This window comes from Sutcliffiella horikoshii (assembly GCF_020524325.1).
GTDB lineage: Bacteria > Bacillota > Bacilli > Bacillales > Bacillaceae_I > Sutcliffiella_A > Sutcliffiella_A horikoshii_D.
This window is the reverse complement of the sequence record NZ_JAIVKY010000006.1, coordinates 1-57671: the sequence shown is the minus strand read 5'-3', so window position 1 is coordinate 57671 and position 57671 is coordinate 1. Positions and strand designations below refer to the sequence as shown.

The window sequence follows — 57671 nt, the reverse complement described above, 5'->3', positions numbered from 1 at the left end:
AACCATTTGTCATTTTCTCTTGAATAATGATAGGAGTTCTTACTAAACTGAACTTTGATACAAGTTTATATTCATCATCAACTTCTTGAAAAATAACTCCACTGCAACCACCCGTTCCACAAACATAAGGTCCTGACAAATAAACAAATGTTTCAGGCTTATTATCATTATTAAGATCTATTCTATTATAATAATATTTAATATTATGTTCACCGCGTTTTAAATTATATACTTTGCTAAACGCTTCTTCCAATTCAATATCCCGTTCTGTTTCTGATTTAATATAGGTTATGTTACTTAAATCAAACTGACTATGTTGAGTATCTTGGGAGGCATATACTATAATGTCTTTCATTCCGAAAGATGAGCTTGACAATAACAATGATAGTAGTAAAAATGTGTATTTTATTTTCAATTCGTTCACCACTTTCTATTGAATCATTTAATCAATAGGCTATCCAAAATACGCTTTTCAACACAAACAAATTCAAAAATTTTAAAGTCATCCTCAATTACACTCCGTTATCAGAATAAATTAAAGTCACCTAATAATTGATTATGAAAATTTAGATAATCTTTTAACGTTTTAATTTTGGATGGGGAGTCCTTCTCAAATGGGTTCTTTATCTTGCTCTTTTATTTATTACTAATTATTTCATAATATAAGGATTCCTTCTATTTATATATTTAGTCCATATAAAAACGAGCACTGATCCTTGTTGCAGGATCGCACCCTTTAATGGAATAAATTATTATTATTCAGCATTTCCTTAATGGATAAATCCTGTTAGCTTCAAAAAAAATAAAATTATATGCAATCTCTTATTCCATATAATTGGCCCTCTTGTTGGTTGAATACTCCACTCTTCAAACCTCATAAAATTAGGTCCATACCTCTAGTTAACAGTAAAACAAACAGACTAATTCCTATGAAGAAACTAGTCTGCTATTTACTCTTTATTTAAGGGTGAGTTAGTGCATCTTCCACCTTATCTGGCTTTCCATTTTGTAGAAGATACATTTTGAAATACAAGCCTTCTATATTAAGTAATTCTTGATGCGTGCCTCTTTCCACGATTTCACCTTGATGCAGAACAAGAATTTGGTCTGCGTCTTGAATGGTGGAAAGACGGTGGGCAATCGCGATGGTTGTACGTCCTTTTCTCATTTTTTCGAGGGCCGTCTGTATTGCTTCTTCTGTTTCGGTGTCAATGTTGGCGGTTGCCTCGTCTAGAACCAGGATCTTTGGTTTGGTTGCGATGGTCCGTGCGAATGCCACAAGCTGCCTTTGCCCGCTTGAGAAAGTCGCCCCTCTTTCCACTACCAACTGGTCATATTGGTCAGGAAGCTTCTTGATAAATGAGTCTGCCTGAACGAATTCAGCGGCTGCTTTTATCTCTTGATCTGTAATGGATGGATCATGCAAGCGAATATTATGATTGATCGTCCCGTAGAACAGAAATGGATCTTGTAGAACAAGCCCCATATTTTTACGAAGCTCCTGATTTTCGAAATACTTCAGTGGGAACCCATCAACAAGAACTTCCCCTTTTTCAATCTGATAGAATCTCATTAATAGATTAATGATAGAACTTTTTCCGCTCCCGGTGTGGCCAACCAATGCTACTGTTTCTCCAGGCTTCGCTGTAAAAGATATGTCTTTTAATACTTCTCGTTTTCCATCATAAGAGAAGGTTACGTTTTTAAATTCTATTTCTCCAGAGGTTATGGTCGGTGAGCTAAGCGATTGTTCTGCAATTGGTGCTAGTTCTTTTTCATCAAGCAAAGAGAAGACCCTTGAAGCAGAAACAATAGCTTGCTGGTACATAGAAAGCCTCATCATCATTTGATTCACTGGTTCAAAGAATCTCCCGAGGTAATTAACAAACGCATATAGGACACCTATTTCTATTACATTGCCAATGGAAGATATGCCAAAATAGCTCAAAACTAATATTAGAGACAGTACATAAACAAAATCAATCGCTGGTCGCAGCAAAAGTCCATCAAGCTTAATATTCTTGACCCCAGCTTGGTAGTGCGCCTCATTTATTTCTGCGAATTCTTTGCGAAGGCGTTTCTCTTGTCGAAAAACTTGAATGATAGACATCCCTTGTAAGGATTCATTCAGTTTCGCATTTAACTGGCTTAACCTTTCCCTCATGTCGGCATAAAATCGGGAGCTGAAATGGCGATAAGTCGCCATAATCGCGAAAATGATCGGAATGATAAGCATGCAAAAAATGGCTAGTTGTACATTTAAGAGAAACATTGCAATAAAGATACCTATTAAGAATACCCCGTTTTGGACGAATGTCGAAATAACACTTACAAACATATCTTTTATGGCCTCTGTATCGTTTGTGACTCTTGATACGATACTACCTCCTGGCGTTTTATCAAAAAATTTCAAACCCAGACGTTGTACTTTGGCAAATATATCAATCCTTAGCTCTTGAATGATTTTTAACGAAATCTCTTGAAACTTTAGAAGCTGAAAGTAAGTAATGATTACTTTTGCGAACAGTATACCGATATAAAGAGCAGCTAAGGTTATGATTGGTCCTGTTTCCATCACTTGAGGGGTTAAGTAATCATCAATGAACACTTTAATAATCAACGGCCCTACAATTTCCCCTACAGTTGCCAGCACGAGTAAGGTAAAAGCGAAAGTAAATTGTTTTGTATGAGGCTTGGCGTATCCCAATAACCTCTTTAATACCTGTCTTTGTTCTTTTGCTGTAATTGTCTGATTGTTCATCTTCTAACCCCCATGCTCCACAAGGGATTCTAAAGCCTGACGGTGGTACATTTCCTTATACCAACCATCCTCTTCCATCAGTTGCCCATGTGTACCCTTCTGCACAATGTGACCATTTTCTAATACGATAATTATTTGTGCATGCTGGATGGCACTTAAGCGATGAGAGGTAATAATCGTCGTTTTCCCTTGACGATTTTCCTTTAGAGCACGCAAGATGCCCTCTTCTGTCTTTGCGTCCACAGCGGAAAGCGAATCATCGAGTATTAAAATTTCCGGATCCATTAATAATGCTCTAGCAATGGATAATCGTTGTTTTTGACCACCCGACAAGGAAACCCCACGCTCTCCAACCATCGTTTGATACCCGTCCGTAAATTGAATAATATCCTCATGGATGTTTGCGAGTTTTGCTGCTTGAATGATCTCTTCAAATGATGCATCTGGAACTGCAAAAGCAATATTGTCAGCTATGGTTGCAGAGAAAAGAAAATGGTCCTGAGGTACATATCCGATTGCTTTTCGGAGTGCTTCTAAGGAATAATGACGAATTGGTATACCACCAATCAGAATGTTTCCTTGTATGCCATCAAATTCTCTGATCAACATTTTTAGTAAAGTGGTCTTCCCGCTACCTGTTTTCCCTACCACCCCGAGCGTCTGTCCTTGTTTCAACTGGAGATGAATATCTTTTAACAGTGCTTCTTCCTCTGTTGGATATGTAAACGTCTGCACACTGTATTCAATATTACCTGTAGGGATTGTTTCAATTGAGTTTGGCTCATCTTTAATATCTACTTCCTCTTTCATAAGCGCTGACACGCGATCATAAGAAGCCCTGCCCCGTTCGACGATGTTGAAAAGCCATCCAAACGCAAGCATTGGCCAAATTAATAAGCCTAAGTAAGTGGTAAATGCAATTAACTCACCAATAGTCAGTTCACCTGTCATGACATACCTTGAGCCAAAAGCGATAGCAAGAAAAAAGGAGATTCCAATAATTAGCCCGATTGTAGGATCAAAAAGTGAGTCTATTTTTGCTACCGTAACATTCTTTTTCACCACATCTTCTGCCTGTTTTTCAAACTCTTCAATTTCCTCTTTCTCTTGTCCGAAGGTTTTGACCACTTTAATTCCATTTACACTCTCTTGCACTTTATCATTTAGGGATGAAAAGGCTGCCTGTGCTTTATGAAACGTTTTGTGAAGCAGTGTACCGTAGTAGTTGGTTGCTATAGCCATGATTGGCAGTGGAATTAGACAGATCAAAGTAAGTTTCCAACTAATTGTTGCTGCCATGGCAATTAATACGAAGCCGCCAGTCATTAATGAGTCGACTAGAGTTAAAACTCCTGCACCGGCAGTCTGTTGAATGGCTTGTAGGTCATTGGTCGAGTGGGCCATCAAATCCCCTACACGTCTGCGTTGATAAAAGCTTGCCGACATCTTCGTGAAGTGCTCATACAAATTATTACGGAGTAATCTGGCAAGCCTGACCGCAGGGCCGAAAATCAGTATTCGCCAGAGATAACGCAAGATATAAACAATGACGGCGGTACCGAGAAGAACCAGCATCAGTCGGAGAATCCTTTCCCTTGTTAGAGTACCTTCCACAATATTATCAACCGTCATTCCTACGATTCTTGGCGGAATGAGTTCTAAGAACGCTACAAAGGCAAGAAGCAGCACCCCAGGTATGTAAGACTTACGTTCCTGCTTAAAAAACCACCAAAGGTCTTTAAAAATACTCATCGTCTTTCCCCCGATTTTTATATCTATGTTCAACTATAACAGTTTAGCAAATATTCAAATTTTTAGGAAGATACTTTTGAAGAGAATTATTTTGTTCAAAAAAAAGGTTTTCTCTTTCTAGTTTATGGCTTTTATGATCACTGGCTTTATTTGCTGCTACTGAATATGTTACCGTTGACCAATAAATTTGCTCCCTGACTAAGAAATGAAACGCATTCACATTTTTTTGATGTCATTTTGCGTTTCATACAACCGCAATGATACGCTTTTCTAGTCTGTTTTTCACATTCCGCGCCTTTAGCTGTACTTAATAAACCTAAAAGAACAAAAATAGCTATTATCCAACAGCTTCTTCATTAAAAACAATTTCTTACCAAAACAATAAGAAAAAGCACCCATAGTGAGTGCTTTTTCATTTATTTCATTTGTTTATTCATTGCAGACATCATCTGATTAATTTTCTTTTGGGATGGTTTCATTCCCATTTGCATCATCATCACACGAAGCATTTGCTCATTAATTGGTGGATTTTTCTTTAAGTAAGTCATCATGTACTTACGAGCGATGAAAAATCCTAGTGCAACCCCAGCAATCAATGCTAGAACTACAATAAGAATCCAAATCCATGTTTCCATTAAAAAATTTCCTCCTCAAAACTAGGTCTACCAATGTAGTGTACTAAACTAGAACCTATTATACAACATTTTCCGATAGATTTCTCCACCAATTAAACAAATTTTCTCTGTTTAATTGGTTGGAGCCATCCATAGCGATTTGAGCTGGAGTCTATTGCAAGAAAGTATGGAGCTTGTTTACGAATAATTTCAAAGAAGATTGCCTCTGCTTCAAATGATCCCGTCGAAGAAAGCTTTAAGTACTTTTCGAAAATGGAAAGCTTTGCCGTGGAATCTTCTTTCTCTATTTTATGCTGATAGGCTACCCGTTTGTAACCTTCCTTATTCTTTAAAGCCTGCTCTAATGATTGTTGAAGTGGAAAGGTCGGGACTGGAAGCGTAACATAATCCACTTGCCGTTTAATAATGGAATGAAGTGGTTCCTCTTGTTCGTATTGCTGAAAAAGCTGGAAAAGTTTTAACTCATTACCTGAGTAATGTTTAGCTACTTCTTCCTCTATCAGATAAATCATATATTCGCGCAAACGAAACCCTCCTATCACTTCTTTTCTTTTATTATAGAGAAAAAGAGAGCCGAGTTTTGTCTTATAGTGTTGTTGGCAAGGGGCTATTTTTAGCAAGTTTTGTCGAATATGAAAAAAAGTGAGCATTGCCTTAGTATTAGGCAATACTCACTCCACTTAATTACTTATTTATCTAATAACGCTTTAACACGAGCAACTACATTTTCCGTAGTAAATCCGTATTCTTTCATGATTCGCTCTCCTGGTGCCGATGCGCCAAATCCGTTGATAGCGAGGATATCACCTTCATCTCCAGTATAACGCTCCCACCCTAGTGGAGTAGCCATTTCAATTCCAAGGCGTTTTTTCACGTCTTTTGGTAATACAGAGTTTTTGTATTCTTGGGATTGTTGTTCAAAACGATCCCATGAAGGCATACTTACTACCGAAACATGAATGCCTTCTTGTTGTAATGCTTTTTGAGCATCCACAGCAAGACCAACTTCAGAACCTGTCGCAAGGATAAGTGCATCCGCTGTTTCTTTTCCAGCTTTAGAAATAACGTAAGCCCCTTTACGTACACCTTCAAGTGCAGTCTCATCTGTTCCTTTAATAGTAGGAAGGTTTTGACGAGTTAACACAAGAGCTGTTGGTGTCTTTTCGGATTCTAATGCCACTTTCCATGCTGCAGCAGTTTCGTTACCGTCTGCAGGACGAATAACGCATAGGTTAGGCATTGCACGTAATGATGGAAGTTGTTCAATTGGCTCATGTGTAGGTCCATCTTCCCCTACTGCAATGGAGTCATGCGTGAACACGTATGTTACAGGCAACTGTTGAAGCGCTGCTAATCGGATAGCAGGACGCAAGTAGTCGGAGAATACAAAGAACGTTCCACCGTATACTTTTAAACCGCCATGTAACGCCATACCGTTCATAGCTGCACCCATTCCAAATTCACGAACACCAAACCAAATATTGCGTCCACTGTAATCTTCAGCAGTGAAGTCAGCTTCGTTTTTAATATTTGTTTTGTTTGAACCAGCCAAGTCAGCAGATCCACCAAAGAAGGAAGGTACTTGTTTGGCAATTGCATTTAGAACCTCACCAGAAGAAGCACGGGATGCTAAGCTTTTCCCTTCCTCATAAACAGGAATCTCCGAATCCCATCCTTCAGGAAGTTCACCTTTCATCGCTGCTTCAAGTTGTTTCCCAAGCTCTGGGTATTTTGTTTTATATGCATCAAATAGCTCATTCCATTCCGCTTCCACTTTTGCTCCTTTATCTGCAACTGTTTCACGGAAATGCGTGTATACTTCTTCTGGAACATGGAAGTCGTTCTCAAATGTCCATTTATATGCTTCTTTTGTTAATTTCAATTCATCTGCACCAAGAGGAGCACCATGAACGTCCGATTTACCTGCACGGTTTGGTGAACCGTAACCAATAGTAGTTTTCACTTCAATCATGGTTGGGCGGGAAAGGTCGCTTTGAGCTTTTTCGACCGCAGCTGCAATCTCTTCTAAATTGTTTCCATCTTCCACGCGGATATATTGCCATCCGTATCCTTTGAAACGCGTTTCAATGCTTTCAGAGAAGGAACGATCCAAGTCACCATCAAGCGAGATATCATTAGAATCGTAAAGAACAATAAAACGGCCCAATTTCAAGTGGGATGCTAGAGAAGCAGCTTCTCCAGATACACCTTCCATTAAGTCTCCATCTCCACAAATGCTATATGTAAAATGATTTACAAGTTCCATATCTTCTTTGTTATATGTAGCTGCCAAATGGCGTTCTGCCATTGCCATACCTACCCCCATCGCAATACCTTGTCCAAGAGGACCAGTAGTTGCATCTACACCAGGAGTATGTCCAAATTCAGGATGTCCTGGAGTTTTGCTTCCCCATTGACGGAATTCTTTCAAATCATTCATGGAAACGTCATATCCGCCTAAATGTAAAAGACTATAAAGCAACATGGACCCGTGACCCGCAGATAGTACAAAGCGGTCTCTATTGAACCAGTTTGGATTCTTTGGGTTATGGTTCATAAATCTTGTCCATAAAGAATACCCCATAGGTGCTGCGCCCATTGGCATACCTGGATGGCCTGAGTTTGCTTTTTCAATTGCATCGATAGATAGTGTACGAATTGTGTTAATGGAAAGTTGATCTATATGTTGTGTCATCTTGTCCATCCTTTCTCTCTTTAACTTATTTTTACATGGAAAAATTCTATTTTATCATAAATAGTATGTTCCAGTGTTCTAAAAAAAAGCGTTTAATGCTTTAAATTCTTTTTTGTTTCTTTTAATTTGTCAGGCGTAACATCATTTCCTTCCGGATCCACGATTGTTACCCCTTGAAGAGTATTCTCCATAGAAGCTCGGAATGTCTTAATATATTCCTGTCGAAGCTTTTGTTGTTCCACTGTTTCTTCCTTTGTAAGCCCTTCGCTTTTGGCCTTTTTGGAAAGTACGTTAATTCTTGCGATTTTTTCTTTTGGTAACATAGATAACTCCTTCTTTCTTCCTTGTGAAGATATGCTTTTATCTTACTAGAGCGGTTATTTTTTTACAAGCAAACCGCTGTCATTATCCTCTATATACTCACGATACCTTCTATTAACAGTAGCCTTCGAAACCTCATATCCAAGTCCTCTTAATGTGGCAGCGATTTCATGAAAAGTTAATTTGTTATTACGAAGCCTGACTATCTCTTCAATCGGCACCTCAATCTTACCGCGGCCAGGGCTCATATGGAGGTTTGTCAGATTTTTTGTAGGGTCATATCCTCTTTTAACCGCCCGTTGCATGCCTCTTTTGATTTTTAAATTATGTAGCTTTCTTTGGTATTCCTCAACAATTGCCACAATATCCATAACCATCGAATCAGAATCAGATAACCTCAATTCTCCATTATCCGTTATAGAAAAGATCTTTATTTCATGTTTTCTTAACCAATGTAAAAAAGCAATTTTTGCATTGCCTCTGCCAAGCCTTGTTTCATCCTGAATTAGAAGGACATCAATATGCTCACTTGAAATAAGCTCGATTATTTGAAAAACCCCATCACGATCCAAGTCATAACCGCTTGCTTGCTCCTCCACTATATCGATAATTTCTATACCACGATGTGCCGCTAAGGAAACTAATTCTTCCCTCTGACGGGACAGTGACGTTTCTTGTGTGTCTTTTTTAGTACTCACCCGACAATAAATAATACCTTTCATGTATAATTCCTCCACGATTCTTTTAAACTATTATTATCAAGCGAACGTATATTCTTGTCAATAATTCGAACTTATGTTTGTATTTTTACCCAAATCATGCTATACTATCACTAATATAAATGATAGAGGTGCGGAATATGAAACTATCAAAAAGGCAACAGGACATATTAGATTACATAAAAAAAGAAGTCCAAGCAAAAGGTTATCCACCTTCTGTCCGTGAAATTGGAGAAGCTGTTGGACTTGCTTCAAGTTCCACTGTACACGGTCATCTTGCACGACTTGAAAGTAAAGGCCTCATACGCCGGGACCCTACTAAGCCAAGAGCTATTGAAATCATGGAAGACGAGATGGTACCAAAAATATCTGCAGTCAATGTACCAATTATCGGTAAAGTCACCGCCGGCCAACCAATAACAGCCATCGAGAACGTAGAGGACTACTTTCCACTTCCTGATCGCTATATTTCGCCAGACGAGCAAGTGTTCATGCTTGAGGTTATGGGGGACAGTATGATCGAAGCCGGTATCCTTGATGGAGATTATGTCATCGTGCGTCAACAGCAGTCTGCCAACAACGGAGACATCGTCGTTGCCATGACCGAAGAGGATGAGGCTACTGTCAAACGCTTCTTTAAAGAAAAAGACTATATTCGATTACAACCTGAAAACTCTACATTAGAACCGATTATTGTACGTAATGTAAGTATTCTTGGGAAAGTGATTGGTGTGTATCGTAATATCCACTAAAAAAAGCCGACTTTCGGCTTTTTTATTTTCCAAAACAATTAATTTAATCAAGTTTTTCATCAGGACTTTCTTTTAATGTGTGCTTTCCATTTTTGACTTCCGTAAATAAATTCCCCTCTCCCACGTTGTTGGATACATGGCTTGGTTTGCATGAGGGGTCTATCATTATTTTTAGAAGCTGAATCTCTTGAAAAAGGAGGTTCCATTCCTTCCTGGTTACAGACTTTGCTTGTTCGGTTAATTCAAATCCTAGCTGTCCATTTGGTTCAAGTGTGGCCCACTTCACATCGCTTATGCTCGAAATACTATTTTGTCTTAGTTTCATCTCTAGTTGATCATTGGTAAACCTTAACTTTTTCAATGTATCTTCATTTAATTTTCCGTTTTCAATTAATATTTTGGATTTACCTGTAATTAATTTTTCAAAAATATCTGACTTTAATTGCAAAAGCTCCATTAGTACTAGTGTTACCACCAGTGTTATCCCCACACCAAATGTCACCCAGATACTCTTCCCAGCCAAAGGTTGAATTAACAGTGAACCTATCCCTATCATTATCACCACTTGAGCCAATGTCATTTGGGATATAGACTTTCTTCCTGCAATTCTTAGTAAAAATGTTCCAATAAACGTGATTAAAACCGCTTTCCAGATCCAGTTTAAATCCATTGCCATATCACCCCGCTGAGATACTATGTCCTTATAATTATCACATTATCTTATTTTATTCAGCAGGCATTTCAACTTTTGCATAATCAAGCAAGCTCTCCACCACCGCCAAGTTAACACAAATAAAGTCTTTAATAAAGTGATTATAATTAAAATCCATTGCTATATAATGCTCTCGGTCCGGCTCTTTGTAGACCATTCTAAAATCCGCTATACTCTGCCCTCTGTTTCCATCAACAATAGCAACCCTCACATCCCTTTTGACTGTATACGTATTATCCTTATTTAATAAATAATATAGGGTAAAAACATCGTGCAATGGTGAACCGTCAATACCCGGCATTACCTGATCATAAAATGTAGCATAATAATTCGTAACTTCTGGTATTAATGTTTTGTACGGACTATTTGTATGATTAAAAGTGTACGTTGCTATATCACTTGTCACTATTGCTCTGTCTGTTACATTGAGTGGGGTAATATACACTTTTTGCGCTTTATTCAAAATAACATATGTAGCATTTGGATCTCCCCAGAAGTTGGCTTCGGCAACATCAGTTACGTTACCTGGTACCATAAACACTCCCCCATAAGATATAAGATATACTTCTTTAACCTGTTCCATTAGTTCAGGGCGGAGATTAAAAGCAAAAGCTAGGGATGTTTGTCTTCCTACATTCACAATCACGATATCTTCAATATTTTCCTCGATGATTACCGGAATATCCGATCTTCCTGCAAGTTCGTTCCAACAAATACGCTGAATTCTTTGTTGCGCCAAAAACAGAAACATTTCCATCCCCTGTACCGATTCCCATTACTTCGATTTCTGAATGTAGCAATGCATATATAATTGCTATTGAGTCGTCAATTCCGGGATCTGCGAAAAGGAGAATTTTCATAGTAAACACACTCCAACAATTTTTAAGGTCAGAAACGAGAAAAAACCAAGGCAATTACCTCGGTCTTTTTACTTAGTTCTACTCCTAGCTTTCTTTGTCCAGTCATTGTCTTTCCACCAGGCAATAAGTGCAGCAACAGAAGTCCAAACTAAGCTAAATAATTGCTCTAACTGTTCTTCAGAAAAAGGCAGGGGTGATTTACCATAGACTACGAGAAGTTGGTTTACAAGAGCAAAAACAAGAAACACTATACGGAACCAAGCACCTTTAGAAACCGGCCTTATCTGATTTTGTTCTGACATCTAACTATCCCCTTAAGAATTTATTTTGGCGTAAGCGGCTTCACTGATATTGCCAAGGATGAATTGGTAACCAAACAACCTTCAAGATCCTCTTCTTTAATGAGATTTAGTTGGATGGCTGCTTTAATTTTCGCATCATCAGGCTTCTTGACTGTTTTTATCAATTCAGTCATTTTTAAAGCCTCAAGCTTGTGAATGGTTTCATCAGAGTATTTTTCTGATTTTCTCACCTGTCTTTGCAGCTTGTAACCTCCCATCACAATTTCTGCTTTTTCATCTTCTCCAAAGCTTTTGTTAAAATATAGATGAAAGCGCTCCTTTAATTCTTCCATCTGCTGCTCTATTTCTTTCTTTTGTTTATTACACTCATAATACCTTTCAATCATTTCTGCCGTTACAGTAGGCTGATTCACCTTTGCCATTTAGCCACTCCCTTGTACACTTACTACTAAAGCTTATTTGTTTTAAGCGGATATTATGACAGGACAAAAATCACAAAACATAAAAAAACCTTCGCAACGAAAATGTGCGAAGGTTTTTTTATGTCTTAGTACTGAGTTAAATATTGATCTCTCTCCCATGGGTGAACCTGTGTGCGGAACATATCCCACTCGATCTCTTTTGCTTCAATGAAGTGCTCAAGTAAATGCTCTCCTAGAGCAGCTTGAATTACTTCATTGGACTTTAATTCATCAAGTGCTGCAGCAAGTGTTGCTGGAAGGTCAGCGATACCAGCAGCGACACGTTCTTCTTTGTTCATCACATAGATGTTGCGGTCGATTGGTTTTGGAGCTTCTAGTTTATTCTTAATTCCGTCAAGACCAGCTTGCAGTAATACCGCCATAGCAAGGTATGGGTTAGCTGCAGGGTCTACACTACGAACTTCTACACGAGTGGAAATTCCACGAGAAGCCGGAATACGGATTAATGGGCTACGGTTACGAGCGGACCAAGCAACATAACAAGGTGCTTCGTATCCAGGTACAAGACGCTTATAAGAGTTTACAGTAGGGTTTGTTACTGCTGTGAACGCTGTCGCGTGCTTGATGATACCTGCGATAAAGTGTCTTGCAGTGTCACTTAATTCTAAGTCACCGTTAGCATCGTAGAACGCATTTTCGCCGTCTTTAAATAGTGAAAGGTTACAGTGCATACCAGAACCGTTCACTCCGAAAAGTGGTTTAGGCATGAATGTTGCGTGTAATCCGTGCTTACGAGCGATTGTTTTTACAACAAGTTTAAACGTTTGGATGTCATCACAAGCTTGTATTGCGCTTGCATATTTGAAATCAATTTCATGCTGTCCAGGTGCTACTTCATGGTGAGATGCTTCAATCTCAAATCCCATTTCTTCAAGCTCAAGAACGATATCACGGCGGCAGTTTTCACCAAGGTCCGTTGGAGCCAAGTCGAAATATCCACCTTTATCATTTAACTCTAATGTCGGCTCGCCTTTTTCATCTAATTTAAATAGGAAGAACTCTGGCTCTGGTCCAAGGTTGAAATCGGAAAATCCTAGGTCTTCCATTTCTTTTAACATACGTTTCAAGTTTGCACGAGGGTCTCCATCAAATGGAGTTCCATCTGGGTTATAAATGTCACAGATGAAACGTGCAACTTTACCTTTTTCAGAAGTCCAAGGGAATACTACGAATGTATCAAGATCAGGGTATAAGTTCATGTCAGATTCTTCAATACGAACAAAACCTTCGATGGAAGATCCGTCAAACATCATCTTGTTATCTAACGCTTTCTCCAATTGACTTACAGGAATTTCTACGTTTTTGATTGTTCCAAGGATATCCGTGAATTGAAGACGGATGTATTTTACATTTTCCTCCTGGACGATACGTTTAATGTCCTCGTGTGTGTACTTAGCCATAAATAAGTTCCTCCTCAAAATTTTTACTATTATAGTTTTAATAAAAACTTACCAAAAAACTCAAAAAAATTAATGGAAAAATCGGGACATATCTCCTTGACGAAGACTAGTTCGATTATATCTTCCCGCTTGCATCATTTCAGCACGCAATAGCTTGCGCAGTTGATCATCCGACAGTTCTGGCTTAGCAGCCTCTTTCGTCACTTCTTCGGAAGGAACATCATGGTGCTGTTGCTTGACTGCCATTAACTGTTTGATGCCAGCTATGTTCACTTTTTGTTCAATGAGGTTTTTGATATCTAATAGAGTATCGACATCATTGAAAGAAAAAAGTCGGCGATTGCCTTCTGAACGAGCCGGAAATACAAGCCCATTTTCTTCATAATATCGGATTTGTCGAGCTGACAATTCCGTTAGTTGCATGACAATTCCTATTGGAAATAATGGCATCGAACGTCTAATATTGTCACTCACTACAAATCCTCCTTTCATCATTTCCTATGAAGTTACTCTTAGTTTATGCGATGTTAGATAATCTGTCAAGGAGATGTTAGGTTTTCTTACATCGTTTTTTATTTAATAAGAATAATTAGGTGAAATGAGGAATGTAGTCTATGTAATAGGGATAATTGGTCCCCTTTATCTATAACCCGTTCCGTACATTTAAAAACATACTGTATTTTAAGTTAGCTCTTTTTGTGCTCGAGCTAAAATAATTATGAAGACACTTTCAACCCAAATTTGATCTTGGAAGTGTCTTCATGCAGCTTATGAAAGCACTCTCAACTTAAAATCCTACCCGTTAATGTCTTCATCCCACTAATGAAGACACTCTCAACTCAAATCCCCACTCAAGATAGTCTTCATAACCGATAAAAACAAAAAAGCCCAGGGTTACCCCTAGACTCCTAAAAAATCAACTATCCAATAACCCCTTACTAATCAAATGATCCACCGCACTACAAACAGCAATCTTAACATGCGAATATGTCAAGCCACCTTGAACATATGCCACATACGGGGCTCTGATTGGACCATCTGCAGTAAGCTCAATACTTGCACCCTGAATAAACGTTCCTGCAGCCATTATGACATCATCTTCATAGCCAGGCATGTAGTTCGCATATGGCGTAACGTGGGAATTGACAGGTGATGCATATTGGATTGCCTGACAGAAGGCAATCATTTTATCTTTATCATCAAATTGCACAGATTGAATCAAATCGGTACGGTGCGCATCCCAGCTTGGGGAGGTATTCATCCCGAGTTCTTCTAAAAATGCAGCAGTGAACATGGCGCCCTTCAAGGCTTGTCCAACCACATGTGGTGCAAGGAAGAAACCTTGATACATTTCTTGCAGACTGTAAAGACTCGCGCCGGCCTCTGCACCAATTCCAGGTGAAGTCATCCGATAGGAGCAAGCTTCCACCAACTCTTTTTTCCCAACTATGTATCCGCCTGTTTTAGCGATACCACCACCAGGATTCTTAATCAAAGAACCTGCCATTAAATCTGCCCCAACATGGCATGGTTCTTCAAGCTCCACGAATTCTCCGTAGCAGTTGTCTACAAAAACAACCACATCTGGTTTAATTTCCTTAACGAAACGAATCATTTCTTTTATTTCTTCAATAGTAAATGACGGTCTTGTGGCATACCCTTTTGAGCGTTGGATCCCGATCATTTTAGTAGAAGGCGTTATCGCATTGCTGACAGCTTCCCAGTCAATTCCGCGGTTATTTTTAAGGTCAATTGTTTTGTAACCGATGTTGTATTCTTTTAAAGAACCTACACCACTTCCACGAATTCCCACAATTTCTTCTAAAGTATCGTATGGCTTTCCAGTGATATAAAGTAGTTCATCTCCTGGCCTTAACACACCGAACAGCGCAATCGAGATGGCATGTGTGCCTGAGATGATTTGAGGACGCACTAGTCCCGCTTCCCCGCCGAATACTTCCGCATAGATTTTCTCAAGTGTGTCTCGTCCAATGTCATCATATCCGTATCCAGTAGATGGGATGAAATGAGAATCACTTACACGATTCTCCTGAAAGCTTTTTAAAACGCGGAATTGATTGGTTTCCACGCCCGCATCCACTTCCCGAAAACCTTCTTGAAGTTTTTCTTCTATTTTACGTACAATCGGTTCAATGACTTCCCCATGCTGTAATAAATGGAACATTTGAATTCTCCTCTATTTCTTCATTCTTTGCTGTATAACAGAAGCCAATTTTGAGTTATCAAAATAATAGCCTTGTAATTCATAGCTTTCAGTCTCTTCGGTAAATTCCATAGTTGAAAGGACGGTCTCTTGTTTTAATTGTGCAATCAATTTTCCTTCCGAAGACGGCACAACGATATGATAGGGCTCCATCTGAACTTTGATAAGCGATTCTATCTTATTGATTAATAAAGTAATGTCCCTAGAATCTAAAGCGCTGATATGCAGCATTTCTTCATTATAAGCAGGTGTGAACCCTTCTGTTGTTTGATCTCTTTTATTATAAATTGTTAGTACTGGAACACCCTCCACACCTAGTTCCTTCAACAATTTGTCTACCGTTTTTTCATGGTTAACGTGATCAGGACTTGAGCTATCGACCACATGTAAAATCAGATCAGCTTCTGTTACTTCTTCAAGTGTAGAACGGAATGCCGCTACAAGTGAGGTCGGCAGGTCTTGAATAAAACCTACGGTGTCAGTCAGAAGGGCATTAAATCCAGATGGCATCATGACCTTTCTTGTTGTCGGGTCAAGCGTTGCGAATAATAGGTTCTCCTCAAACGTACCAGCTTCTGTCAGACGATTAAAAATGGTGGATTTCCCTGCATTGGTATAACCGACCAACGAAAGTTGAAATGCTTGGTTTCTTTTTCTGCGCTCACGATATCTCTCTCGATGACTGACAATAGAAGTTAACTGTGTTTTGATATCCACAATTCTTCTATTAATATGTCTGCGATCGGATTCTAGCTTCGTTTCGCCTGGCCCTCTTGTTCCTATCCCGCCACCAAGACGGGACAGTTCCACACCTTTTCCACCAAGACGGGGTAGGAGGTACTGCAGCTGAGCCAACTCCACTTGGAGCTTACCTTCTTTTGATTTTGCACGCTGGGCAAATATATCCAGTATTAACTGGGTGCGATCAATGATTCTGGCATTTAGAATCTTGGAAAGGTTCCTGTTTTGACTTGGTGCCAGTTCTCCATTAAAGATTATGATTTCAGGTTCCAATTCTTCTTCAAGATGGACCAGCTCCTCTAATTTTCCTTTACCTATGTATGTAGCGGGGTGAACTCGCTCCCTCTTCTGCGTTAAGGAAACCAGTACTTCACCATTGGCAGTTTTGGTCAGGGATGCTAATTCATCCATGGAATAGAAGAATGTTTGATCGTCATCTTTTGGCAATTGACACCCTACCAGGATGACCCTTTCTTTTTCTTTCTTTTGCGTTTCGTTCAAATGCGTAACCCCTTTTTCTAAAAAATTGTTAGTTATGGTTGAATAAGTTCCTTAATCATATCAAAATATACGTTTTTTCTCTATTAAATCCTCTAAAACTATTGCATTCCGCTTGTTTTCTATATAAAATCAGGAAGGCTTTATAGTTAATGTATTTTTATGATGGAGTGATCGCATGACTTGGGAAGTTTTCAGCATCATTGGCACTATCGCATTTGCGATAAGTGGTGCGATTGTAGCGATGGAAGAAGAGTATGATATACTTGGCGTTTATATATTAGGAATTGTAACAGCGTTTGGCGGGGGAGCTGTGCGAAATCTCCTTATCGGAGTTCCGGTTTCGGCACTTTGGGAGCAAGGGATGCTCTTTCAAGTAGCCCTTGTCGCCATGACAACAGTCTTCTTATTTCCAAACAATTTGTTAAAACACTGGAGGAAGTGGGGAAACTTCTTTGATGCAATCGGCCTTGCCGCGTTTGCCATCCAAGGAGCTTTGTTTGCTACAGGCATGAATCACCCCATTAGCGCAGTAGTGGTTGCTGCAGTACTAACTGGTAGCGGCGGCGGTATCATCCGTGATTTGCTTGCAGGCAGAAGGCCACTTGTATTGAGAGCGGAAATATATGCAGCTTGGGCAATACTTGCCGGCTTAATCATCGGGTTTGGAATAGCAAGTTCCCCAGTTCAACTTTATATCCTTTTTGTAGGAATTGTCTCTTTACGTGTATTATCTTACACGTACAAATGGAGGTTGCCTAACCGAAGTTTACAAAGTGCTGCATAAGTTTAAGGTGTCCATTAAATCATTATCTTCAGGAGGTGAATCTGCCTCCTGTTTTTTTACAAACTTCACAAGTCAATTTTTCGTCCTTTCCAAGTAACATTCTTTTTGAAAAAAGTTTGTACACAAGAGTAGCCAAACAAGATAAAAAAGAATAGTAGATGAAAAGGAAATAATAATGCAGTTCCCCACCCGAAGTTTCCGATAATCGCTAGCGTCCTCTTAATATGCAAAGCGATCAACACATATCCAGCAACATAAAGTTCTAAAGGAATGGTTTGATAGCTTGTTAGAAAAGTCATCAAACCTCCAAGCCATACACAAACCAACATCAAATACCAAATACTTGTTTTAGATGCGCCTGTTGCAAAACTTTTGCTCCATCCATTCCACAGCGAACCAAAACCTTCTGGGTACATCCTCATTTCAATTGCTCCCATTCCGCTAAAGCACCTAACTTTTCCGCCGTGCTTTTGTACCTGAAAGCCAAATGCCATGTTCTCCATTAATTCTCCCTGAATCGCTTGATGACCACCATACTTAAAATAATCTTGTCGATGGATTAGAAGACACGGTCCGAATGCTCCCTTAACCGGCAGCCATTTTTGCAAAATATGAAAAGCACCAAGGGACCCCATAACAACTAGATGAAAAAAAGAAGATAAGCTCTCATATTTTTCTTTAATGTTGTGATAAGGATGAATGGAAAGCACTTCCCCTTCTCCCTTGTAGGCGGAAAGCATATTCTCTAAGCCATTTTCCGAGATAATTGTGTCGGCATCTAAAAATAAAAATAAATCTCCGGTAGCATGTTTTGCCCCGTTCCAACATCCAAAGGATTTTCCAAACCATCCGGCAGGAAGGTCCTCTAACTTGACAACCCTCGCCCCAAATGTTCTTACAACCTTTATAGTTTCATCGGTGGAGTGATCATCTACCACAATTATCTCTTTTACCTTCCCGTGATAACCCTGCAGTGATTTTAATAAAACAGGTAGATTCCCTTCTTCATTTCTGGCAGGGATAATGACAGATACCTTTCTTAGTAAAGATGATTTCTCTTGCTTATACAACAAACTAGGAATATGAAAAAACAGTACTCTCCCTAGTAATAATGTCATAATTAATATTAATACAGTCATTATTAACTCCTCCATATACTTCTATTTTAGTTTGAAAATAGAAAAAAAGGGTAAAATGTAAAGTTGTAAACACATATATTTTACTTCTATCTACTAGACAGTCTAGTCAAACTTATTAGTTTTCATAAGGAGGAATAAGAATGAAAAAGAAAGTAGTAGTAATTGGTGGCGGACTTGGAGGTTTATCAGCTGCTATCCGACTATCTGCCGACGGTTACGATGTACATGTTATTGAAAAAGGAGAGCGTCTTGGAGGTAAGTTAAACATTCGTTCAGGCAAGGGATTCACTTTTGATACTGGTCCATCCATCCTGACAATGCCATGGGTCTTGGAACAATTGTTTGCAAGCGCAAAAAGAAATCTACATGATTATATTACCATTGAAAGAGTGGAGCCTCAATGGAGAACCTTCTTTGAAGACGGTACGAAAATTGATGTAACTAGTGATCTTCCTAAAATGTTGGAGCAAGTTAAAGAACTCTCTGCCAAAGACGCAAACGGTTTTTTCGAGTATCTGAATTATTGCAGCAAAATGTATGAGTATAGCATGAAGAGTTTTTACAAGAAGAGCCTTTCAGGATTAGCTGAACTTCGAGCATTGCATAACCTGAAGGAACTTATCGGGATGGATCCGATGAAATCGATGGATCAAATTACAAAGAAGTATTTTGAAGACAAACATCTCCAACAACTTTTTAATTTTATGATCATGTATATTGGTTCTTCTCCATATCATGCTCCTGCTGTCCTGTCACAGTTAACGCACGTTCAACTTGGTCTAGGTATTTACTATGTAAAAGGCGGGATGTATAAAATTGCCGAAGCCATGCAGAGCCTCTTGGATGAAATGGGTGTTACGTATAGCTTGAATACCTCCGTTCGTAAAATTACTACAGATGGAAAGAAAGCGACCGGCATTATCTTAGAGAATAGCGAAGAAATCCCTGCAGATCTGGTTGTTTCAAACCTTGAAGCGATCCCAACATATAAAACATTGTTAAAGGATATTCCAATGGCCAAAAGAGCGGCTGGAGATTTAGAAAAGTTTTCTCCAACTGTTTCAGGTCTTGTATTACTTCTCGGCGTGAACAAAAAATATGATGAACTGGCCCATCATAATTTCTTTTTCTCTGAAGACCCTGAATTAGAGTTTAACACCATCTTCAACGAAGGAAAGCCAGCAAATGACCCTACTATATATATCGGCGTTTCGTCTAAAACTGATCCAAGCCAAGCGCCGCAAGGAAAAGAAAACCTATTTGTCCTCACCCACGTTCCACCATTAAAAGAAGGCGAGACATGGGATGAATATAAGGATATTTATCGCGAAAAAGTACTTTCAAAATTAGAAAGAATGGGTCTTGAAGGGTTATCTTCATCCATAGAATTCGAATACTGTTTTACTCCAAACGATTTAATGAATCTATACGGGGCAAACGGAGGCTCTATTTATGGAGTAGTGACAGATCGTAAAAAGAATGGCGGATTTAAAATCCCTTGCAGAAGTAAGCTGCTTGATAACCTATACTTTACCGGCGGTTCTACTCATCCAGGCGGTGGAGTGCCAATGGTGACACTTTCTGGCCAGTTGACCGCAGATGCCATTAACGAAGATAGGGAACAAGTGAATAAAAGCATTGGATAATGCAAAAATAGCAGCCGCCTGGCTGCTATTTTTAATTTAGATATTCATTTGAGGAGAAGATCTCTCGCTTCAATTGTCATCAATTCATTTTTATGAAAACTGTCATACATTAAAAGTCGCATCGCTTGAGTCCTTATTGATTTTTCCAGAACGTTTCTAATATAGCGGCCATTGCTGAAAGCAGAGGGCAATAACACACTTTTCATTTGATTGAGATGCTCACGCATTTTCCATTCCGCTTCTTTACTCATAATATATTCTCGTTCTTTCAGCATACGCTGACAGATCTCCATCAATTCCTCCACAGAATAATCGGGAAAATCGACGATAATAGGAAAACGGGAAATAAGCCCAGGATTCGTCCGCAAAAATTCTTCCATCTCACGCTGATAGCCTGCAAGTATCAAAATAAAGTCATGCTGCTTATCTTCCATATGTTTCACCAGGGTATCAATAGCTTCTTTTCCAAAATCCTTTTCCCCACCTCTTGCAAGGGAATAAGCTTCATCCACAAACAAAATACCCCCTAAAGCTTTTTTCACCAAATCTCTCGTCTTCTGAGCAGTATGCCCAATATATTCTCCGACAAGATCGGCTCTTTCCGCCTCAATCAGGTGACCTTTTGAAAGGACATTCATGTCACAAAACAACTTTCCAATCAACCTGGCAACAGTCGTCTTTCCTGTCCCGGGATTGCCTTTAAACATCATATGAAGCACTTGCCTCTCTGTTTTCAACCCCACTTCTTCGCGCTTTTTATTCACATAAATCCATGCATATATTTCCTTGACCACTTTTTTCATTTCTTGTAATCCTACTAATTCCCCCATTTCCCGCTCTATTTCCTGTAATATTGCATGATTTGTAGGAGTAAGCGGTTCCTCTATTGTATGAACATGGGTGACTCTCAACGGTTTTTTCTGCCCATTTAAGACAATATTTATTTTCCCATTCTGGTTTTTCATGGGTTGATCCAAGATGTCCACCTCATTTCCACGCCAAAATCCGACATATCCTGATGTGATAAACCATTCCTTTTACAACATTCCTGTTAAATCTGCTCTGTTTCGATTTTCTTCTACAACTTTCATATATTTTCATCAAACTATTGACAAACTTGTCATATTATGCGCTTTCCCGAGAAATAATTACTGCTTTTCGAGCCCATTATTTCCGCAATAAAACAAATGGAGAGAAATTCTCCATTTATTAACTAAATATATGATTATAAGAGAGCTATATGTTTATTTTATGCAAAATAAAAAAACCAGCTTATAGCTGGTTTTAGGCTTCTGTTTCTATTTGAACGTTCTTTGATGGAGAAAAAGTAGAGATGGCATGTTTATAAATCAACTGTTGCTTCCCTTCTGTTTCTAAAAGCACAGTAAAATTATCAAACCCTTTTATTAATCCGCGAAGTTGAAACCCATTCAGCAAGAAAACCGTTACGCTTGTTCCATCTTTTCTTAATTGGTTAAGAACTTGATCTTGGATATTAATTGATTGCTTCATCTTTTTCTTCCTCCTCTTATCTCTATCTTCCTTACTTATTCGCTTCAAGTCGAAGCTTTCCTGCTATAATCGTGAAAATTTGTGATAACTTTTGCTCGAAATCACCATCTGTCATGTCAATCCAAGTTACATCCATTTTATTACGGAACCAAGTGAGCTGTCTTTTTGCATATCTTCTTGAATTTTGCTTCAAGTCATCCACAGCCTGCTCCAACGTCACCTTACCATCAAAGTAAGCATACAATTCCTTATAGCCTATTGCTTGAATCGACTGACAATCTCGAATCTTATTATGATGAAGAGCTTGCACTTCTTCTAGCAACCCTTCCTCCATCATAAGGTCCACTCTGAGATTGATTCTTTCATATAACTTTTCTCTGTCCATGGTGAGACCAATTAAGGCAATGTCGTACAATGGCTCAGGTTGCTGAGTATCTTGGTACTCTGACATGGTTTTGCCAGTAGTATAGAATATTTCCAGCCCACGGATTACTCTTCTCACATTATTGGGATGAATATTGGCAGCACTTTTCGGATCAATTTCCGTAAGCTCTTGATGCAATTTTTCTACTCCAATTTCTTGACTTCTTTTTTCAAGGCGGAGACGAATTTCGTCATCCTTCCCACTTTCTGAAAATTGATAGTCATATAGGACAGATTGAATATACAGACCCGTTCCGCCGACAATGATGGGAATACGACCTCTTGAAGTAATTTCGTCGATCTTATTTCGAACATCCTGTTGGAATTCCGCGACCGAATAAGCCTCTTGAGGCTCTTTAATATCTAGGAGGTAGTGAGGAATACCCTGCATTTCTTCTTTTTTTACTTTGGCAGTCCCAATATCCATTGTCTTGTAGATTTGCATGGAATCTCCGCTAATGATTTCACCGTTTAGCCTTTTAGCCAATTCCACACTTGTTTTCGTTTTTCCTACTGCTGTCGGACCAATTATCACAATGACTTTTTGTTTCTCTCCCAACGCTCACTCACTCTCTCAATTATTCTTTATCACAAGATATCATTATACCCATTTTCCTTAGAACTCAATCTAACTGATAAAAAATTTCTTATTTTTACATGACCCTCTTAAACATCTTTTCCAATTCATAGGACGAAAAATGAATAAGAATCGGTCTTCCATGAGGACATGTAAATGGATTTTCAGCTTCTCTTAACGTATTTAAAAGAGCTGTTATTTCATCTTGTCTAAGATGATGATTGGCTTTTATTGCTGCTTTACAGCTCATCATAATGGCTGCTTCTTCTCTTAAGTCAGAGATGTTTATTTTCTTCTTTTCCAAACATAAATTAATCATTTCATCGATCGTTTCTCTCTCTTCTCCTTTTGGAAACCAAACAGGATGAGCCTTCACGATGAATGTTTGGTGCCCAAAGGGTTCTAGCATGATTCCTACCTCTTCAAAGGCTTCCGCATGCTCTTCGAGAAACAAATATTCGTCTAGAGAACATTCAATGGTCAAAGGAACAAGAAGTTCTTGTAGATTTCTTTCTTCCCTACCGAGTTTTTGATAAAAATATTCATAGTTTATTCGCTCTTGTGCCGCGTGCTGATCAATTAGATAAAGTCCATTCTCATTTTGCGCAACGATATAGGTACCATGCATTTGACCAATAGGATATAGAGCAGGAATACGCGACTCTCTCTTTTCTTCAGAAGAAGGTTCAGGTTGTTTTTCGGTATAAACTTCTTCTACTTCATCAAAAGTATCGTCTAAAAACTCCTCATGCTGATTATGGCGATAAGCATCGTTATGGTTAGTATCTTCCCAAGTATTAGAGGGTTCGTTAACTTGAAACGTTCTGCTCTCTTCTTCTTTCTTCTTAATAAAAGGTACTTCTTGACTTTGTACCGGACGATCAAAAGGTAATCTTTCATCAAGTGTAAAGGTTTGTTGGGTAGGCTTTGGTTCTTCTGTATAGCTTGTCTGCTTTCTTGGGCTATTGGAAGGAATAAGTTGTTTTTGACCAAATACATCTTTTATCCCTTCAGCTACAAGTCTATAAAGCTCATCTTCTTTACTCAACCTTACTTCTAACTTGGCCGGATGTACATTCACATCCACTAAAAGAGGGTCCATCATGACTTCTATATAAACAATTGGATACCTTCCAATCGGCAGGAGTGTGTGATATCCCTCTTGGATTGCTCTTACCACTGTATAGTTTTTCACGTAGCGTCCATTAATTATAGTGGAGATATAATTTTTGGATGCTCGTGTCACTTCAGGCATGGCAATATACCCTTTCACTTCAAAATCTAGCGAAGTAAAGTGGATGGGAACCATTTTTTTTGCGATATTCATCCCATAAATGGCAGCTAACACATGTAGGCTGTCACCATTCCCATTTGTAGCGAGCATCCTTTTCCCATTATGACTAAGACGGAAGGAAATAGAAGGATGAGCTAATGCAAGCCGATTCACCATATCTGATATATTGCCTAATTCTGTGTGGATGGTTTTCATATACTTTAATCGTGCAGGAGTATTGAAAAATAAGTGCTGCACGATGATATCCGTTCCTTTTCTGCTACTCGACAGCTCTTGAGTTTCTAGCACTCCGCCTTTAAAACTTAGATGTGTACCCGGGCCTTCCCCGGTACTTGTGGTAATGTCAAAAAGTGATACGGAAGCGATACTCGGAAGGGCCTCTCCTCTAAAGCCAAGCGTCCGGATACGGAACAGATCATTTTCATTCTTAATTTTACTTGTAGCGTGCCGTTGAAATGCCGTCAGAACATCCTCCTGTTCTATACCATCACCATTGTCGAGGACACGGATTTTCGATAGACCAGCTTCTTCAAGCTCGATTTCGATGATGGTGGAGTTAGCGTCAATAGCGTTCTCCACCAGCTCTTTTACGACAGAAGCAGGACGCTCTACCACTTCCCCGGCAGCGATTTTATTCGCTAAACTCTCATCTAACTGGACAATCTTCCCCATTCTATTTCCTCCTTTCTTTTTATGATTTAACTTTTAATAACTTCAGAATTTCGTGCAGTTTATTCAACGCTTCTAGCGGTGTCGTTTCAAGCAACTCTATTTTCTTTAGCTTTTCAAGTGCTGCTTTTTCACTTCGGCTCTGCTTCTCTGATTGCTTGCTCTCTTTTGTCTCATCAAAAAAGGATAGTTGTGTAAGAGGATCTTTTTCCAATAAGTCTACCTCTTTAGTTGCAGCAACTTCGACAGGTTCACTCTTCGGTTGACTTTCTAATTTTTCAAGGATTGTTTGGGCTCTTGTTATTAATTCTTTAGGAAGTTCCGCGAGTTCCGCCACATGAATACCATAGCTTTTATCTGCAGGTCCTTCTTTCATTTTATGAAGAAATACCACTTTCCCATTTTGTTCGACGACGCTCACGTGAATATTCTTGAGTTTTTTAAGCTCTTTATCCAAGGAAGTCAATTCATGGTAGTGAGTGGAGAACAAGGTTTTAGCTCCAATTTTGTCATGGATATATTCAATTAATGCCTGAGCAAGGGCCATTCCGTCATATGTGGAAGTACCGCGGCCAATCTCATCAAATAGAATCAAGCTATTCTGCGTTGCATAGACGATGGCGTTACGAGCTTCTAGCATTTCAACCATAAATGTACTTTGACCAGATATTAAGTCATCGGCTGCTCCTATTCTCGTGAAGATTTGATCAAAAATAGGAAGGGACGCCTCTTTTGCCGGAACGAAACAGCCTATCTGAGCGAGAATAGCTGTCAGGGCCACTTGACGCATATAAGTACTTTTACCAGACATGTTCGGACCTGTGATAAGAAGCATCTCATTTTCCTTATCCATCCATGTGTCATTCGGTACATATTCGTTCGCATCCATCACTTTTTCCACTACAGGGTGACGACCTTCTGTGATATATACCTTTCTCTCATCATTAAAAGAAGGCCTTGTGTAGTACCTGTCTTCGCTAATGGTTGCAAAGCATTGAAGGACATCGATTTCACTAACTGCTTTCGCAAGTTTCTGCAGTCTCGGAATATATACCTTTACTTCTTCACGAAGTTTCAGGAAAAGCTCATATTCTAGTGCGACAATCTTTTCTTCCGCTTCTAAAATAAGTGTCTCTTTTTCCTTTAATTCTTCTGTAATGTATCGCTCTGCGTTGGCAAGTGTCTGTTTTCTCTCATACCTGCCCTCTGGTAGAGACGAAATATTCGCTTTTGTTATTTCAATATAATAACCAAAAATGCGATTATATCCTATTTTAAGAGACCGTATCCCCGTTAAATCTCGTTCTCTTTTTTCTAATTCAGCTATCCAAGTCTTGCCGTTTCTTCTAGCATCTCGGTACTTATCCAGCTCCTCATGAAACCCATCCTTCATCATGTTGCCTTCTTTTACCGACAAGGAGGGTTGCTCAATTAAGCTATCATGAAGTAGAGTCGTCAATTCCTCACACTCATCCATATTGTCCAGAATGGAAGTATTGTCTATTGGAAGCTTTTCCACCATCGACTTCAGATGAGGAATCTGTGACAGAGACTTTCGTAGTTGCACAAGATCTCTTGCATTTACATTTCCGAATGCAACTCTTCCGGCAAGCCTTTCAAGGTCATATACTTCTTTTAATAATTCTCGAATTTCTTGTCTTGTAAAATACTCATTAATAAGGGTCTCTACCATATCATGACGCTGATTAATAAGTGCAGGGTTAATTAAAGGCCTGTCCACCCATTGCTTTAATAATCGACCACCCATTGCTGTGACGGTTTGATCTAACAACCATAGCAAGGAACCTTTTTTCCCTTTGGAACGGATAGTTTCCGTCAACTCAAGGTTGCGCTTTGAAAAGAGGTCGATTTTCATTGATTGATCTAATTCAAAAAACCTGGCAGGTTGAAGATGATCAAGACTGCGCTTTTGCGTTCTCTTTAAATAATGAAGTAATCTTCCGACAGATATTTGCAACTTCTCTTGTTCCAAATTTATGACGATCTGATTAAATTCCATCGGGATATCAGTTGCTTCCTCATAAGAGCATGTGGTAACCATTCTCTCTTTAATCATTTGAACAAGGTCTAGTGGGAATTTCTCAGAAACCACTATTTCCTTTGCTCCAATGGAATATACCTCATTTACAAGTTGCTGGACAGGACCAGTTATAACTGTTGTATGAAGTTCACCTGTAGAAAGATCGGCATACGCAAGCCCAAATGTCTCATCCTCAAAGTGTGTAATAGAAGTCAAAAAGTTATTTTGTTTGTCAGAAAGCCCTTTTGTTTCCATGACAGTTCCAGGAGTGATCAGCTGAACTACTTCTCTTTTCACGACCCCTTTTGTCTGTTTCGGATCTTCCACTTGTTCACAAATAGCTACTTTATAACCTTTTTCAATTAGTTGATCTATATAATTAGGAGCCGAATGATAGGGTACTCCACACATCGGGATTCGTTCTTTTCCCCCTCCGTCACGGCTGGTTAATGTAATTTCAAGAACTTGAGATGCTTTTGTCGCATCTTCAAAAAACATTTCATAAAAATCGCCTAGGCGAAAAAATAAAAAGGCATCTTGATAGTCTGCCTTTACTCTCAGGTATTGCTGTATCATCGGCGTATAAGAAGCCATCGTAATCCCCCAACTATTGTTTTTTGCTGCTTTATTATATCATATTTTGGCGTTTCAGGGGTGATTGCTGATAGCATGGTAATCATCACTGGTTAAATCAAGATTCAACAAAAAAACCAGGAAGCAAATTGCTCCCCAGTTCCCTTTACTCTTCGTATCCGTCGACGATAAAGTCTGGATTTAAGTCTTCAAACTCATCCTCATCAACATCCCAGTCATTATCATCCGCTAATGTGTCTGGATGTACTTCCACAGTAATCTTGGTTTCTCCAATAATTTCCGTCAAGAATTCTCTTTCCACTTGCACTTCCACTTTTGCTTCCTTGTCAGCGATGCTCGCTTCTAAGCAATTAGGCTGTTGTAGGACACGCGCTATTACTTCATGATCATCACCAAGGCTGTTTTCATCTTTATACCTTAGCTTAACGACATCTTTGTAGGAAACAGTTTCCGTCACTACTTCCGTCTTCGTATTGTCACTGTGTGAATACCAGACGTTAATATCATATTTCCCTTTTACTTCCACGGTATCGTCCACTTTTTTCGCATCATACGTATGGTTAATGACCCAGCATCCTAAAATGCTTGTAGGACGATGCGAGGGACTAATCGTATGTTTGGACTGCGTAAACTTTCTACCTTTGCCGGTTACTGCTCTTGTGATAATTTCTCTGTATTCAGACATTCGAGCATACACCCTCCTCATTACAATCTTCATTTCATCCTATGCGGGTTAAATGACAATTGTGATTAGATTGAATTTGCTGCATAACTAAATGATTTCTAACACATTAACGTATAGTTCATTGTATGCAAGCTTATCTGGATATGTGCCTATTTTTTGAAAAAATCACAAGGTGCAGCAGACGCTAAAAAAAGCTTACAAAATCAACCCGCCTAAAAGATTTATAAGCGTTCTACTCCGCTGTTCCTTTCCGCAAATGGCTTCGCTTTCCACGGGACCGTGCTTGAGCCTCCTCACAACGCTTCAGGGGTCTCAAGCTACCGTTACTCCCCCGCTGGAGTCTTCGCCATTTGCTCCAATCCACAGCTGGAAATAACATAAAACCCACATGTTACTGCTTTTTCAGTTAACTCGGTCAGATTTCTTTTCAAAACCCTTCAATAAATTAAGTGACCTTATTTATTGTAGTGGAAGGCGCGCAAACGTCCGCGGGAGGAAGGGACGGGTGAGACCCCGTAGGAGCAGAGAAGCCACTGAAAAACTGAAATCTCATGTACTTAAATGATTTCTAGCTGGTGATTGGAGAAAAAGGCGTAGACTCCTGAGGGAGATAGCGCTAGGTGGAGACCCCGCAGGCGTAGCCGAGGAGGCTCCAGCAGCGCCCCTAGGAAAGCGAAGCCTTTTTCGGAAATCAACAGCGGTGTATAAACTACATCTAAATTTTTTGACTTTTTCAGTGGCGTAAAGCGATGTGAGGAGGCCCACGGACCGCCCGCAGGCAAGCGAAGCGCCTGGAACGGAAATCAACAGTCTAATATATTTTTTTATAAAAAAAGCATGGAAATAAGCTTCCATGCTTTTAGTAAAATTATGAGCAGCTTCCTCCACCGTATGTGGTGTTTTTTACGTAGGAGCCGGTTTCTCCGCGAAGGACATCTCCTCCAGTTGCAACGATGATCTCGTCAGTTACTGTTTTGGAGATATATGAAGAAACTAATTGTAATAGGTCGTTTACATTTGTTTGGGAAGTTTTGAACTCTTGCACAATAGGAATCTCATCCATTTCTGCTAAAAGTGCATCTAACTTCGCTTCTGTTTTCTTTAAAGCTTCTGTTTTTCCGTAATGTTGGAAGTTAACAGCCTGCTTCTGCAAGCTTTTCACACTTGCTACCATTTCTTTAATCTTTTGGTTCTCATTGATTTGTTCTTCTGCACGTTTGAAGTATTCTACTTCTTCTGTGTCAGCGATCATTTGTGCCAATTCTTTTGCTCTTTCTACTATATCTGCTCTCGTATATTTTGCCATTTTTTATACCTCCAGTGCTTCTTCTGCTACTTCTTCCACCAATTCTCCATCCAATGTCCAAGTTTTCGCTTTAACCACTTTCACTTTGACAATTTTACCAGTGACAGATTTTGGGGCTCTAAAGTTAACTAGTTTGCTTTTATCTGTGTACCCGGCAAGAACATCCGGATTTTTCTTACTTTCCCCTTCGACTAACACTTCGACAATCTGACCTTCGTACTCTTTTAATTTCTTTGCAGAAATCTCATTTACAAGTGCGTTTAATCGTTGAAGACGGTCTTTCTTTACTTCAAGGGGTACATTATCCACCATTTTTGCAGCAGGCGTACCTTCACGTGGTGAATAGATGAATGTATATGCTGTATCAAATTCCACTTCACGATACAGAGACATTGTTTCTTCAAACTGTTCTTCTGTTTCATTAGGGAAACCAACGATGATATCTGTTGTTAATGAAGCATTAGGCATTGCCGCTTTAATTTTACCAACTAACTCAAGGTAACGTTCTCTATCATATTTTCGAGCCATTAATTTCAATATCTCAGAACTTCCTGACTGAACCGGTAAATGAATATGATCAAGGAGATTACCGCCTTTAGCAAGCACTTCCACCAAGCGATCATCAAAGTCTCTTGGATGACTTGTTGTGAAACGGATTCGAGGAATGTCAATCTTACGGATTTCGTCCATTAAATCGCCAAGTCCATATTTCATATCCTCAAAATCTTTTCCGTACGCATTTACATTCTGTCCAAGCAAGGTAATTTCTTTATAACCTTGTGCTGCCAAGTGACGCACTTCTTGAATAATATCTTCTGGCCGTCTGCTACGCTCTTTGCCTCGTGTATATGGCACAATGCAGTACGTACAGAACTTGTCACAGCCGTACATGATGTTTACCCAGGCTTTAATTTCACCTTTACGGTTTTTTGGAAGGTTTTCAATTACGTCGCCTTCTTTAGACCAGACTTCTATGACCATTTCTTTAGACATATACGCTTCTTTTAAAATGTTAGGAAGACGGTGAATATTATGAGTACCAAAAATCATGTCAACTTGCTGATAGGTTTTCAAAATCTTATTCACTACTGATTCTTCCTGGGACATACAGCCACAAACACCAATTAATAAACCTGGTCTTGATTTTTTCAACGTCTTTAAGTGTCCTAGTTCACCAAAGACTTTGTTCTCTGCATTTTCCCGGATCGCACAGGTATTTAAAAGGATAACATCCGCATCATTAACTGTATAGGTCGGTTCGTAACCTAAAGCAAGAAAGATCCCTGCCATTACTTCCGTGTCATGTTCATTCATCTGACATCCATACGTACGAATATAAAATTTCTTGCCAGCCCCAAGGTTTTTAAATTCATCAGAAATTGTAAAATCTTGATAGGCAACTTCTTCTTTACCCCGTTTTTTCGCATCTTTTAGGGAAGGTGGTACATAAACAGACTCAAAGTATTTACTGAAATCCTTTTCGGATTTTTTGTCCGAAGAATTTCCAGTGACTACTTGGCCTGCTTCCACTCTTTGTTTCTCATTCATTGTGATAACTCCTTTCCAGAAAGTAGAGCGCATAAAACTCTACACATTAACATAGTATATAATTTTATGGCTTCTTAAACAATAAATATGGAGAAGTTTACATAAATCTACATATTTTAAGAGGAAGTGAAGGTTAATAGTAATAAATACATAACAAGAGAGACACGTATGAGGTGTCTCTCTTTGATTATTACGATATGATTCCTAGTTCTTTCCCTGCTTTTTCGAAGATGTCCAGTGCTTCTTGAAGCTCTTCTTTTGAGTGTTGAGCAGTTACGATTGTTCTTACACGTGCAAGTCCTTTTGCTACCGTTGGAAACGCAATACCTTGTGCAAAAACTCCATATTCTAACAACTTATCAGAGAATTTATGAGATAGAGCTTCGTCCCCTACGATAACAGGAGTAACTGGCGTTTGACTTTCGCCGGTATTAAATCCTAATTTTAGAAGTCCATCTTTAAAGAACTTGGCATTGTCCCATAGTTTCTCAATAAGTTCAGGCTCTTCAAGTAAAACTTGGATTGCTTCATCACATGCAGCAGTTACTGCTGGTGGATGTGAAGTGCTGAAAAGGAACGGACGGCCCTTGTGGATTAAATAGTCTATTAAAGAGCGAGAGCTCGCTACATACCCACCAAGAACGCCGACTGCTTTACTTAATGTACCAACTTGAATGTGCACACGTCCATCCAAGCCAAAGTGATTTACTGTACCACGGCCATTTTCACCTAGTACACCAGAAGCATGAGCATCGTCCACCATTACAAGCGCATCATACTTTTCAGCAAGTTCTACAATTTTATCAAGAGGGGCAATATTTCCGTCCATAGAGAATACGCCGTCTGTTACGATAAGACGTTTACGGTATTCGCCGGATTCTTTCAATGCACGCTCTAGATCTTCCATGTCAACATGCTTGTACACTTTACGCGCAGCCTTTGTTAATCGGATTCCATCGATAATGGATGCATGGTTTAACGCATCGGAAATTACAACATCTTCCGGAGAAAGAATTGCAGAAAGAACCCCTTGATTAGTCGTAAATCCAGATTGGAACACAAGACTTGCTTCTGTATGTTTAAACTTTGCTAATTTTTCTTCTAGTTGTTCATGCATGGTGAAAGTACCGGCAATTGTACGAACCGAACCTGTTCCGGCACCGTATTTTTCAACTGCTTCTAAAGCAGCTTTCACTAAACGAGGATGGGTTGTCAATCCTAGATAGTTATTGGAAGAGAGCTGAATAACTTCTTTACCGTTGATAACAACTTTGGACCCCTGATCGGACTCTAAAGGTACCAGCTTACGAAATGTACCTTGTTCTTTCATTTGATCTAACTCTTCTTGTAGGTATTCAAAACCTTTCATTTTAACCCCTCCTATATACTGTTATGGATGTAATACAACTTTACCACATTGACCGGAAATCATTAAATCAAAGCCTTTTTCAAACTCCTCAAGCGGGAAGTGATGCGTAATCATCGGTTTCACATCAACTTGACCTGATTTAAGAAGGCTTGATACTTGCTGCCATGTAGAATACATTTTTCTTCCTGTAATGCCTTGAACGGTAACCCCTTTGAATACGATATCGTTGGTGATATCCAGTTCAACTGGACGAACAGGTAAGCTCAAGATGGAAACTCTTCCGCCGTTAGTAATCATTTTGAATCCTTGATTCATGGCAATAGGATGACCTGACATCTCACATACCACTTCCACACCATGTCCATCTGTTAACTTCATGACTTCTTCTACTGGGTTGGCTTCTTTAGCATTAATTACTGTTGTAGCGCCCATTTTCGTTGCAAGATCTAAGCGATATTCATTTAAATCGATGGCAATAACTTGAGAAGCACCTGCCGCTTTAGCAACACCTACTGCCATAATTCCAATAGGGCCGCAACCGATAACTGCTACAGATTTACCTGTTACATCACCTGCAAGTACCGTATGAACCGCATTTCCCATTGGTTCTTGTACAGAAGCAACATCATACGGCATTTCTTTAGGATTTTTCCATACATTTACTGCAGGAAGTGCTACATACTCAGCAAAACAACCTTGTGTGTCTACTCCGATTATTTTCGTATCTTTACAAATATGGTAGTCACCTTGAAGACATTGTGGACATTTGTAGCAAACGATATGCGTTTCAGCGGAAACTTGGTCGCCCAACTGTACATTGTTAACCTTGCTGCCAACTTCAACAATCTCACCAGCAAATTCATGTCCGAATGCATATGGAGGGTTAACCCTGCTTTGAGACCATTCATCCCATGTATAAATATGAACATCCGTACCGCATATAGATGTTGCTTTTACTTTTATTAACACTTCATCTTCTTTAATTTTTGGTATATCTATCATTTGAAGTTCGGCACCATATCCACGATGATGCTTCACGATTGCCTTCATTTTTCCATTCACAGAGAACACTCCCTTATAAAAATAAAACTAATAATCATAAATACTAGTAAGAGTGTAACATCTATAAGGGTTTGTGTAAACCGATTTGTCCACTGGAGAAGGACAACTGAGTACGTCAGATAAAAAATTTAGACTTTTTTATTTTTTAGTTAGCGCTTACATTTTTAAATAATCGTCAAGTTTTTTAAGACCTTCCGACTTTAGTTTTATTAATCATCTCCGCTGTTCCTTTCCGCAACTGGCATCGCTTTCCGCGGGACGGTGCTTGAGCCCCTAGGAAAGCGAAGCCATTTGCGGAAATACACAGCGGTATTAAATAATTTATTAAATTACATACTTCTTCAGTGGCCTACACTAAGTGAGGCTCACGGACCGCCCGCAGGCAAGCGAAGCGCCTGGAATGGAAATCAACCGTATTATATGCTTCTTAATCAATAAATAAAAAAGTCCCGGCGATTAAGCCAGGACTTTCAAGTTCTATTACATAAATTCTTTCACTAATGCGTTGAATTGTTCTTCATCTAATTGAAGTTCTGCTTTTGCAAGAGGCTCTGCACTATAATTTGGAACCATATCTTGGTAGGATTGCTGATCTTTATTTTGATAGATCAATCCTGTTACAAGTCCATTATGCTCCATTAATGTCTGCATGGCAGAAACTTTATTATGTGCGTCATATCCTTCAATGTCAGCTAATTTTGTCAAGTTTTCTTTAAACCAGTCGTAGGTGTTGACTTTGTTATAAGTAACACACGGGCTGAACACATTGATTAGAGAGAAACCTTTATGATTGATTCCTTGTTCAATCAAGGAAGTTAGGTCTTTCAAATCAGTAGAGAAGCTTTGTGCTACGAATGTAGCTCCTGCCGTTAAAGCCATTTCCATAACAGACAGTGAGGATTCAATAGAACCTTGTGGTGTTGATTTTGTTTTGAACCCTACTTCACTACGTGGTGATGTTTGGCCCTTTGTCAATCCATAAATTTGGTTATCCATTACGATGTATGTAACATCAATATTTCGACGAATAGCATGGATGGTATGTCCTAAACCTATGGCAAATCCATCTCCATCTCCGCCAGAAGCGATAACAGTAAGATCTTTATTTGCCATTTTCACACCTTGTGCGATAGGTAGAGAGCGACCATGAATACCATGAAAACCGTAGGAATTGATGTAACCGGAAATACGTCCAGAACACCCAATACCAGAAACTACTGCTAGGTTTTCAGGTTCCAAACCTACATTTGCGGCAGCACGTTGAATGGCAGCTTGTACCGAGAAGTCTCCGCATCCAGGGCACCAGTTAGGTTTTACATTGTTTCGAAAGTCTTTAAACGTTGCCATCTATAACAACTCCTTGCATTTTGTGTGGATTTCTTTCGGTAAGAATGGATCCCCATCATACTTTAAGAGGCTACGGATCTTTTCATGCTCGCCTACATTCATTTTCAGGATGTTTGCAAGTTGTCCAGTAGCGTTATACTCCACAACAATAACTTTTTTAGCCGATTTTACTAGTGGCGCGATTTCTTCTGTCGGGAATGGGTGGATTAAGCGGACTTGTGCATGGTTAGCTTTCACTCCATCCAACTCCAATCTTTCCATTGCCTCTTCAATCGTTCCTCGCGTCGAGTTAAACCCAACAAGCAGGACATCAGCTTCGTCATGCTTAGCATTAACATGAACAGGCGTATTGAATTTAAGGTTATTCAATTTACGCAGACGCTTGTCCATCTGTGCTTGACGGTTCGCAGCAACTTCAGAAGGCTTACCTGTTTCTTCGTGCTCTACACCAGTAACGTGATGGATTCCGTTTTTCATGCCAGGAAGGACACGAGGAGATACGCCATCTTCTGTAACTTCATATCGTTTGAAATATGCTTTATCGTCAGATGCAGGAAGCTCCTGGTTTATATCCAGCTTACCGCGTCTAATTTCAATATTCTTGTAATCCAACGCTTCTACAGATTGCTTACCTAGAGACAATTGAAGATCCGTTAAAAGAATGACCGGTACTTGGTATTCTTCTGCAATGTTAAATGCTTCAATAGTATCATAGAAAGCTTCTTGTACTGTACTTGGAGCCATAACCACTTTCGGGATCTCTCCGTGTGTACCGTAAATCATTGCCATAAGGTCAGACTGCTCAATCTTTGTCGGTAATCCTGTACTTGGACCTCCACGTTGCGTATCCACAACTACAAGTGGTGTTTCTGTCATACCAGAAAGTCCGATTGCTTCCATCATTAAGGATAGTCCAGGACCAGCCGAAGCAGTCAATGTACGAACCCCTGCATAGTTGGCACCAATTGCCATTGTACAAGCAGCAATCTCATCTTCCGTTTGAATAACCGTACCGCCGAATTTTGGAAGCTTTTTGATTAAGTATTCCATGATTTCAGATGCTGGAGTAATTGGGTATGCCGGCATAAAGCGAGAACCTGCCGCTACAGCACCCAATGCAATAGCATCATTTCCAATCATGAATAGTCGTTTGTTGCCGTCTGCTTTTGCAAGCTGCATCGTTTCTACATTTTCAGCTTGATCTTTTATGAACTGAACGCCTGCTCGAATCGCTTCCATGTTTTTCTCAACAATGGATTCGCCTTTGCGACCGAAAATTTCTTGCACTACTTCACGGAATGCTTCCGCATCTAAATCAAGGATCGCACTTGATGCTCCGACAGCAACCATGTTCTTCATCAAGGAAGTTCCAAGTTCTGTAGCAATCTCAGTGAATGGTACAGCGTATAATATAGCTTTTCCGTCTTCAGGTATGCTTGGTTTAAACTTGGCGTCTGCAATTACCACTCCACCTTTGCGGAGCTCATGATAGTTTACGTCGATTGTTTCTTGGTCAAACGCTACTAATATATCAAGGTCGTCGGAAATAGAACGGACCTGAGTCGTACTCACACGAATTTTGTTGTTCGTATGTCCACCTTTAATACGAGAAGAAAAATGGCGATAACCATATAAGTAATAGCCTAAACGATTTAATGCAATGGAGAAAATCTCACCGGTACTTTCAATACCTTCCCCTTGTTGCCCTCCAACTTTCCATGAAAGTTGATTGATCATGTGCCTTACACCCCTTTAACTACGTTCGTTTTCAGAATTTTGTACAATATTTATTGTAGCATTATTCCCACTATATAACTAGAAGTTACCTATTAAATAAAAAAAGACTTAAAAAACGCTGAATATGTACTAAACGCTTTCATTGTAGACCTATTTATTTAAAAATACAAGTCTTTGAATTAATTTCTTTCGAAAAATTTGGATATTTTAACAGTATCGTACGTATCGCTGAAAACCATCAAAATCCCAGTTTATTTAGGGAATCTTTTATAAAAATTATCAAACAAAAACCCTCTGACTTCTGTTTCAGAATAGTATTTTAATAAGCTATTTACTAAATTAGTATAATCTTCTATTTTCCCTAGACCATTAACAGTCTGGTCTATTCCGTCAAAGTCTGAACCAAAACCAATATGATTTACTGCCCCTAATGAACAGAAATGTTCTACATGACGAAGTATATCCGAAATGCTTACCTGTGCGTTGTTTGACAAGAATTGAGGAACAAAAGTGACACCGATTGCGCCATTCTTTTTAATCAGTGATTGTACTTGTTCATCTGATAAATTTCTTGGGTTGGGGCATAGATCTTTGCAGTTGGAATGAGAAGCAATCACATAATCAGCTAATTCCATCACATCCCAAAAACCTTTAACAGACAAGTGTGAAACATCTGTCCATATAAAGTGTTCGTTGTTCAGTCTTACCACACTTTTCCCAAAAGAACTTAACCCTGCACCTCTCTCTTCTAAGATCCCATCCGCAACTGCATTTGCATGATTCCATGTTAAACCCACAGAAGAAATTCCTAATCGATATAAAGTTCTCATCTTTTGCAAATCTGTTCCTATTGCGTCACAACCTTCTAAAGTCAAAATTGCTCCTATTTGTCCTTCTCTAAGTTCCGCTATATCCCTCTTAGTTGTAACAAGTTTCATGTTAGGAAACCTCTGCAAGATCTCTTCATAAAAGATGTCGATCATTTCCAAAGCTACATCAAAAGCAGATTCTTTCCTTACCTTTTCCGGAATATACACTGCAAAACATTGCACCTTTGCAGCTGACTTCTTTAATCCGTCCCATGTTACATGCAAGATTTCACTATCTTTAAATGAAATCGCCCTATTTTCCCACATTCTCCAAAGCACATCACAATGTGCATCAAATATCTTCAATAACAGCCCCTCCATTATTTAAATCAGCAAGCATCGCACTATTGAATTAGAATAAAACAAACCTGTTTGCAAGTACAAGCAAACAGGTTTAGTAAACGATTATTTTTATCTCGGCTCCACTATCAGCTTGATGGCCGTTCTTTCTTCTCCGTCAATCAGAATGTCTGTAAATGCCGGAATACAGATTAAATCCACCCCGCTTGGTGCAACAAACCCCCGAGCAATGGCAACTGCCTTCACTGCTTGATTAAGCGCGCCTGCCCCAATCGCTTGGATTTCGGCACCTCCACGCTCTCTTAAAACCCCTGCTAAAGCCCCTGCTACCGAATTTGGGTTTGACTTAGCTGAAACCTTTAATATTTCCATTTCTAGCTCCTCCTTAACATTTACAGTATATGGTGAAAGATCCATAGATGAATGAATTGTTAATAATTTCATTCCTACTATATTCAGGAAGAGCTCTGTATATGCCTTAACTTGTTATACAATCGTCAAAATATTCTATCTTCTCGTTTAATCAAAGAAAGGATGATCCTCATTTATCATTAGCGGCTGAATTTTCTTGGCCTTACCTGTCTTCATATCTACATCTATTAGAACCCCGTTTAATTGGGCCCTTCCCTCTGTCACTTCAAATCTTACAGGGAGAGCAGTCGTGAATCGTTTAAGCACTGCCTCTCTTTCCACACCTAGAATGCCATCATAAGGTCCTGTCATGCCTACATCGGTAATATATGCTGTGCCTTCTGGAAGAATACGATAATCATTTGTTTGGACATGTGTATGTGTTCCTACTACACCTGTAACTCTCCCATCTAGATACCAACCTATTGCTTGCTTTTCACTCGTTGCTTCCGCATGGAAGTCAACAAAGATAAACGGTGTTCTTTTCTTTGCTTCTTCTACAAGTTCATCAACTTTGTTAAAAGGGCAATCTATTGGCGGTAAAAAAGTACGGCCTTGTAGATTTATTACCGCAAGTTCCTTACCTTCAAAGGGAAGGTAGGCAATTCCTTTTCCAGGATTCGAACTTGGAAAGTTCGCAGGTCTGATCATATGCTTTGCGCCTTCAATAAATTCAAAGATCTCTCTGTTATCCCATGTATGATTTCCTAGTGTTACGAGATTGGCCCCGGCTTTTAAAAACCCTTGATAGATTTTTTCAGTTATTCCTTTTCCGCCAGCTGCGTTTTCTCCGTTCACTATAGTTACAGCAGGTTTATATTTACTTTTTAATTTTGGTAGATATTCGTTTACCATCTTTCGTCCTGGTGATCCCACTACATCTCCGATAAATAAAATTCTCACATTCACTAATCCCTTCTTACAATCAATTTCTCTATTTAGTTTTACATATGTAGGCGTTGTATGCAAATGAACTTCGTACTATAGGTTTAATGATGGAAAATCTATTTAACTTCTGTAGATTTCCGTTCAAGGTGTTCGCTTTCCTAGGGGCAGTGCTTGAGCCTCCTCGCAACGCTTGAGGGGTCTCAAGCTACCGCTATCTCCCTCAGGAGTCTCACACCTTGCACTTCAATCTACAGAGAAAATTTCATTTCATCATGCCTGTCGTTTAATATAAATGTTAAGAAGAAAAAAAAATAAAGCGGTGCAAGCACCACTTTATTTTGCATACTCTACGGCTCTTGTTTCACGAATGACCGTCACTTTAATATGTCCTGGATAATCCAGTTCTTCTTCAATGCGTTTTCGGATATCCCGTGCTAATCGATGAGCCTCAAGGTCGTCAATGGTATCAGGTTTCACCATTATACGAACCTCACGTCCTGCTTGAATTGCAAAGGACTTTTCTACACCTTCATAGCTTTCGGAAATCTCTTCCAACTTTTCAAGTCTACGGATATAGTTTTCCAACGTCTCACTACGCGCTCCAGGTCTAGCCGCAGATAGTGCATCTGCTGCAGCAACCAAGACTGCAATGATAGAAGTTGGCTCTGTATCACCATGGTGGGATGCGATACTGTTAATGACAACTGGATGTTCTTTATACTTCGTTGCCAATTCCACTCCGATTTCCACATGGCTTCCTTCGACTTCATGATCGACAGCTTTTCCAATATCATGTAGTAAACCAGCACGGCGGGCAAGTGTTTCATCCTCACCAAGCTCAGCGGCCATAAGACCAGATAGGAATGCTACTTCCATGGAATGCTTCAGAACATTTTGACCGTAACTTGTACGGAATTTCAGGCGTCCCAAGATCTTGATTAAATCAGGATGTAAGCCGTGTACACCAACTTCAAATGTGGTCTGTTCGCCCATTTCACGAATATACTCATCTACTTCACGTCTTGATTTTTCAACCATTTCCTCAATACGTGCAGGGTGAATACGTCCGTCTTGGACAAGCTTATCTAAAGCAATGCGCGCAGTTTCACGTCTGATTGGATCAAAACCTGATAAAATAACTGCCTCTGGCGTATCATCGATTATAAGATCAATACCAGTAAGTGTTTCAAGAGTACGAATATTACGTCCTTCACGACCAATGATTCGGCCTTTCATTTCATCATTAGGTAAGTTAACGACGGATACAGTTGTCTCAGCCACATGGTCTGCTGCACAACGCTGAACGGCTAAAGAAAGGATCTCCCTTGCCTTTTTATCCGCGTCTTCTTTTGCTCTGTTTTCGCTTTCTTTAACCATAAGAGCAATGTCGTGGGATAATTCATTCTCAACACGGTCCAAAATGATATGTTTAGCTTCTTCTCGTGTTAGTGCTGAAATGCGTTCTAGCTCTTCTTGCTGTTTACGCACTATATCATCCACTTTGCTTTCTAATTCTTCAATATGCTGTTGTCTATCGTTTAAAGAATCTTCACGCCTTTCTAATGCTACTTCTCGCTTATCAAGCGATTCATCTTTTCGATCCAGATTCTCTTCTTTTTGCATTAAACGATTTTCTTGTTTTTGCAGTTCGCTTCTACGGTCTCGAATATCACGTTCAGCTTCAGTTCGAAGTTTGTGAATTTCGTCCTTTGCTTCCAAAAGGGCTTCTTTTTTAAGCGATTCAGCTTCGCGTCTGGAATCTTCCACAATTTGATCCGCGACACTTCTTGCGCCAGCAATCTTCTGTTCTGCAATGGATTTACGAACATAAAAGCCAACAACTACACCGACGATTAGGGCAAGCAAAGCGGAGATAATAATTGGCATAAAATCCATCATTACACCTCCTCTTGCTATGAACTTTTTTCTTGCTAGATTTCATTGTCGGCATGTACATTGTAACAATGTTTGTCAATATACAGCTCAAGGGCTTTTGCTTTTTTATAGCTCTAAAATTCTAACAAAATGTAAATTATACATACTAATTGTAAATCTGTGAAAAATTATTGTCAAGCCTGTCCCGGTAAGGATATGACCTTTTTGGTAAACTAATCCTGTTTTTAATGATTTTTTTATGAATTTAAGGAAGATTTATAAAATTTTAGGCCCTGTAGTGATGTACAGGGCCTGATTTGGGTATTAAAAATCTAATTCTTCTTGATCCATTTCTTCTTCCGCTGGTGCGGTTAACTCTTTATCCAATCCGTGGTGATCACGAATCTGCTGATGAATTTCTTTTAGGACGTCCTTATTTTCTTTTAGGAATTGTTTCGCATTTTCGCGTCCTTGTCCTAATCTTTCTTCATTGTAGGAATACCATGAACCACTTTTTTGGACAATATCCAAATCGGAGCCCATATCAATTACTTCCCCTTCTTTTGAAATACCTTCACCGTACATGATATCCACTTCCGCTACTTTGAAAGGAGGAGCTATTTTATTTTTTACAACTTTAATCTTTGTTTTATTACCGACAATGTCATGACCTTGTTTCAACTGCTCAGCACGGCGCACTTCTAAACGTACGGAAGAATAGAATTTCAGGGCACGGCCACCAGGAGTCGTTTCCGGATTACCAAACATAACCCCGACTTTTTCACGAATCTGGTTGATGAAAATAGCAATAGTTTTTGATTTATTAATGGCACCAGAAAGCTTACGAAGAGCTTGAGACATTAAACGAGCTTGAAGACCTACGTGAGAGTCTCCCATTTCTCCTTCGATTTCCGCTTTAGGTACTAGGGCCGCTACAGAATCGACAACGATAATGTCAACTGCACCACTTCTTACAAGTGCTTCTGCGATTTCCAACGCTTGCTCACCAGTATCTGGTTGAGAAAGAAGAAGCTCATCAATGTTGACACCAAGTTTTTGCGCATATACTGGGTCCAACGCATGCTCCGCATCGATAAACGCAGCTTGTCCGCCTTGTTGCTGTACTTCAGCGATAGCATGAAGGGCAACAGTTGTTTTACCGGAAGATTCTGGACCATATATTTCTACCACTCTTCCACGTGGGTATCCGCCAGCACCTAATGCAACGTCCAATGCCAACGATCCACTTGGAATAGTGGAAATCTTACGTTCTGTCTGTTCCCCTAATTTCATAATGGAACCTTTTCCGAATTGCTTTTCTATCTGTTTTAACGCCATATCTAATGCAGCTTTACGATCACTCACACAATTTCCTCCTCTTATCTATTAAACTAAATGATTAGTATCTATTAACTACTCTTACTATACCCTTTTTCAATTCGTTTGGCAACCAAAAAACGAACATCCATTCGGTTTTTTTACAGTTAGATTTTGGTGTAAAATAATGACTTTCCACTAAGGGCAAAAAAGGATTTTCTAGGTGGGATTTTTGGGAAAATACAACATTGGGTTTTTTGGATAAAAATTTTTAATTAGGGCTTAGGAGTGAGTATGGGAGTTGTTTGCTGGCTGATGGTGGTAGGAGCTGGTTGAAAAGGAGTGGTCAGTTTTGAAATGTCCGAAGTCCCGAGTAATTTGTCCGAAGTATTTTAAATGTTGGTAAAATGCTACGAAAATGCTCTATTTCATTGATTTTTCCGCAAATCTGCTCAGCCCGTCCACTTTCCCATCATCATACTTCAAAACCTCAAAGCTCAGCAAACCCGCAAAATCATCGCCCTTCCAAAAAAAAAGCAGCTGAAGTTTCCCTCAACTACTTGAATAATTCTTTCAAAAGATAGTGACAGCCATATTTTGCTGAACGCTGCCTAATACCATCTCTCGTTCCTGCCAAGTGAATTTTATGAACGGTGGTTCCCCCGTTTGGAAGAGCGATTCCGATAAACACTGAACCAACAGGTTGATTATCCATCATTCCTGGACCTGCAACTCCTGTAAAACTGATGCCGATATCTGTTTGCAACAATTTTTTTACGCCGATTGCCATGTCTTTTGCAGTCTGCTCACTTACTGCTCCATACGTTTCAAGTGTTTGTTTTTTAACTCCCAGTACATTTTCCTTCACACTATTAGTATAGCTTACAATGGCACCTTCCATCACTTCGGAAGCGCCGGCGAAGCTTGTCATTTTCTCAGAGAATAAACCGCCGGTAAGACTCTCTGCACTGCTAAGAGTGTAGTGGGACTTTTGGATTTTTTCGAATAGAACGGAGTAGATTGTATCCTCATCATATCCAAAAAAGAATTCTCCCACTCTATCCAAGATTTCTTTTTCGCATTGATCTATTAGACGATTTGCTTCGTCAATTGATTGGTGCTTAGCCGTTAATCTTAATGTAACCTCGTTGTCCCCTGCTAGCGGAGCAATGGTCGGGTTTGTCTGTTTGTCAATGATATCTTCAATATCTGTTTCAAGTTGTGATTCCCCAATACCAAAAAAGCGAAGTACTTTTGAGACGATCTGTTCTCTTACCCCAAGCTTGTCTAACAGGAATTCTCTCCCGTAGACAGAAAACATGGGCTGAAGTTCTTTAGGAGGCCCTGGTAAAAGCATATATGTATGAGATTCTTCAGTTAGTGCCATACCAGGAGCCATCCCATGATCGTTCGGCAAGATTGAGGAGTCTTCCAAAACAAGCGCCTGCTTTTTGTTGTTTTCACTCATCACACGGTGTGATTTTTTAAAATAATCCTGTATACTTACTAGCGCATTTTCATCCATCACCAATTGTTTATCAAGCACTCTTGCAATGGTTTCCTTTGTCAGGTCATCTTTTGTCGGACCAAGACCGCCAGTGAATATTAGAAGATTAGAGCGTTGTTTTGCTGTTTGGATTACTTCTTCAAGCCTAGAAGGATTATCTCCGACTACTGTATGATAGAAGACGTTTATTCCTAGTTCAGCAAGCTGCTTTGAAAGAAACTGGGCATTTGTATTACAGATTTGTCCCAACAGTAATTCAGAGCCTACGGCAATAATCTCTGCATTTCTGATCATGACACTCTCCCCTTTATACAGTTATGAAATTCCGGATAACGCCGCTGATGATTTTCGTAAACGGCCTCTATTCTCTATTTAGAATTAACAAATGCTTGTCTGTTTTTGTAGAAATAATCCCATCCAGAGTAAATAGTAAATATCATTGCTACCCATAAAGCAATTGTAGCAAATGGTAATCCAATTAATTCGAATGGCAAGTTATGTAATAGAAGTGCAGATACTGCGATAATTTGTGCCCATGTTTTGATCTTGCCTAGCATATTCGCCGCAACTACTTCCCCTTCACCTGCTAGTACTAAACGAAGACCGGTAACAGCGAACTCTCTGCTTATGATGACAATGACAATCCACGCTGGAGCCAATTGAAGCTCGACAAGTGCAATTAATGCTGCAGACACTAGTAGTTTATCTGCAAGTGGATCTAAGAACTTTCCAAGGTTTGTAACAAGGTTTAGTTTTCTTGCATAATAACCATCTACCCAGTCGGTGATGGATGCAATGATAAAAATAAGTGCAGCCAGAAGATGTGTGTATGGAATGGACTCATCTCCAATAGTAAGTTCTCCCCAATTCAATGGTGCAAGCATAAGAATCATAAAGATAGGAATCATAAAAATTCTTGAAACAGTAATTTTGTTAGGTAAATTCACGTTCATTCCTCCAGCATTCAATATTGCTTTTCCACTATACATAAATTATACAGGTTTGTCTAATGTTTGCTTACTGGTATTTGGTCACTTTTTACTGTGTTGAAAGCATCATCCTAAAGGTCTGTACAAAAAAAGCCATCATCCTGATGACTTTATTGTTGACCATTTGATACAAATTTAATAGTGACTCTCTGAGTTGTTACATCATTAACCGGAAAAGGAAATTCAAAAGCTTCGCCGTTAATCTTAATTTTTGTGGCTGGAACCCATCCTACAGTAAAGAGAACTTCCGCTTCTTTTGATAAATCGAGTGTCTCTGAGTCTCCGTCTTTAAGTTCCGTGTTAAGCAACCAACCGTCAGCATTACTTACACCCACCCAAGTATTTCGGCCTTCTGCAGCAATTTCCACTTCAAATTTATCGGTATCTTTTAGTTCCAATGTCGCATTTGGACTGTTTGAACTTACCTCTGTTAAAGTGCCGGTTGTCGGTTTTTCTTCGACAGGTTTTTCTTCCTCTGCTTCATCTGTCGGTTCTGGCGGTTTTTCTTCAGCATCTTCTGTTTCGTTTTCATCCGGGTCTTCATTTTCTGACGTTGCATTATCAATAACTACATTCTTGTTATTCTCCTGAGTGTCAGATGAACTCCCAACCCCCCAGTTCTGAAAAAGTACATAGATGATGGCAACCACTGCAACGAATGCTAAGAACATTAACACTTTTGGGATAAAATTAAATACTTTTGTGTTTTTGGACGACGTTGGAACCTGCTTCCGAGTTTTTACTCTCGACAACTGCGGAATTTCGTCTTTGTCATTTGCAGGAATATCATTTTTGTATTCCTCAAAGATAAGTTCTGGATCAAGCCCTACAGCTTCAGAGTATTGTCTTATAAAAGCTCGGGCATAGAATTGGCCAGGCATGATGGAATAATTGCCTTCTTCTATTCCTATTAAGTATCTTTTTTGTATTTTTGTAACGGTTTGTAAATCTTCTAATGACAAGCCTTTTTCTTCTCTTGCCTGTTTCAGTCTATTACCTAGTTCTGTCAACAATTACACCTTCCAACATTTTTAGAAATCAAAACCCCCGAAAGGATTCTCATCAAACATATTATTTGGTTGCACCACATCATAAGTGATTTCTTCATCTTCATTATTTCTAAGTTCAATAATATAATCGAAATCATCTAGTTTATATTCTGTATTTTGCACGAAAATATCAGGATGTTCAACCACTTTCACAGCAGAAATCCGCATTATTTCACGAATCAGTTGCCAGTGTTTTTCATTTGCCCTTTTGGTTGATACGATACCGTCTATAATAAATAGGTTGTCCACATTATATTCATCTTCTATCAGTTGACTTCGGATGGTTTGTTTTAGCAATGTACTTGATACAAATAACCATCTTTTGTTGGCACATACACTAGAAGCAACGATTGATTCCGTTTTGCCTACACGGGGCATCCCTCTGATTCCAATAAGCTTATGACCGTCCTGTTTGAATAGTTCGGCAAGGAAATCAACCAATAAACCTAATTCATCACGTACAAAGCGGAATGTTTTTTTATCATCAGCATCCCTCTGTATGTATCTTCCATGTCGCACAGCCAGGCGATCGCGCAATTTAGGTTCACGCAACTTTGTAACAGTTATATTATCCATTGTATTTAAGATAGATTCAAGACGGACTATTTGCTCATTTGAATCACTGAGTAAAAGCATTCCCCTTCTTGCATCATCCACACCGTTGATAGTAACAATATTGATGGAAAGCATACCTAAAAGGGACGCGATGTCCCCAAGTAGTCCTGGCCTATTGATATGTATTTCATATTCTAAATACCACTCTTTTTTCTCCATCAAACCCCTTCACCCTCTCTAACTACTCGTTCTGTTGTATGTTACTTCTATCATATCCAATATTTCTTTAATAAGAAAGTAATTACTTAGGAATAATCTCGAATTTTGGCACAAAAAAAAGAGAGGTAGAGGCCTCTCTTAATGCGTTGAGTCGTTTTGAACCAATTTCACCATCATATTGGCAATTGCATGTTGCTCTTCTGGGCTTGCAACTTTCCAAAGGTCAGCTAAAACTCTTTCTTGCGGGTTTTTCGCTTCTACTTCTTTTGCAAGATAGTCACCGATTTCATAAGCAAGTTGAGAAATAGCACCATTGTCCATTCCTTCATGCTCTGCGTGATTCAGACGGTCACCTAAAAAACCTTTCCATTGATCCCAATTATCAAGTACTGACATATTAACTCCTCCTTCCACATTTGTTCAAGAGTTAGTATGCGAAGCTCCTGACTAATTTATTCATTGTGTGTTAATTCCATCCGCCGTTTACTCCTAGTACCTGCCCAGTAATATAAGAGGACTTATCTGAAAGCAAAAAGCTTACGGAGTCGGCAATTTCATACGGTTGAGCTAATCTTCCCATTGGGATATCATCACTTATTTCCTGTTTTTCTTCCTCAGATAAATTGTTCAGCATTTTCGTTGATACCGCTCCAGGAGCTATCGCATTTACTCTAACCCCATTCAAGGCTACTTCTTTGGCCAACGCTTTTACAAAAGAGATTTGTGCACCTTTTGTCATGGAATATAGCACTTCACAAGAAGCCCCTATTTCCCCCCAGATTGAGGACACCACCACAATATTGCCACTTCGCTTGCTCACCATATCTGGTAGAAACGATTGAATGGTTGAATATAATGATGTTATGTTAAGTTGTATCATTTGTTGCTTTGTTTGTCCGTCGATGTCTGTCATTAATCCATAAAAGGTAGTTCCTGCATTATAGATGATGGTATCAATAGCTGTGTAAGTGCTGTTTTTTAGCTTATGCACTCCTTCATCAGTAGACAGGTCTGCTTGTATAGGGATAACCTTTTCCTCTCCAAATTCATTTTGAAGCTTATGTATGGATTGTTTATCATGATTGTAGTGCAGATAGGTTGTGTATCCTTCTTTCAGAATAGTTCTTGCTATTTCTCTTCCGATATCTCCACTCGCTCCAATTAAAAGTGCTGTTTTACTCATGTCTATCATCCTTTATAAAAAGAAGCCGGTTCGTTTAGTCTCGAACCGGACTTCGTTGTATCTTTATTTTGGCACCACTTGGCACGTTGTAAATGCTTCTTCCTTAATAAAGTCGTTTGCAACGGTTTTAAGGTCTTCAAGGGTAATTTTCTCCAGTTGAGGAGTAACCTCAAAAAGATCCATATTATTAAAAGCATAACGGGTAAATTGGTTTGCAATGAATTCTGGTGAGTTAAGTGCTCTTAAGAAAGAACCGATTTTTTTCTTTTTGATTCGTTCAAGTTCCTGTTCTTCAATGGAATCTGGATCAAATTGAAGCAAGATCTGTTGCACTCTTTCTGCTAATTTATCAGGTTCTGACGTGTCTCCGCCAAGCATGGCAAAGCCGAATCCATTTTCTCCAGTATAATCATAAGCAAAAGTTTCATCAATCAGACCGTCATCATAAAGCTTTTGATAGTGGTCAGAACTCTTTCCAAATAAAAGGTCCAGTAAAATATTAACTGTCAGCTCATGCTTAAGAAGTTCCGGCCCTTGTTTAGTTGGATTAGACTCTTTTATCCCTACCATACACTTTGACGTATGGACATTCATCTTTAGAACTTTTTTCTTCTCGTTCACAGATGTTGGTTCTTCATCAAATTGACGTTTTATTTCTTCTTTCTCTTTGAATGTCTTCTTTGCTTGATTACCTTTGATAAATTGCATCATCTCTGATGTATCCATCGGTCCAACAACGAATAAGAGCATATTGCTTGGATGGTAAAACGTTTCGTAGCAAGTGTATAAAAGATCTTTTGTTATTTTGGAAATGGAATCAATGGTGCCTGCAATATCAATTTTAACAGGATGAGTATGGAACATGCTTTCAATCAATCCGAAATAAGCACGCCAATCGGCATTATCCTCATACATCGTGATCTCCTGCCCGATAATTCCTTTTTCTTTTTCCACTGTTTTTTCCGTAAAATACGGTGCCTGCACAAAGTCCATCAAGGTTTCAAGATTTTTTTCTACATTTGAAGTACTGGAGAAAAGATAGGCCGTTCTTGTAAAAGATGTAAAGGCATTAGCGGAGGCCCCTTGTTTACTGAAATCTTGGAAAACGTCCCCATGCTCTTTTTCAAAAAGCTTATGCTCTAAAAAATGAGCGATTCCATCTGGGACAGTTACATAATCGTCTTCCCCAAGTGGTACAAACTTATTATCTATCGAGCCGTATTTGGTCGTAAATGTAGCATATGTTTTATGAAAACCGGATTTCGGCAAAAGGTACACTTCTAATCCATTTTCAAGAGTTTCGTGATATAAGTTTTCTTCTAGTTGTTTAAATTCAATCTTTTCCATCTTTTACGCCTCCTTCCCAGTCAAAAAGTAGGTGGTATCGAGTTCAATCATCTTAGCAACTTCCTGAATTTCCTCTTTGGTAACATTCTCTACCCCTTCAAGGAATGCTTCTATCGGCTTATCAGCTTCTGACACTTCATTATTATACAGGACTTCAATCAATCCTCTTGCTGTATCAATGGTTTCAAGTATTTGATTTTTAATGACAGCTTTCGTCTGGGAAATTTCCCCTTCTGTATATTCCCCTTGCTTCATCGCTTCAATTTGCTGATTAATGATGGTTACCGCTTTTTCGTAATTGGAAAAGTCGATACCGGACATGACAAGTAACAAACCTTTATGACTTTCCACACGTGACGCAGCATAATAGGCCAGGCTTTCCTTCTCCCTCACATTAATAAAAAGTTTAGAATGAGAAAAACCGCCAAAGATACCATTGAAGACTTGCAAAGCATAATAAAGATCATCTTTGAATGTCACGTTTGTTCTATATCCAATATTTAATTTCCCTTGTTTAATATCCTGACGTTCTATGACTTCGTTCGGCTCTTTCATATCTTTATTAGGCTGCTTGATGGAAGAAGTTACTTTGCTTTCCTGGTCAGGTAACACAAAGTACTTTTTAACATATTCGTCTACTTCTTCCTCTTTAATGTCGCCAACGAAATATAGATGGATATCATTGGTTTTCAACATGCTTTGATAATAGTTGTAAAGGGATTCTGATGTTATGGCATCTACTTTATCCTTTTCACCGTTCGCACTTAGGCGGTATGGTTCCTCTGGACACATTTCCTCGATAAGACGCTGGCTTGCATAACGCATTTTATCATCGTATACAGATTGGATTCTTTGTTTTAATGCCCTTTTTTCCTTTTCCACTGTGGCTGTTTTGAAACCATTTCCTTCCTTTACAGGTTTCAATAGCACTTCGCTTAACAGTTCAATCCCTTTTTCAAGGAGTGGTGTGGAATCTTTTAGAAACTTTTCATTGGCAATCTCTAACCTTATGGATATGATGTGATCTTCGCCTTTTTTACTGAGATCGACAGCAAGGCTAGCACCATATAATTCATCTAGATATGCCCTGAATTGCGAAGGTTGCGGATGGGACTCTGTCGCGTTCTGAAGGACATACGGCATAATTGCACGAACCGTTACATCTTCTTCTGATAACGGAGCCTTTACTTTCAAGACAAGTGTGTTCGTCTTGAATTTATTGGTCGGAATAGTGTGAACGTTGATTCCATTTAGCGTGTACGTTCTTTCATCAACTAGTTTCAAGAAATCTCCTCCTTTACTATGATGCGGGCACTACAGATTTTCATCCTGTTAGTTAATCGTATAAAAATATAGACAGTACTATTCTTTCTATAACGTTCAAAAAATAGTCCTAAACCCAATATAACGTTAAATTAGAAAGATTTACAAGTCAGATAGCCCAGGGGAACACTCAAAATAAAAAACACCACGAATTTGTGGTGTTCTGAAATTTCTATGGACGCTTTCTTAAAACATGGAAGCTGAATTTGTCCGCTCTGAAGTAGTTAAGTGAGTATAGAATCGGCTCATCATTTTGATCATAATGCATTTGCTTTAATACAAGCAATGCTGTCTCAGGTTCGCATTCGAGAATCGGTGAAATTTTATCATGGTAACCGATTGGTTCGATATGAGTTACAGCATAAGAAATATATCTACCCGCTTCTTTTTCAAGAAGTTTCAGGAGAGATTCGTTCTTATAAGATTGATAGTCTTCTACAATGGTGGTAGGAATTTTATCAATACAGTAAACAACCGGAAGATCATTGGCGGTTCTTACACGCTCAAAGTGAAGGACTTCCCTGATTTCTTTGTTATTGAATTTTATTAACTCTTCCTCGCTTGGTGTTTCAATGGTGGAAGTTAAAAAGACCGTCCCCGGCTTCATTCCAGCTTGTGAGATCATTTCCGTTACAGAATTTAGCTGTTCGATCCCTGATGAGAATACCGGCTTGGAATTAACAAATGTTCCTACACCGTGTCTTCTGACGACAATATTTTCTTCTTCCAATACACGCAATGCTTCTCTCAATGTTGCTCTGCTAACTCCTAGTCGTCGAGACAATTCGAATTCGGAAGGTAGTTTTTCTTTTTCTCTATACACCTTGTTCTCGATATCTTGCTTTAATTTGTCTACAACTAGTAAATACAAATGTCTGCTGTCTGACCGAATCGTCATAACTGATCCCCCATTAACCGTTTACAAAACACTTTTCATGTTTTCCTATTAATCCAAAATAATATAACACTTTTTAGGGCTAAAATAAATAGAAATTATTGTTTTTTGTCGAAAAAGTAAGCGGTTTATACATATTCCCAATAAAAATGTAGTAGGACCTAAACCTTCTGATCAAATATAATTTTATAATTTCAGCGAATTGGTTGCTCGCCGCTGTTCCTTTCCGCGGGGCGACCTTGAGGCTTCTCGGCAAGCATGTGGGGTCTCAACATTGCCGCTACTCCCCCGCAGGAGTCTCCGCCATTTGTTCCAATCCACAGCTAAAAATAAGAAAAACAAAAAGTTAATGTTTTTTCAGACAACTCGGTTAGATGACTTTTTATAACCCATTAGTTGAATGAAGTCACATAGTTGATTGGAGTGGAAGGCGCGCAGACGCCCGCGGGAGGAAGGGTCAGGTGAGACCCCGCAGGCGAAGCCGAGGAGGCTCACGGACCGCCCGCAGGCAAGCGAAGCGCCTGGAACGGAAATCAACGGTATTGTATGATTTCTTTTTCTTTTCTTAGGAACAGAAAAGACGGCTTTTGATAGCCGCCTTTTCTATTGCTTTTTTATGAACCCACATCTTCACTTTGATTTCCTGATACTAATACAGTACGTGGTTTGCTGCCCTCATAGGGGCCAACTACTCCCCTTACTTCCATGGCGTCGATAAGTCTTGCAGCTCTAGTGTAACCAATGCGGAAACGACGCTGAAGCATGGATACAGAGGCAGTTTGCATCTCTAGAACCAGCTGAACGGCATCATCATAAAGATCATCATTCACATCTTCCACTTCTTCATTGATATCTTGAGGAATCATTTCCTCCTGATATTGCGCCTTCTGCTGATCGATGACAAAGTCTACAATCCGTTCAACCTCTTCATCTGATAGGAAGGCACCCTGAACCCTTATCGGTTTGGACGCGCCAACCGGAAGAAACAGCATGTCCCCTCGTCCAAGAAGTTTTTCCGCTCCTCCCATATCCAAAATCGTTCTAGAGTCTGTCTGTGACGAAACGCTAAAAGCGATCCGTGATGGGATATTCGCTTTAATGACCCCTGTGATAACATCAACAGATGGTCGTTGTGTGGCTATAATCAGATGGATCCCCGCTGCACGAGCCATTTGGGCAAGCCTTGTGATACAGTCTTCCACATCGGAGGAAGCGACCATCATAAGGTCGGCAAGCTCATCGACGATCACCACAATATATGGTAAGGATGGCTGTTTCGCTTCTTCATCCTGATTGTGTCTCTTTATGTAGTCATTATACCCCTCAATATTCCTTGTACCTGTATGGGAGAACAGCTCATAACGACGTTCCATCTCATTTACAACTTTCTTCAGTGCTTGAGAGGCCTTTTTAGGATCTGTTACTACTGGTGCCAAAAGATGAGGTACCCCGTTATACATGTTCAACTCTACCATTTTCGGGTCAATCATCATCATTTTTACTTCATGTGGCTTTGCACGCACCAAAATACTAGTGATGATACCGTTTATACAAACACTTTTACCGCTTCCTGTTGCACCGGCAACAAGAAGATGGGGCATTTTATTAAGCTCTGCCACGACAGAGTCTCCAGAAATATCACGGCCTAAGCCAATCAATAACTTCGCATCCGGTTTTTCGGCCTGTTTGGTATCTAAAACTTCTCTTAGGGATACCATTGCAACTTCATTATTTGGTACTTCAATTCCAATAGCCGACTTACCCGGGATCGGAGCTTCAATTCGTATATCTTTGGCTGCCAGGGCAAGGGCCAAATCGTCACTTAAGTTTACAATCTTGCTGACTTTAACACCGACATCTGGGTAAACTTCATATTTTGTAACAGCAGGACCAAGGTGAACCTTCGTTACTTTTGCTTTCACACCAAAGCTTGCGAACGTTTTCTCTAATTTTCTAGCGTTCTGATAAATGTTCTCATGCTCTGTTGTCTGATGATTGGCAATTGGCTTGTTTAAAAGATCAAGAGACGGAAGAACATATTCTTTATTTTCTACTTCCGTGAAGGCCATAGGACCTGCAATGAGTTCCCCGGCTTCTTCTTGTACAGCCTCTTTGTCATCACTTGTAGTTGCTACAGGTTCCGTTTCAACCTGCTTTACTTCTGACTCTCGGTCGTTAAAAGAAGATATAATAGGCGGAGAGATGATTTCTTCTGAAGAATCTTCCACAACAAGAACTTCTTCTGATTTCTCTTTTTTCTCAGTTTTTTGCTTTTTCTCTTCTGCTTGTTTCTCTTTTTTACGTTTATTACTGTCTTCTTTCCAACCTTTCATATCTTCCATAAAAGCAACCCATTGGTTCTTTGCAAATCCGAATAGGCCTGCAGCAACTTTGATTACCGTGTCATTAAGGGATTTTCCAGTGACTAATATGATACCAATCACGATGAATATCATGGCAATCCACTGTGCTCCTCTTGCATCAAATAGCAGATGGAACAGGGCAAACAATACTGCTCCCATCATACCTCCGCCAAGGTCTGTCGTACTAGTTTCCCCATTGACTTCTAGCCAAAAAAGCTCCCAAGTATTGCCGATAACGGATGGATTAGCAAATGAGCCTCCGCGAGACAACATCCTGAACAGAGTAACATGGCTAAGTAATAAAACAGACATCATGATAACATACACACCAACCAATTGCCTTGAGAAGAAGGTAGGCAACTCTCTTTTCCAGATGATATATCCTGATAAGAGCAATAGCCCAAGAAGCATGAGCATATACCATTCTCCACTAAAAAAACGAAATAATAGAACAAAGGTTTGTCCTACCATACCAAGTTTGGCAATCGCTATACATGTAATGGCCAACATCAGCAGCCCCATTACTTCAAAGGTGACTGTACGTTTCCATTCATCACGGTTTTTGGTTTTTCTTTGTCTCTTTTTTCGTTTTGACATAATTCTCACCTATCTGACCATAATGAGAAGACGAAAGCAGCCAACATATACTGGCTGCTTTTTCCTCTGATGCTTGTATTATATCATAAGCCCTTACTCTTGAAACGGTGTTAAAGAAAATTAATCGTTTGTCCAGGAGAATACTCGCTACTAAGATAATGTGCAGGATCTGTACTTAAGTTCCGGACAATCTGATATGCGTTCATGTCAGTTTGTTGAACTACCAAGGAAACACCGTTAAAATCTATCACACGTTGCTTTTCATACTCTCCATTTTCCACAGGAAAGATTAATTCCTGAGGCATGGTCGTATAGAGAATCATTGCAGCATCTTCCCTTCTTCAGGTTTATCCTGATTCTTCGCCTCAACCATCTCGTTCAGCTTTCGGATTGCTTCTCCTACTCCACCAACTTGATCAATCAATCCGTACTCCACAGCATCTGCTCCAACTACATTGGTCCCAATATCTCGGGTGAGATTACCTTTTGAGAGCATCAATTCCTTGAATTTTTCTTCAGGAATGCCGGAGTTTTTCGTTACAAAATTAATGACTCTATCCTGCATTTTATCGAGGTACTCAAAGGTTTGGGGTACACCGATTACTAAACCTGTCAATCGAACAGGATGAATAGTCATGGTTGCCGTTTCGGCGATAAAGGAATAATCACAAGAAACCGCGATAGGCACTCCTATTGAGTGGCCTCCACCAAGGACGAGTGAGACCGTTGGCTTTGACAAGGAAGCTAGCATCTCGGAAATTGCCAATCCTGCTTCAACATCTCCGCCTACCGTATTTAAGATAACTAACAGTCCCTCGATATTCGGGTTTTGCTCAATGGCGACAATTTGAGGGATGACATGTTCGTATTTAGTTGTTTTATTTTGAGGAGGTAATTGGACGTGCCCCTCAATTTGACCCACTATAGTAAGACAATGTATTTTTGAGTCAGATGGCATTTGTGCGACATTTGTTTGGCCTAGCTGCTGAATTTTATTCACTAAGGAATCCTTCCCTGCATCCTGTTTGTTGGGCTCCCCTTGTGGTTGTTCCGATGACTGGTATGTAAAATCAGACATGCGACAATCTCCTTCCGTCCCTTATAAAATAAGTTTTCTCCAGTATAGTATTGACGCGATGCATTTTTTCATTCGCAATCATTTGAAAAACAAAACCCGCTACATGACATGAACTGCCACATAGCGGGTAAGAAACAATATTACACTTCCATGATAATTGGAAGAATCATTGGTCGACGTCTAGTCTTTTCATATAAGTGCTGGTTTAGGGATTCTCTTATCTTAAGCTTTAGGCTTGACCACTCAAGAATCTGTTCTTTTACAGCATTGTCAAGAATTTCTGTCACGATGCCATTTGCTCTGTCTAAAAGCTCTTCTGACTCCCGCACATAAACAAAGCCTCTTGAAAGGATTTCTGGACCAGCAATAATTTTCTTCTGGCTCTTACTGATGGAAACAACCACAACCATTATACCGTCCTGTGACAATAACCTGCGATCTCTTAATACGATATTTCCGATATCCCCAACTCCAAGACCATCAATTAGAACATTCCCCGCATATACTTTGCCGGCATATTTTCCAGTCCCTTTGTTAAACTCAACTACTTCACCTTTATTCAATAAGAATATATTATCCTTATAAATTCCAACGCTCTCTGCCACTTTAGATAGCGCTCTTTGCATTTTGAATTCCCCTTGGATAGGAATTACATACTTTGGCTTGAGTAAGTTCAGCATTAATTTTAGTTCTTCCTGACAACCATGACCAGATGAATGAATCTTCTTTTGGCCATAAATGACAACTGCTCCGGCTCTGTATAGCTTGTCAATTACTTTAGCTACCGTTAATTCTGTACCAGGTGAAGGGGAAGCTGCAATCATAACGATGTCTTGATGTTTGATTTGAGCATGTTTATGCGTACCTTTGGCCATTTTTAAAAGGGATGACATAAGTTGAGAGTGCGTCCCAATCGTAAGAACAACTACATTATCATCGTTTAGGTTGCCAAGTTCATTCACAGGTACAAGCAGGTCATCGGGTATGTGTAAATAATCTAGTTCTGTTGCAATCGTGAAATTTCGATCTGTAGGATGAGACACGACCACAAGCTTCCTCTTGCTGTCTACAGCAGCCTGAACAATTTGTTGAATTCGTCCGACATTGGTAGATAGGCAAGCAGCAAATACGCGGCCTTTTGCATTATACGTTACATCCGCAATCTCTTGTTTAACAACGGATTCGGATATGGTATATCCCGGTTTTTCTGCATTGGTGCTATCTGAAAGGACACATAGTACACCTTTGTTTCCAATTTCCGCTATTTTTCCCAAATCTGCATTCTTTGATAACTGGGATTGATCGAATTTGAAGTCACCTGTATGAACGATGGCGCCTTGTGATGTGTGAAAGCAAATGCCGACTGAATCTGGAATGCTATGGTTTGTTCTAAAAAAAGTAACTGTCGTATGAGGCAATTCTAAGACAGTACTGTCATCCACTTCCTTAAACTCCACTTGCCCTTTAGATCCTAGCCCGTTCACAAGTTCTTTTGCAAGTGCCAAAGTAAACTTGGTTCCATATACAGGAGCTTTTAATTTCCTAAGGATATATGCAAGTCCGCCCATATGCTCTTCATGCCCATGTGTGAGGAAGATCCCCTGAATCTTGTCCTTATTATCCTCAAGATAGGTGGTGTCTGGAATTACCATATCAATACCAAGCATCCCATCTTCCGGAATCATGACACCTGTGTCCATGATATAAATGGAATCTTCTATTTCTATAACGTACATATTTTTGCCGATTTCCCCGATCCCCCCGAGGGCAAACACTTTAAGTTTCTCTATCTGTGGTGTATTCACTTTTTAACCTCCTATATATCTGTAAAACGAATTATGACGATAATGCACGCTTTGCATCAAGAGATCTATTAAATTTTCAGCTACCTAGTGCCAAATCAATATCCGCTCCATGTCATTTGAAATTATTATAACGTATGAAAGAATTGGAATACAAGAAATATTATAATAACTGGAATTTAATGGATCACAAAAGAAAAACCGGGTAAACCGCCCGGTCCTTTTTTAGTTGCTTCGTTATGCACCGCTGTTGATTTCCGCAAATTGCTTCGCTTTCCTAGGGGCGCTGCTGGAGCCTCCTCGGCAAGCCTGCGGGGTCTCCACCTAGCGCTATCTCCCTCAGGAGTCTTCGCCTTTTGCTCCAATCAACAGCTATAGATTACTAGAACAAAACGTTAGAGCTTTTATAGTTAACTCAAGTAAAAACCTCTTTTTGGACCCTTAGGTGAAGAATTCAACAGTTTTTATTCTTACTAAGGGCTTCATATTGGCGATGAGGACCTCTCTACTCCTT

Annotated in this window: 51 protein-coding genes (1 of these 51 running past the window's edge); 3 read left to right on the top strand and 48 right to left on the bottom strand. The window is 39.5% G+C overall.

The genetic code is table 11. The features are described 5' to 3' along the window. The 8 genes from LC091_RS07270 to LC091_RS07235 form a co-directional block, all read right to left on the bottom strand. Window positions 1-424 carry the 5' portion of a hypothetical protein gene (locus LC091_RS07270; RefSeq protein ID WP_226681381.1) on the bottom strand. The gene continues 182 nt to the left of window position 1, outside the view, so only the first 424 of its 606 coding nucleotides appear in the window; it begins with the start codon at window positions 422-424; its stop codon lies off the left edge, out of view. 537 nt (window positions 425-961) lie between these two features. Then, window positions 962-2761 (bottom strand): ABC transporter ATP-binding protein, encoded by a 1800-nt coding sequence (locus LC091_RS07265; protein ID WP_226681380.1) that lies wholly within the window; start codon window positions 2759-2761, stop codon window positions 962-964. A 3-nt stretch (window positions 2762-2764) separates the two neighbouring features. Next, on the bottom strand, window positions 2765-4513 hold the full coding sequence (locus LC091_RS07260) for an ABC transporter transmembrane domain-containing protein (protein WP_226681379.1): 1749 nt from the start codon (window positions 4511-4513) through the stop codon (window positions 2765-2767). Window positions 4514-4929: 416 nt separating this feature from the next. Then, entirely contained in the window at window positions 4930-5148 is a 219-nt protein-coding gene (locus tag LC091_RS07255) for a YneF family protein (RefSeq protein WP_010193468.1), read from the bottom strand. Between the two features lie 92 nt (window positions 5149-5240). Further along, complete coding sequence (gene sirA / locus LC091_RS07250; RefSeq protein ID WP_226681378.1) at window positions 5241-5672, bottom strand: sporulation inhibitor of replication protein SirA; 432 nt, start codon at window positions 5670-5672, stop codon at window positions 5241-5243. A 164-nt stretch (window positions 5673-5836) separates the two neighbouring features. Beyond that, the gene (gene tkt, locus LC091_RS07245; protein WP_226681683.1) at window positions 5837-7843 is read right to left on the bottom strand and encodes a transketolase; all 2007 of its coding nucleotides are present in this window, start codon (window positions 7841-7843) and stop codon (window positions 5837-5839) included. Between the two features lie 92 nt (window positions 7844-7935). Beyond that, window positions 7936-8166: a DUF896 domain-containing protein gene (locus tag LC091_RS07240; RefSeq protein WP_226681377.1), complete on the bottom strand. Its 231-nt coding sequence runs from the start codon at window positions 8164-8166 to the stop codon at window positions 7936-7938. A gap of 54 nt (window positions 8167-8220) precedes the next feature. Next, window positions 8221-8886, bottom strand: coding sequence for a YneB family resolvase-like protein (locus LC091_RS07235; RefSeq protein ID WP_226681376.1), 666 nt, complete (start codon window positions 8884-8886; stop codon window positions 8221-8223). A 137-nt stretch (window positions 8887-9023) separates the two neighbouring features. Here LC091_RS07235 and lexA point away from each other — a divergent pair, with 137 nt between their 5' ends. Next, window positions 9024-9635, top strand: a complete 612-nt coding sequence (gene lexA / locus LC091_RS07230; protein WP_226681375.1) for a transcriptional repressor LexA — start codon at window positions 9024-9026, stop codon at window positions 9633-9635. 43 nt (window positions 9636-9678) lie between these two features. On the opposite strand, the gene LC091_RS07225 is transcribed toward lexA, so the two are convergent. The 9 genes from LC091_RS07225 to hflX all read right to left on the bottom strand — a co-directional run bounded on the left by LC091_RS07225 (window position 9679) and on the right by hflX (window position 16857). Next, window positions 9679-10305 carry a DUF421 domain-containing protein gene (locus LC091_RS07225; protein ID WP_226681374.1) on the bottom strand — a complete coding sequence of 209 codons (627 nt, stop codon included), beginning with the start codon at window positions 10303-10305 and terminating at the stop codon, window positions 9679-9681. 55 nt (window positions 10306-10360) lie between these two features. Next, window positions 10361-11098 carry a nucleoside hydrolase gene (locus LC091_RS07220; RefSeq protein ID WP_226681373.1) on the bottom strand — a complete coding sequence of 246 codons (738 nt, stop codon included), beginning with the start codon at window positions 11096-11098 and terminating at the stop codon, window positions 10361-10363. After that, on the bottom strand, window positions 11001-11207 hold the full coding sequence (locus LC091_RS07215; RefSeq protein WP_226681372.1) for a nucleoside hydrolase: 207 nt from the start codon (window positions 11205-11207) through the stop codon (window positions 11001-11003). Before LC091_RS07215 ends, LC091_RS07220 begins: the two co-directional genes overlap by 98 nt. 68 nt (window positions 11208-11275) lie before the next feature. After that, window positions 11276-11509, bottom strand: coding sequence for a phage holin (locus LC091_RS07210; RefSeq protein ID WP_226681371.1), 234 nt, complete (start codon window positions 11507-11509; stop codon window positions 11276-11278). 20 nt (window positions 11510-11529) lie between these two features. Beyond that, on the bottom strand, window positions 11530-11931 hold the full coding sequence (locus LC091_RS07205) for a hypothetical protein (RefSeq protein WP_226681370.1): 402 nt from the start codon (window positions 11929-11931) through the stop codon (window positions 11530-11532). Window positions 11932-12056: 125 nt separating this feature from the next. Beyond that, window positions 12057-13391, bottom strand: coding sequence for a type I glutamate--ammonia ligase (glnA, locus tag LC091_RS07200; protein ID WP_226681369.1), 1335 nt, complete (start codon window positions 13389-13391; stop codon window positions 12057-12059). A gap of 69 nt (window positions 13392-13460) precedes the next feature. Next, window positions 13461-13865 carry a MerR family transcriptional regulator gene (locus LC091_RS07195; RefSeq protein ID WP_226681368.1) on the bottom strand — a complete coding sequence of 135 codons (405 nt, stop codon included), beginning with the start codon at window positions 13863-13865 and terminating at the stop codon, window positions 13461-13463. A gap of 442 nt (window positions 13866-14307) precedes the next feature. Then, window positions 14308-15576, bottom strand: coding sequence for a methionine gamma-lyase family protein (locus tag LC091_RS07190; protein WP_226681367.1), 1269 nt, complete (start codon window positions 15574-15576; stop codon window positions 14308-14310). Between the two features lie 12 nt (window positions 15577-15588). Continuing rightward, complete coding sequence (gene hflX, locus LC091_RS07185) at window positions 15589-16857, bottom strand: GTPase HflX (RefSeq protein ID WP_226681366.1); 1269 nt, start codon at window positions 16855-16857, stop codon at window positions 15589-15591. A gap of 175 nt (window positions 16858-17032) precedes the next feature. Between hflX and LC091_RS07180 the strand changes: the two genes are divergently transcribed. Next, window positions 17033-17641, top strand: coding sequence for a trimeric intracellular cation channel family protein (locus LC091_RS07180; RefSeq protein WP_226681365.1), 609 nt, complete (start codon window positions 17033-17035; stop codon window positions 17639-17641). Between the two features lie 65 nt (window positions 17642-17706). Here the strand turns inward: LC091_RS07180 and LC091_RS07175 are convergent, their stop codons facing one another. After that, complete coding sequence (locus LC091_RS07175) at window positions 17707-18780, bottom strand: glycosyltransferase (RefSeq protein ID WP_226681364.1); 1074 nt, start codon at window positions 18778-18780, stop codon at window positions 17707-17709. A 140-nt stretch (window positions 18781-18920) separates the two neighbouring features. Here LC091_RS07175 and LC091_RS07170 point away from each other — a divergent pair, with 140 nt between their 5' ends. Beyond that, window positions 18921-20426, top strand: a complete 1506-nt coding sequence (locus LC091_RS07170; protein ID WP_226681363.1) for a phytoene desaturase family protein — start codon at window positions 18921-18923, stop codon at window positions 20424-20426. Window positions 20427-20470: 44 nt separating this feature from the next. Here LC091_RS07170 and spoVK read toward each other — a convergent pair whose 3' ends face one another. The 30 genes from spoVK to LC091_RS07020 form a co-directional block, all read right to left on the bottom strand. After that, complete coding sequence (spoVK, locus tag LC091_RS07165) at window positions 20471-21403, bottom strand: stage V sporulation protein K (protein WP_226681362.1); 933 nt, start codon at window positions 21401-21403, stop codon at window positions 20471-20473. Window positions 21404-21710: 307 nt separating this feature from the next. Then, entirely contained in the window at window positions 21711-21938 is a 228-nt protein-coding gene (gene hfq, locus LC091_RS07160) for an RNA chaperone Hfq (protein WP_010193436.1), read from the bottom strand. A gap of 31 nt (window positions 21939-21969) precedes the next feature. Continuing rightward, on the bottom strand, window positions 21970-22920 hold the full coding sequence (gene miaA, locus LC091_RS07155; protein ID WP_226681361.1) for a tRNA (adenosine(37)-N6)-dimethylallyltransferase MiaA: 951 nt from the start codon (window positions 22918-22920) through the stop codon (window positions 21970-21972). Between the two features lie 94 nt (window positions 22921-23014). Beyond that, window positions 23015-24904 (bottom strand): DNA mismatch repair endonuclease MutL, encoded by a 1890-nt coding sequence (gene mutL, locus LC091_RS07150; RefSeq protein ID WP_226681360.1) that lies wholly within the window; start codon window positions 24902-24904, stop codon window positions 23015-23017. Between the two features lie 19 nt (window positions 24905-24923). Beyond that, on the bottom strand, window positions 24924-27536 hold the full coding sequence (gene mutS / locus LC091_RS07145; protein ID WP_226681359.1) for a DNA mismatch repair protein MutS: 2613 nt from the start codon (window positions 27534-27536) through the stop codon (window positions 24924-24926). A 145-nt stretch (window positions 27537-27681) separates the two neighbouring features. After that, window positions 27682-28221, bottom strand: coding sequence for an outer spore coat protein CotE (cotE, locus tag LC091_RS07140; protein ID WP_148978891.1), 540 nt, complete (start codon window positions 28219-28221; stop codon window positions 27682-27684). An 868-nt stretch (window positions 28222-29089) separates the two neighbouring features. Next, on the bottom strand, window positions 29090-29527 hold the full coding sequence (locus LC091_RS07135; RefSeq protein WP_088018149.1) for a RicAFT regulatory complex protein RicA family protein: 438 nt from the start codon (window positions 29525-29527) through the stop codon (window positions 29090-29092). A 3-nt stretch (window positions 29528-29530) separates the two neighbouring features. Then, a complete protein-coding gene (miaB, locus tag LC091_RS07130) occupies window positions 29531-31075 on the bottom strand; it encodes a tRNA (N6-isopentenyl adenosine(37)-C2)-methylthiotransferase MiaB (RefSeq protein WP_226681358.1) in 1545 nt (514 codons plus the stop codon). Between the two features lie 190 nt (window positions 31076-31265). Next, window positions 31266-32444: a glycine C-acetyltransferase gene (locus tag LC091_RS07125; RefSeq protein ID WP_010193426.1), complete on the bottom strand. Its 1179-nt coding sequence runs from the start codon at window positions 32442-32444 to the stop codon at window positions 31266-31268. A gap of 21 nt (window positions 32445-32465) precedes the next feature. Continuing rightward, a complete protein-coding gene (gene tdh / locus LC091_RS07120; RefSeq protein WP_187442381.1) occupies window positions 32466-33506 on the bottom strand; it encodes an L-threonine 3-dehydrogenase in 1041 nt (346 codons plus the stop codon). A gap of 480 nt (window positions 33507-33986) precedes the next feature. Beyond that, entirely contained in the window at window positions 33987-34853 is an 867-nt protein-coding gene (locus LC091_RS07115) for a 2-oxoacid:ferredoxin oxidoreductase subunit beta (protein ID WP_226681357.1), read from the bottom strand. Then, the gene (locus tag LC091_RS07110) at window positions 34854-36590 is read right to left on the bottom strand and encodes a 2-oxoacid:acceptor oxidoreductase subunit alpha (protein ID WP_319003643.1); all 1737 of its coding nucleotides are present in this window, start codon (window positions 36588-36590) and stop codon (window positions 34854-34856) included. A 251-nt stretch (window positions 36591-36841) separates the two neighbouring features. After that, the gene (locus LC091_RS07105) at window positions 36842-37765 is read right to left on the bottom strand and encodes a dipeptidase (protein ID WP_226681356.1); all 924 of its coding nucleotides are present in this window, start codon (window positions 37763-37765) and stop codon (window positions 36842-36844) included. Between the two features lie 105 nt (window positions 37766-37870). Continuing rightward, on the bottom strand, window positions 37871-38131 hold the full coding sequence (gene spoVS, locus LC091_RS07100; protein WP_010193268.1) for a stage V sporulation protein SpoVS: 261 nt from the start codon (window positions 38129-38131) through the stop codon (window positions 37871-37873). Between the two features lie 147 nt (window positions 38132-38278). Beyond that, window positions 38279-39073, bottom strand: coding sequence for a TIGR00282 family metallophosphoesterase (locus LC091_RS07095; protein ID WP_226681355.1), 795 nt, complete (start codon window positions 39071-39073; stop codon window positions 38279-38281). 318 nt (window positions 39074-39391) lie between these two features. After that, a complete protein-coding gene (gene rny, locus LC091_RS07090) occupies window positions 39392-40954 on the bottom strand; it encodes a ribonuclease Y (RefSeq protein ID WP_226681682.1) in 1563 nt (520 codons plus the stop codon). A 303-nt stretch (window positions 40955-41257) separates the two neighbouring features. Next, complete coding sequence (gene recA / locus LC091_RS07085) at window positions 41258-42298, bottom strand: recombinase RecA (RefSeq protein WP_226681354.1); 1041 nt, start codon at window positions 42296-42298, stop codon at window positions 41258-41260. Between the two features lie 508 nt (window positions 42299-42806). Beyond that, window positions 42807-44051 carry a competence/damage-inducible protein A gene (locus LC091_RS07080; RefSeq protein WP_226681353.1) on the bottom strand — a complete coding sequence of 415 codons (1245 nt, stop codon included), beginning with the start codon at window positions 44049-44051 and terminating at the stop codon, window positions 42807-42809. A gap of 74 nt (window positions 44052-44125) precedes the next feature. After that, window positions 44126-44710, bottom strand: coding sequence for a CDP-diacylglycerol--glycerol-3-phosphate 3-phosphatidyltransferase (gene pgsA, locus LC091_RS07075; protein ID WP_226681352.1), 585 nt, complete (start codon window positions 44708-44710; stop codon window positions 44126-44128). A 146-nt stretch (window positions 44711-44856) separates the two neighbouring features. Next, complete coding sequence (locus LC091_RS07070) at window positions 44857-45756, bottom strand: helix-turn-helix domain-containing protein (RefSeq protein WP_226681351.1); 900 nt, start codon at window positions 45754-45756, stop codon at window positions 44857-44859. Between the two features lie 21 nt (window positions 45757-45777). Next, entirely contained in the window at window positions 45778-46569 is a 792-nt protein-coding gene (locus LC091_RS07065) for a DUF3388 domain-containing protein (RefSeq protein ID WP_010193276.1), read from the bottom strand. A gap of 138 nt (window positions 46570-46707) precedes the next feature. Beyond that, window positions 46708-46965 (bottom strand): DUF3243 domain-containing protein, encoded by a 258-nt coding sequence (locus LC091_RS07060; protein WP_010193278.1) that lies wholly within the window; start codon window positions 46963-46965, stop codon window positions 46708-46710. 70 nt (window positions 46966-47035) lie between these two features. Continuing rightward, a complete protein-coding gene (ymfI, locus tag LC091_RS07055) occupies window positions 47036-47752 on the bottom strand; it encodes an elongation factor P 5-aminopentanone reductase (RefSeq protein WP_226681350.1) in 717 nt (238 codons plus the stop codon). Window positions 47753-47815: 63 nt separating this feature from the next. Beyond that, entirely contained in the window at window positions 47816-49099 is a 1284-nt protein-coding gene (gene yfmH, locus LC091_RS07050; RefSeq protein ID WP_226681349.1) for an EF-P 5-aminopentanol modification-associated protein YfmH, read from the bottom strand. A gap of 3 nt (window positions 49100-49102) precedes the next feature. After that, window positions 49103-50383 carry an EF-P 5-aminopentanol modification-associated protein YfmF gene (gene yfmF / locus LC091_RS07045; RefSeq protein WP_226681348.1) on the bottom strand — a complete coding sequence of 427 codons (1281 nt, stop codon included), beginning with the start codon at window positions 50381-50383 and terminating at the stop codon, window positions 49103-49105. 211 nt (window positions 50384-50594) lie between these two features. After that, a complete protein-coding gene (locus LC091_RS07040; protein ID WP_226681347.1) occupies window positions 50595-51320 on the bottom strand; it encodes a GntR family transcriptional regulator in 726 nt (241 codons plus the stop codon). A gap of 611 nt (window positions 51321-51931) precedes the next feature. Then, the gene (locus tag LC091_RS07035; protein ID WP_226681346.1) at window positions 51932-54277 is read right to left on the bottom strand and encodes a DNA translocase FtsK; all 2346 of its coding nucleotides are present in this window, start codon (window positions 54275-54277) and stop codon (window positions 51932-51934) included. Between the two features lie 110 nt (window positions 54278-54387). After that, the gene (locus LC091_RS07030; RefSeq protein ID WP_226681345.1) at window positions 54388-54600 is read right to left on the bottom strand and encodes a YlzJ-like family protein; all 213 of its coding nucleotides are present in this window, start codon (window positions 54598-54600) and stop codon (window positions 54388-54390) included. Then, on the bottom strand, window positions 54597-55355 hold the full coding sequence (locus LC091_RS07025; protein WP_226681344.1) for a ClpP family protease: 759 nt from the start codon (window positions 55353-55355) through the stop codon (window positions 54597-54599). The genes LC091_RS07030 and LC091_RS07025 overlap by 4 nt, the downstream gene beginning before the upstream one ends. Before the next feature lie 140 nt (window positions 55356-55495). Continuing rightward, complete coding sequence (locus LC091_RS07020; protein WP_226681343.1) at window positions 55496-57160, bottom strand: ribonuclease J; 1665 nt, start codon at window positions 57158-57160, stop codon at window positions 55496-55498. Between the last annotated feature and the right edge of the window lie 511 nt (window positions 57161-57671).

What these genes read in the sequence shown, in the direction of transcription:
- LC091_RS07265 (WP_226681380.1), bottom strand. Translation starts at nt 2,761, where the DNA reads ATGAACAATCAGACAATTACAGCAAAAGAACAAAGACAGGTATTAAAG.
- LC091_RS07260 (WP_226681379.1), bottom strand. Translation starts at nt 4,513, where the DNA reads ATGAGTATTTTTAAAGACCTTTGGTGGTTTTTTAAGCAGGAACGTAAG.
- LC091_RS07255 (WP_010193468.1), bottom strand. Translation starts at nt 5,148, where the DNA reads ATGGAAACATGGATTTGGATTCTTATTGTAGTTCTAGCATTGATTGCT.
- tkt (WP_226681683.1), bottom strand. Translation starts at nt 7,843, where the DNA reads ATGACACAACATATAGATCAACTTTCCATTAACACAATTCGTACACTA.
- LC091_RS07240 (WP_226681377.1), bottom strand. Translation starts at nt 8,166, where the DNA reads ATGTTACCAAAAGAAAAAATCGCAAGAATTAACGTACTTTCCAAAAAG.
- LC091_RS07235 (WP_226681376.1), bottom strand. Translation starts at nt 8,886, where the DNA reads ATGAAAGGTATTATTTATTGTCGGGTGAGTACTAAAAAAGACACACAA.
- lexA (WP_226681375.1), top strand. Translation starts at nt 9,024, where the DNA reads ATGAAACTATCAAAAAGGCAACAGGACATATTAGATTACATAAAAAAA.
- LC091_RS07225 (WP_226681374.1), bottom strand. Translation starts at nt 10,305, where the DNA reads ATGGATTTAAACTGGATCTGGAAAGCGGTTTTAATCACGTTTATTGGA.
- LC091_RS07220 (WP_226681373.1), bottom strand. Translation starts at nt 11,098, where the DNA reads ATGTTTCTGTTTTTGGCGCAACAAAGAATTCAGCGTATTTGTTGGAAC.
- LC091_RS07215 (WP_226681372.1), bottom strand. Translation starts at nt 11,207, where the DNA reads ATGAAAATTCTCCTTTTCGCAGATCCCGGAATTGACGACTCAATAGCA.
- LC091_RS07210 (WP_226681371.1), bottom strand. Translation starts at nt 11,509, where the DNA reads ATGTCAGAACAAAATCAGATAAGGCCGGTTTCTAAAGGTGCTTGGTTC.
- LC091_RS07205 (WP_226681370.1), bottom strand. Translation starts at nt 11,931, where the DNA reads ATGGCAAAGGTGAATCAGCCTACTGTAACGGCAGAAATGATTGAAAGG.
- glnA (WP_226681369.1), bottom strand. Translation starts at nt 13,391, where the DNA reads ATGGCTAAGTACACACACGAGGACATTAAACGTATCGTCCAGGAGGAA.
- LC091_RS07190 (WP_226681367.1), bottom strand. Translation starts at nt 15,576, where the DNA reads ATGTTCCATTTATTACAGCATGGGGAAGTCATTGAACCGATTGTACGT.
- LC091_RS07180 (WP_226681365.1), top strand. Translation starts at nt 17,033, where the DNA reads ATGACTTGGGAAGTTTTCAGCATCATTGGCACTATCGCATTTGCGATA.
- LC091_RS07175 (WP_226681364.1), bottom strand. Translation starts at nt 18,780, where the DNA reads ATGACTGTATTAATATTAATTATGACATTATTACTAGGGAGAGTACTG.
- LC091_RS07170 (WP_226681363.1), top strand. Translation starts at nt 18,921, where the DNA reads ATGAAAAAGAAAGTAGTAGTAATTGGTGGCGGACTTGGAGGTTTATCA.
- hfq (WP_010193436.1), bottom strand. Translation starts at nt 21,938, where the DNA reads ATGAAGCAATCAATTAATATCCAAGATCAAGTTCTTAACCAATTAAGA.
- mutL (WP_226681360.1), bottom strand. Translation starts at nt 24,904, where the DNA reads ATGGGGAAGATTGTCCAGTTAGATGAGAGTTTAGCGAATAAAATCGCT.
- mutS (WP_226681359.1), bottom strand. Translation starts at nt 27,536, where the DNA reads ATGGCTTCTTATACGCCGATGATACAGCAATACCTGAGAGTAAAGGCA.
- cotE (WP_148978891.1), bottom strand. Translation starts at nt 28,221, where the DNA reads ATGTCTGAATACAGAGAAATTATCACAAGAGCAGTAACCGGCAAAGGT.
- LC091_RS07135 (WP_088018149.1), bottom strand. Translation starts at nt 29,527, where the DNA reads ATGGCAAAATATACGAGAGCAGATATAGTAGAAAGAGCAAAAGAATTG.
- miaB (WP_226681358.1), bottom strand. Translation starts at nt 31,075, where the DNA reads ATGAATGAGAAACAAAGAGTGGAAGCAGGCCAAGTAGTCACTGGAAAT.
- LC091_RS07125 (WP_010193426.1), bottom strand. Translation starts at nt 32,444, where the DNA reads ATGAAAGGTTTTGAATACCTACAAGAAGAGTTAGATCAAATGAAAGAA.
- LC091_RS07115 (WP_226681357.1), bottom strand. Translation starts at nt 34,853, where the DNA reads ATGGCAACGTTTAAAGACTTTCGAAACAATGTAAAACCTAACTGGTGC.
- LC091_RS07110 (WP_319003643.1), bottom strand. Translation starts at nt 36,590, where the DNA reads ATGATCAATCAACTTTCATGGAAAGTTGGAGGGCAACAAGGGGAAGGT.
- spoVS (WP_010193268.1), bottom strand. Translation starts at nt 38,131, where the DNA reads ATGGAAATATTAAAGGTTTCAGCTAAGTCAAACCCAAATTCGGTAGCA.
- rny (WP_226681682.1), bottom strand. Translation starts at nt 40,954, where the DNA reads ATGGATTTTATGCCAATTATTATCTCCGCTTTGCTTGCCCTAATCGTC.
- LC091_RS07080 (WP_226681353.1), bottom strand. Translation starts at nt 44,051, where the DNA reads ATGATCAGAAATGCAGAGATTATTGCCGTAGGCTCTGAATTACTGTTG.
- pgsA (WP_226681352.1), bottom strand. Translation starts at nt 44,710, where the DNA reads ATGAACGTGAATTTACCTAACAAAATTACTGTTTCAAGAATTTTTATG.
- LC091_RS07065 (WP_010193276.1), bottom strand. Translation starts at nt 46,569, where the DNA reads ATGGAGAAAAAAGAGTGGTATTTAGAATATGAAATACATATCAATAGG.
- LC091_RS07060 (WP_010193278.1), bottom strand. Translation starts at nt 46,965, where the DNA reads ATGTCAGTACTTGATAATTGGGATCAATGGAAAGGTTTTTTAGGTGAC.
- ymfI (WP_226681350.1), bottom strand. Translation starts at nt 47,752, where the DNA reads ATGAGTAAAACAGCACTTTTAATTGGAGCGAGTGGAGATATCGGAAGA.
- yfmH (WP_226681349.1), bottom strand. Translation starts at nt 49,099, where the DNA reads ATGGAAAAGATTGAATTTAAACAACTAGAAGAAAACTTATATCACGAA.
- LC091_RS07040 (WP_226681347.1), bottom strand. Translation starts at nt 51,320, where the DNA reads ATGACGATTCGGTCAGACAGCAGACATTTGTATTTACTAGTTGTAGAC.
- LC091_RS07035 (WP_226681346.1), bottom strand. Translation starts at nt 54,277, where the DNA reads ATGTCAAAACGAAAAAAGAGACAAAGAAAAACCAAAAACCGTGATGAA.
- LC091_RS07030 (WP_226681345.1), bottom strand. Translation starts at nt 54,600, where the DNA reads ATGATTCTCTATACGACCATGCCTCAGGAATTAATCTTTCCTGTGGAA.
- LC091_RS07025 (WP_226681344.1), bottom strand. Translation starts at nt 55,355, where the DNA reads ATGTCTGATTTTACATACCAGTCATCGGAACAACCACAAGGGGAGCCC.